Origin of the sequence: Paraburkholderia sp. SECH4 (assembly GCF_030511745.1) — a bacterium.
Classification (GTDB): domain Bacteria; phylum Pseudomonadota; class Gammaproteobacteria; order Burkholderiales; family Burkholderiaceae; genus Paraburkholderia; species Paraburkholderia madseniana.
Map to the genome: position 1 here is coordinate 57,672 of NZ_JALOCP010000020.1, position 57,671 is coordinate 115,342.

51 protein-coding genes and 5 pseudogenes (2 of these 56 cut by a window edge) are annotated in these 57,671 nt (G+C 57.3%); 24 read left to right on the forward strand and 32 right to left on the reverse strand.

Going from position 1 to position 57,671, the window contains the following annotated elements; genetic code table 11:
* Window positions 1-900: the 5' portion of an NAD(P)/FAD-dependent oxidoreductase gene (locus tag M0D67_RS24730; RefSeq protein WP_266240086.1), read on the reverse strand. 1,059 nt of this gene lie to the left of the window's left edge; 900 of the gene's 1,959 nt are visible here — the first part of the coding sequence; it begins with the start codon at window positions 898-900; its stop codon lies beyond the left edge, outside the window.
* 245 nt (window positions 901-1,145) lie between these two features.
* On the opposite strand from M0D67_RS24730, the gene M0D67_RS24735 reads away from it, so the two are divergent.
* From M0D67_RS24735 to M0D67_RS24755, 5 genes are all read left to right on the forward strand, one after another.
* A complete protein-coding gene (locus tag M0D67_RS24735) occupies window positions 1,146-1,478 on the forward strand; it encodes an NIPSNAP family protein (RefSeq protein WP_266240087.1) in 333 nt (110 codons plus the stop codon).
* Between the two features lie 218 nt (window positions 1,479-1,696).
* Window positions 1,697-2,674 (forward strand): D-2-hydroxyacid dehydrogenase family protein, encoded by a 978-nt coding sequence (locus tag M0D67_RS24740; protein WP_266240088.1) that lies wholly within the window; start codon window positions 1,697-1,699, stop codon window positions 2,672-2,674.
* 198 nt (window positions 2,675-2,872) lie between these two features.
* A complete protein-coding gene (locus M0D67_RS24745) occupies window positions 2,873-3,988 on the forward strand; it encodes a Re/Si-specific NAD(P)(+) transhydrogenase subunit alpha (RefSeq protein ID WP_266240089.1) in 1,116 nt (371 codons plus the stop codon).
* 3 nt (window positions 3,989-3,991) lie between these two features.
* On the forward strand, window positions 3,992-4,318 hold the full coding sequence (locus tag M0D67_RS24750) for an NAD(P) transhydrogenase subunit alpha (RefSeq protein ID WP_266240090.1): 327 nt from the start codon (window positions 3,992-3,994) through the stop codon (window positions 4,316-4,318).
* A gap of 88 nt (window positions 4,319-4,406) precedes the next feature.
* Window positions 4,407-5,831: an NAD(P)(+) transhydrogenase (Re/Si-specific) subunit beta gene (locus M0D67_RS24755; RefSeq protein WP_266240091.1), complete on the forward strand. Its 1,425-nt coding sequence runs from the start codon at window positions 4,407-4,409 to the stop codon at window positions 5,829-5,831.
* Window positions 5,832-5,967: 136 nt separating this feature from the next.
* Here M0D67_RS24755 and M0D67_RS24760 read toward each other — a convergent pair whose 3' ends face one another.
* The 4 genes from M0D67_RS24760 to M0D67_RS24775 all read right to left on the reverse strand — a co-directional run bounded on the left by M0D67_RS24760 (window position 5,968) and on the right by M0D67_RS24775 (window position 11,238).
* Window positions 5,968-7,134 carry an alkene reductase gene (locus M0D67_RS24760; protein ID WP_266240092.1) on the reverse strand — a complete coding sequence of 389 codons (1,167 nt, stop codon included), beginning with the start codon at window positions 7,132-7,134 and terminating at the stop codon, window positions 5,968-5,970.
* Between the two features lie 497 nt (window positions 7,135-7,631).
* Window positions 7,632-8,639, reverse strand: coding sequence for a LysR family transcriptional regulator (locus tag M0D67_RS24765; RefSeq protein ID WP_266240093.1), 1,008 nt, complete (start codon window positions 8,637-8,639; stop codon window positions 7,632-7,634).
* 122 nt (window positions 8,640-8,761) lie between these two features.
* Complete coding sequence (locus tag M0D67_RS24770; protein WP_266240094.1) at window positions 8,762-10,093, reverse strand: NAD(P)/FAD-dependent oxidoreductase; 1,332 nt, start codon at window positions 10,091-10,093, stop codon at window positions 8,762-8,764.
* 173 nt (window positions 10,094-10,266) lie between these two features.
* Window positions 10,267-11,238 carry an NAD-dependent epimerase/dehydratase family protein gene (locus tag M0D67_RS24775; protein ID WP_266240095.1) on the reverse strand — a complete coding sequence of 324 codons (972 nt, stop codon included), beginning with the start codon at window positions 11,236-11,238 and terminating at the stop codon, window positions 10,267-10,269.
* Window positions 11,239-11,845: 607 nt separating this feature from the next.
* Here M0D67_RS24775 and M0D67_RS24780 point away from each other — a divergent pair.
* The 4 genes and pseudogenes from M0D67_RS24780 to M0D67_RS24795 all read left to right on the forward strand — a co-directional run.
* A complete protein-coding gene (locus M0D67_RS24780) occupies window positions 11,846-11,986 on the forward strand; it encodes a hypothetical protein (RefSeq protein ID WP_266240096.1) in 141 nt (46 codons plus the stop codon).
* Window positions 11,987-12,008: 22 nt separating this feature from the next.
* Window positions 12,009-13,187 carry a CynX/NimT family MFS transporter gene (locus M0D67_RS24785; protein ID WP_266240097.1) on the forward strand — a complete coding sequence of 393 codons (1,179 nt, stop codon included), beginning with the start codon at window positions 12,009-12,011 and terminating at the stop codon, window positions 13,185-13,187.
* A gap of 382 nt (window positions 13,188-13,569) precedes the next feature.
* On the forward strand, window positions 13,570-14,694 hold the full coding sequence (locus M0D67_RS24790) for a porin (protein ID WP_266240174.1): 1,125 nt from the start codon (window positions 13,570-13,572) through the stop codon (window positions 14,692-14,694).
* A gap of 26 nt (window positions 14,695-14,720) precedes the next feature.
* A pseudogene (locus M0D67_RS24795) lies at window positions 14,721-14,840 on the forward strand (IS6 family transposase); the annotation flags it as partial.
* A 103-nt stretch (window positions 14,841-14,943) separates the two neighbouring features.
* Here the strand turns inward: M0D67_RS24795 and M0D67_RS24800 are convergent.
* The 3 genes from M0D67_RS24800 to M0D67_RS24810 all read right to left on the reverse strand — a co-directional run bounded on the left by M0D67_RS24800 (window position 14,944) and on the right by M0D67_RS24810 (window position 18,117).
* Complete coding sequence (locus tag M0D67_RS24800; protein ID WP_266240098.1) at window positions 14,944-16,347, reverse strand: aldehyde dehydrogenase family protein; 1,404 nt, start codon at window positions 16,345-16,347, stop codon at window positions 14,944-14,946.
* 469 nt (window positions 16,348-16,816) lie between these two features.
* Window positions 16,817-17,140 (reverse strand): DUF4148 domain-containing protein, encoded by a 324-nt coding sequence (locus M0D67_RS24805; RefSeq protein ID WP_266240175.1) that lies wholly within the window; start codon window positions 17,138-17,140, stop codon window positions 16,817-16,819.
* 326 nt (window positions 17,141-17,466) lie between these two features.
* Window positions 17,467-18,117, reverse strand: a complete 651-nt coding sequence (locus M0D67_RS24810; protein WP_266240099.1) for a TetR/AcrR family transcriptional regulator — start codon at window positions 18,115-18,117, stop codon at window positions 17,467-17,469.
* A gap of 221 nt (window positions 18,118-18,338) precedes the next feature.
* Between M0D67_RS24810 and M0D67_RS24815 the strand changes: the two genes are divergently transcribed.
* Window positions 18,339-18,986: a flavin reductase family protein gene (locus M0D67_RS24815; RefSeq protein WP_266240100.1), complete on the forward strand. Its 648-nt coding sequence runs from the start codon at window positions 18,339-18,341 to the stop codon at window positions 18,984-18,986.
* 63 nt (window positions 18,987-19,049) lie between these two features.
* On the opposite strand, the gene M0D67_RS24820 is transcribed toward M0D67_RS24815, so the two are convergent.
* From M0D67_RS24820 to M0D67_RS24835, 4 genes are all read right to left on the reverse strand, one after another.
* A complete protein-coding gene (locus M0D67_RS24820; RefSeq protein ID WP_266240101.1) occupies window positions 19,050-19,544 on the reverse strand; it encodes a DUF3237 domain-containing protein in 495 nt (164 codons plus the stop codon).
* A gap of 137 nt (window positions 19,545-19,681) precedes the next feature.
* The gene (locus M0D67_RS24825) at window positions 19,682-20,431 is read right to left on the reverse strand and encodes an SDR family NAD(P)-dependent oxidoreductase (protein ID WP_266240102.1); all 750 of its coding nucleotides are present in this window, start codon (window positions 20,429-20,431) and stop codon (window positions 19,682-19,684) included.
* 88 nt (window positions 20,432-20,519) lie between these two features.
* The gene (locus tag M0D67_RS24830) at window positions 20,520-21,656 is read right to left on the reverse strand and encodes a Gfo/Idh/MocA family protein (protein ID WP_266240103.1); all 1,137 of its coding nucleotides are present in this window, start codon (window positions 21,654-21,656) and stop codon (window positions 20,520-20,522) included.
* A gap of 159 nt (window positions 21,657-21,815) precedes the next feature.
* Window positions 21,816-22,700 carry a LysR substrate-binding domain-containing protein gene (locus M0D67_RS24835; RefSeq protein ID WP_266240104.1) on the reverse strand — a complete coding sequence of 295 codons (885 nt, stop codon included), beginning with the start codon at window positions 22,698-22,700 and terminating at the stop codon, window positions 21,816-21,818.
* 234 nt (window positions 22,701-22,934) lie between these two features.
* Between M0D67_RS24835 and M0D67_RS24840 the strand changes: the two genes are divergently transcribed.
* The 3 genes from M0D67_RS24840 (at window position 22,935) to M0D67_RS24850 (ending at window position 26,361) form a co-directional block, all read left to right on the forward strand.
* Entirely contained in the window at window positions 22,935-24,044 is a 1,110-nt protein-coding gene (locus tag M0D67_RS24840) for an alkene reductase (RefSeq protein ID WP_266240105.1), read from the forward strand.
* Between the two features lie 12 nt (window positions 24,045-24,056).
* Window positions 24,057-25,277: an MFS transporter gene (locus M0D67_RS24845; protein ID WP_266240106.1), complete on the forward strand. Its 1,221-nt coding sequence runs from the start codon at window positions 24,057-24,059 to the stop codon at window positions 25,275-25,277.
* A gap of 217 nt (window positions 25,278-25,494) precedes the next feature.
* Window positions 25,495-26,361, forward strand: coding sequence for an aldo/keto reductase (locus M0D67_RS24850; protein ID WP_266240107.1), 867 nt, complete (start codon window positions 25,495-25,497; stop codon window positions 26,359-26,361).
* A 1,221-nt stretch (window positions 26,362-27,582) separates the two neighbouring features.
* Here M0D67_RS24850 and M0D67_RS24855 read toward each other — a convergent pair.
* On the reverse strand, window positions 27,583-28,278 hold the full coding sequence (locus tag M0D67_RS24855) for an NADPH-dependent F420 reductase (protein WP_266240108.1): 696 nt from the start codon (window positions 28,276-28,278) through the stop codon (window positions 27,583-27,585).
* 374 nt (window positions 28,279-28,652) lie between these two features.
* On the opposite strand from M0D67_RS24855, the gene M0D67_RS24860 reads away from it, so the two are divergent.
* Window positions 28,653-28,973: a hypothetical protein gene (locus M0D67_RS24860; RefSeq protein ID WP_266240109.1), complete on the forward strand. Its 321-nt coding sequence runs from the start codon at window positions 28,653-28,655 to the stop codon at window positions 28,971-28,973.
* Window positions 28,974-28,978: 5 nt separating this feature from the next.
* Here the strand turns inward: M0D67_RS24860 and M0D67_RS24865 are convergent, their stop codons facing one another.
* Window positions 28,979-29,863, reverse strand: coding sequence for a LysR family transcriptional regulator (locus M0D67_RS24865; protein ID WP_266240110.1), 885 nt, complete (start codon window positions 29,861-29,863; stop codon window positions 28,979-28,981).
* Between the two features lie 162 nt (window positions 29,864-30,025).
* Between M0D67_RS24865 and M0D67_RS24870 the strand changes: the two genes are divergently transcribed.
* The 3 genes and pseudogenes from M0D67_RS24870 to M0D67_RS24880 all read left to right on the forward strand — a co-directional run bounded on the left by M0D67_RS24870 (window position 30,026) and on the right by M0D67_RS24880 (window position 32,503).
* The gene (locus M0D67_RS24870) at window positions 30,026-31,126 is read left to right on the forward strand and encodes an alkene reductase (RefSeq protein ID WP_266240111.1); all 1,101 of its coding nucleotides are present in this window, start codon (window positions 30,026-30,028) and stop codon (window positions 31,124-31,126) included.
* Window positions 31,127-31,236: 110 nt separating this feature from the next.
* Window positions 31,237-31,410, forward strand: a pseudogene (locus tag M0D67_RS24875) (transposase); the annotation flags it as partial.
* Window positions 31,411-31,513: 103 nt separating this feature from the next.
* A complete protein-coding gene (locus M0D67_RS24880; RefSeq protein WP_266240112.1) occupies window positions 31,514-32,503 on the forward strand; it encodes a zinc-dependent alcohol dehydrogenase family protein in 990 nt (329 codons plus the stop codon).
* A 436-nt stretch (window positions 32,504-32,939) separates the two neighbouring features.
* On the opposite strand, the gene M0D67_RS24885 is transcribed toward M0D67_RS24880, so the two are convergent.
* The 9 genes and pseudogenes from M0D67_RS24885 to M0D67_RS24925 form a co-directional block, all read right to left on the reverse strand.
* Complete coding sequence (locus tag M0D67_RS24885) at window positions 32,940-33,563, reverse strand: LysR substrate-binding domain-containing protein (RefSeq protein ID WP_266240113.1); 624 nt, start codon at window positions 33,561-33,563, stop codon at window positions 32,940-32,942.
* 120 nt (window positions 33,564-33,683) lie between these two features.
* Window positions 33,684-33,755: pseudogene (locus M0D67_RS42120) on the reverse strand (hypothetical protein); the annotation flags it as partial.
* Between the two features lie 98 nt (window positions 33,756-33,853).
* Window positions 33,854-34,819 carry a D-2-hydroxyacid dehydrogenase family protein gene (locus M0D67_RS24895; RefSeq protein WP_266240114.1) on the reverse strand — a complete coding sequence of 322 codons (966 nt, stop codon included), beginning with the start codon at window positions 34,817-34,819 and terminating at the stop codon, window positions 33,854-33,856.
* Window positions 34,820-34,974: 155 nt separating this feature from the next.
* Entirely contained in the window at window positions 34,975-35,550 is a 576-nt protein-coding gene (locus M0D67_RS24900; RefSeq protein WP_266240115.1) for a GNAT family N-acetyltransferase, read from the reverse strand.
* Window positions 35,551-35,963: 413 nt separating this feature from the next.
* Window positions 35,964-36,983 (reverse strand): NADP-dependent oxidoreductase, encoded by a 1,020-nt coding sequence (locus M0D67_RS24905; protein WP_266240116.1) that lies wholly within the window; start codon window positions 36,981-36,983, stop codon window positions 35,964-35,966.
* A gap of 122 nt (window positions 36,984-37,105) precedes the next feature.
* Window positions 37,106-37,870, reverse strand: coding sequence for an SDR family NAD(P)-dependent oxidoreductase (locus M0D67_RS24910; RefSeq protein ID WP_266240117.1), 765 nt, complete (start codon window positions 37,868-37,870; stop codon window positions 37,106-37,108).
* A gap of 295 nt (window positions 37,871-38,165) precedes the next feature.
* Window positions 38,166-39,245 (reverse strand): LysR family transcriptional regulator, encoded by a 1,080-nt coding sequence (locus M0D67_RS24915; protein ID WP_266240118.1) that lies wholly within the window; start codon window positions 39,243-39,245, stop codon window positions 38,166-38,168.
* Between the two features lie 136 nt (window positions 39,246-39,381).
* Complete coding sequence (locus M0D67_RS24920) at window positions 39,382-39,696, reverse strand: DUF3331 domain-containing protein (RefSeq protein ID WP_308101892.1); 315 nt, start codon at window positions 39,694-39,696, stop codon at window positions 39,382-39,384.
* A 129-nt stretch (window positions 39,697-39,825) separates the two neighbouring features.
* Window positions 39,826-39,933: pseudogene (locus M0D67_RS24925) on the reverse strand (catalase); the annotation flags it as partial.
* Between the two features lie 268 nt (window positions 39,934-40,201).
* Between M0D67_RS24925 and M0D67_RS24930 the strand changes: the two are divergent.
* Window positions 40,202-40,522 (forward strand): annotated as a pseudogene (locus tag M0D67_RS24930) ((2Fe-2S)-binding protein); the annotation flags it as partial.
* Between the two features lie 642 nt (window positions 40,523-41,164).
* On the opposite strand, the gene M0D67_RS24935 reads toward M0D67_RS24930, so the two are convergent.
* From M0D67_RS24935 to M0D67_RS24960, 6 genes are all read right to left on the reverse strand, one after another.
* Entirely contained in the window at window positions 41,165-41,992 is an 828-nt protein-coding gene (locus M0D67_RS24935; protein ID WP_266240119.1) for an alpha/beta fold hydrolase, read from the reverse strand.
* A 399-nt stretch (window positions 41,993-42,391) separates the two neighbouring features.
* Complete coding sequence (locus tag M0D67_RS24940) at window positions 42,392-43,027, reverse strand: response regulator transcription factor (protein WP_266240120.1); 636 nt, start codon at window positions 43,025-43,027, stop codon at window positions 42,392-42,394.
* Window positions 43,028-43,369: 342 nt separating this feature from the next.
* Window positions 43,370-44,281 (reverse strand): AraC family transcriptional regulator, encoded by a 912-nt coding sequence (locus M0D67_RS24945; RefSeq protein WP_266240121.1) that lies wholly within the window; start codon window positions 44,279-44,281, stop codon window positions 43,370-43,372.
* A gap of 165 nt (window positions 44,282-44,446) precedes the next feature.
* Complete coding sequence (locus tag M0D67_RS24950) at window positions 44,447-44,974, reverse strand: TetR/AcrR family transcriptional regulator (RefSeq protein ID WP_266240122.1); 528 nt, start codon at window positions 44,972-44,974, stop codon at window positions 44,447-44,449.
* 936 nt (window positions 44,975-45,910) lie between these two features.
* Entirely contained in the window at window positions 45,911-46,093 is a 183-nt protein-coding gene (locus M0D67_RS42125; protein WP_308112593.1) for a transposase, read from the reverse strand.
* 291 nt (window positions 46,094-46,384) lie between these two features.
* Window positions 46,385-47,914, reverse strand: coding sequence for an AMP-binding protein (locus tag M0D67_RS24960; protein WP_266240123.1), 1,530 nt, complete (start codon window positions 47,912-47,914; stop codon window positions 46,385-46,387).
* A gap of 427 nt (window positions 47,915-48,341) precedes the next feature.
* Here M0D67_RS24960 and M0D67_RS24965 point away from each other — a divergent pair, with 427 nt between their 5' ends.
* The 3 genes from M0D67_RS24965 to M0D67_RS24975 all read left to right on the forward strand — a co-directional run bounded on the left by M0D67_RS24965 (window position 48,342) and on the right by M0D67_RS24975 (window position 51,012).
* A complete protein-coding gene (locus tag M0D67_RS24965) occupies window positions 48,342-49,451 on the forward strand; it encodes a TauD/TfdA family dioxygenase (RefSeq protein ID WP_266240124.1) in 1,110 nt (369 codons plus the stop codon).
* Window positions 49,452-49,503: 52 nt separating this feature from the next.
* Window positions 49,504-50,277: a class II aldolase/adducin family protein gene (locus M0D67_RS24970; protein ID WP_266240125.1), complete on the forward strand. Its 774-nt coding sequence runs from the start codon at window positions 49,504-49,506 to the stop codon at window positions 50,275-50,277.
* A 174-nt stretch (window positions 50,278-50,451) separates the two neighbouring features.
* On the forward strand, window positions 50,452-51,012 hold the full coding sequence (locus M0D67_RS24975; protein ID WP_266240177.1) for an HD domain-containing protein: 561 nt from the start codon (window positions 50,452-50,454) through the stop codon (window positions 51,010-51,012).
* Window positions 51,013-51,671: 659 nt separating this feature from the next.
* Here the strand turns inward: M0D67_RS24975 and M0D67_RS24980 are convergent.
* From M0D67_RS24980 to M0D67_RS24990, 3 genes are all read right to left on the reverse strand, one after another.
* On the reverse strand, window positions 51,672-52,040 hold the full coding sequence (locus M0D67_RS24980) for a hypothetical protein (protein ID WP_266240126.1): 369 nt from the start codon (window positions 52,038-52,040) through the stop codon (window positions 51,672-51,674).
* A gap of 147 nt (window positions 52,041-52,187) precedes the next feature.
* The gene (locus M0D67_RS24985) at window positions 52,188-53,150 is read right to left on the reverse strand and encodes an NAD(P)-dependent oxidoreductase (protein ID WP_266240127.1); all 963 of its coding nucleotides are present in this window, start codon (window positions 53,148-53,150) and stop codon (window positions 52,188-52,190) included.
* A gap of 18 nt (window positions 53,151-53,168) precedes the next feature.
* Complete coding sequence (locus M0D67_RS24990) at window positions 53,169-53,435, reverse strand: hypothetical protein (protein WP_266240128.1); 267 nt, start codon at window positions 53,433-53,435, stop codon at window positions 53,169-53,171.
* A gap of 399 nt (window positions 53,436-53,834) precedes the next feature.
* Here M0D67_RS24990 and M0D67_RS24995 point away from each other — a divergent pair, with 399 nt between their 5' ends.
* The 3 genes from M0D67_RS24995 to M0D67_RS25005 form a co-directional block, all read left to right on the forward strand.
* Window positions 53,835-54,680: a Crp/Fnr family transcriptional regulator gene (locus tag M0D67_RS24995; protein WP_266240129.1), complete on the forward strand. Its 846-nt coding sequence runs from the start codon at window positions 53,835-53,837 to the stop codon at window positions 54,678-54,680.
* Between the two features lie 1,176 nt (window positions 54,681-55,856).
* Window positions 55,857-56,843, forward strand: a complete 987-nt coding sequence (locus M0D67_RS25000) for an NADPH:quinone oxidoreductase family protein (protein WP_266240130.1) — start codon at window positions 55,857-55,859, stop codon at window positions 56,841-56,843.
* Window positions 56,844-56,933: 90 nt separating this feature from the next.
* Window positions 56,934-57,671, forward strand: the 5' portion of a protein-coding gene (locus M0D67_RS25005) for an enoyl-CoA hydratase-related protein (RefSeq protein ID WP_266240131.1). The gene runs 15 nt beyond the window's last position; the window shows 738 of its 753 coding nt (coding positions 1-738); its start codon is at window positions 56,934-56,936; its stop codon lies off the right edge, out of view.

Below are 57,671 nucleotides of genomic sequence, written 5' to 3' on the forward strand. Positions count from 1 at the left end.
CCAATGCGCCGTATGCACCTTTTCACCAGCGAACGTCTCCAGGCCTTGGAAACTCGGTGTTGCAGCCACATTGTGTCCTGCCGCCGTGATGAGCACATTGCATTGCAGCACCTCGGCTTCCCCATCTGACGCACGACAGGAGACATGCCAGCGCGCGCCTGCCTCGTCAAAATTCGCACCGGTAACTTCGACGCCGAAGCGGATATGCTGACGAAGATCGAATTTGTCGACCGTGTCGTCGATGTACTTCCAGATCTCATTCTGAAGGGAGAAATGGCGAGACCAGTCGGGATTCGGATTAAACGAATACGAGTAAAACTGATTCGGCGTGTCGACGCCCGCTCCCGGGTAGTGGTTCTCGAACCAGGTGCCGCCAACGCCCGTATTACGCTCCAGGATGACGAAGGGAATGCCGGCTTCCTTGAGCCGAATACCTGCGCATACGCCCGACAAGCCAGCGCCCACGATTACAACCTTGAATGCGTCACGCCGGAACGACCCCGGATCGCTTCGCCACTGGAGCGCGCGTGTATCGACATTGCCCAGACGCAGTTCTTCAACGAAGAGCGGAACGTACTCCTCCGGGACCTCGGCGCCTACACTGGCGCTCATCATGCGGCGCAAAGACTTGGGATCTGGCAGAGGCGGCAGCTGAGCGCCCTCTGCGGCAAACTCCTTGAGCGCTGTCACCAACCGCGTGCGAACCTTCTTCTTCAACGGTTCCGGAACAGACTCCAGAAAACTCCAGGCGCCCTTGATGTGGGGTGACACTTCGTCAAGAAGTGTGAAGTCTCCAGTCAGATAGACCAGCGTCATCAGCGCCGGGGCGAAATCTGCTGTTTCAAGAGCAGAGGTTAGCGCGCGCTCGTCGCGAACGGCTGCATCGAATGGACTTGTCATAGGTTACTCCGAATGGGCCTTTATCTTGAGGAGATGCAAGCATAGTCGGAGCAACTCAGTTCGTCGGCGATATCGATTGATGTAGGCAATCAGGAATCTTGATAGCACAAAAGGGGCAAAATATTGACGATGACGATAATCCACCCACATCAAAAAGCGTGATCACCCCCATCTGAATAACTCGTTTGCCTCCGCCTGAGCCGGACCGTTATCTTTCAATATCCATCAACCAGGCGGACACATCAATGATCTACGAACTGCGTCAATACACCCCGAACCCCGAAAAAGAGTCGATCATGCGCGAGCGCTTCCTGAAGACGCTACCGCTCTTCGAGAAACATGGCCTCACACTCGTCTTCGCAACGAATCCGGTAGAAGATCCGCGGCAGCTTTGGTATGTCCTGAGTTTCGAAAGCGAACCCGCGCGTGTCGCTGCATGGGCCGCGTTCCTGGCGGATCCGGAATGGCTTGAAATCAAGAAGCAAAGCGAGGTAGGTGGTCCCGTTTTGCAAGAAATCAAGAAATCCATCCTCGCCGGGGACTCCGCCGTGGCCGAAGCCTTGGCGGCTTTAAAATAATCTCGGCTTCAACGCAGCATGTGTTGATATCGCCTTTTTCTAAGCCGATGAACACTTGCTGACATTTCCATCGACGACAGCATATGAAATGCGGTTGGCGGGAAATCTGACTTCCGATACAAAATACCCACTATTGGAATCAGGTTTCCGGCCAACACGTCGTTCTGGATAGACAGTCGAATAGCCTGCTCAATGTACATAGCACTCAAGGAGAAAAAGTGGCGCGCACCGGTGAGCTCGTTAAAATTGCAGTCCTGGACGACTATCAGGGCGTCGCCTTGGAGATGGCCGACTGGTCCCGCCTTCGCGACAGAGCGGAGATCACCGTCTTCTATGACAACATCTCCGATTCTCAGGCCCTTATAGAGCGTCTTGCCCCATTCGACGTCCTCTGCGTCATGCGTGAACGCACGCCGTTGCCGCGCTCGATCATTGAGAATTTGCCGCGCCTGAGGCTCATTGCATCGACCGCGCCCCGAAATCGCTCCATCGACATGGAGGCCGCGAAGGAACGGGGCATCACAGTTGTCAACACCGGCTATGCCTCGACTCCCACTGTTGAACTGACGTGGGCCCTCATTCTGGCAAGCACCCGCCATCTCGTCGCAGAGTCCTCGTCCCTTCGTAAGGGTGAGTGGCAGACCAAAGTGGGAGAGGATCTGTACGGTAAGACGCTAGCGATCCTCGGGCTCGGAAATATCGGTACTAGCGTTGCAGCGATCGGTCGATCATTTGGCATGCAGGTAATCGCATGGAGTCAGAACCTCACGCCCGAGAAGGCGGCGGCGGCTCAAGTCAGCTACGTTTCTAAGGATGAACTCTTTCGAAGGGCCGACATCCTTTCCATACACCTGATCCTGAGCGATAGAACACGGGGGCTGGTTGGCGCAGAAGAGATCGCCTTGATGAAGCCGACCGCGCGGCTGATCAACCCATCGCGCGGCCCCATTGTTCGCGAGGCAGACCTGATCGATGCGCTAGCCACAAACCGGATAGCCGGTGCGGCGTTGGACGTGTTCGACGAAGAGCCACTGGCGAAGGCGCATCCGTACCGGTCATTGAGTAACGTGTTGGCTACGCCGCACATCGGGTATGTTTCAAACAGTCTGTACCGAACCTTCTACGGCGATACCGTCGATCATCTCGATCGCTGGTTGAGCAACCCGAAGTACACCGGCGAGGACGCCGTCGCGTAGCGTACCCACGCACCGATAACGCGAATCAGACCACTGATCTCCCACGCCTTGCGGCGCTTTGCAGCGTCCGCAGGCTTCAGCTTCTTACCCACACCATAGTCAAGAGGACGCCATGCCGGCAACGACATGTCACGGCGGCGCATTAGCGCTTGTATGCCGTTCCAATGTGAATGCATCAGATTGTCAAGGAGCTAAAGCGTGATATTAGGGGTTCCCACCGAAACCGCACCGGACGAAGCCCGTGTTGCGGTCACTGCGGAGACAGCTAGAAAGCTCGTTGATCAAGGCCACACGGTGCGTGTTCAAACTGGCGCTGGCGTTGCTGCCAGTGTCACCGACGCGGCCTACGAGGCGGCTGGCGCGGAGATCACCGATTTGGCCGGTGCTTTCAGCGCGGACATCGTGCTAAAGGTTCGCGCGCCCGTCGATAGCGAAACCGCGCTGATGCGACGTGACGCGGTAGTCATCGGCCTGCTCAATGCCTTCGACCCAGTCGGACTGCAACGTCTGGCGGCCGCCGGCCTGACCGGCTTTGCGCTCGAGGCGGCGCCGCGCACAACTCGTGCACAGAGCATGGACGTTCTCTCATCGCAGGCCAACATTGCCGGCTATAAGGCGGTCATGATCGCCGCCGAGAAGTACCAGCGCCTGTTCCCGATGCTCATGACCGCTGCCGGTACCATCAAGGCCGCACGCGTCGTCATTCTGGGCGTCGGCGTGGCAGGTCTGCAAGCCATCGCCACCGCGAAGCGCTTGGGCGCCGTCATCGAAGCGAGCGACGTGCGCCCGAGTGTCAAGGAGCAAGTCGAATCGTTAGGCGCGAAATTCATCGACGTCCCCTACGAAACGCCTGAAGAACAGGCTGCCGCGGAAGGCGTCGGCGGCTATGCCCGCCCCATGCCCCAAAGTTGGCTGGATCGTCAGAAACTCGAGGTCGCGCGACGCGTCGCGATGGCCGACGTGGTCATTTCGACCGCCCTGATCCCGGGCCGTCCCGCGCCCCGGCTGATTACGGAGGAGATGGTGATGGCAATGAAGCCCGGTTCGGTGATCGTCGATCTCGCGGCACCGCAAGGCGGCAATTGCCCGCTAACCGAGCCCGGCAAGACAGTTGTCAAACATGGCGTCACGCTCGTGGGTGAAACCAATCTGCCGGCATTGGTAGCCGCCGACGCCAGTAGCCTGTACGCACGCAACGTACTGGACTTTTTCAAACTCATTTGCCCCGACAAAGGCGACTTCAGGATCGACTTGGAAGACGACATTGTGGCGGCCTGCCTCGTAACGCATAACGGTGAAGTGAGGAAGAAATAGATCATGGACATCGTCAATCACACAGTTATTAATCTGATCATCTTCGTGCTGGCCATCTACGTAGGCTATCACGTGGTGTGGACCGTCACGCCGGCGTTGCACACGCCCCTGATGGCCGTGACCAACGCCATCTCAGCCATCGTCATCGTTGGCGCCATGCTCGCAGCAGCGCTAACCGAAACCTACCTGGGAAAGACCATGGGCGTGCTCGCCGTAACGCTGGCTGCCGTAAATATCTTCGGCGGCTTCCTGGTCACCCGGCGCATGCTCGAGATGTTCAAGAAGAAAGACAGGAAGCCTACCACTCGGACCGAAGGAAAAAAAGCATGAACGCCTGCCTGCAGTTCGAACGCACGTCCAGTCTTGATCTGTCGACTAACGAAATGCGTGCGGCGACAAGCCTGAAGGAAAACCAATTATGAGCATGAATCTCGTCACGCTTATGTATCTGATTGCCAGCGTCTGCTTCATCCAGGCTCTCAAGGGATTGAGCCATCCGACCACCTCCATTCGCGGCAATCTCTTCGGGATGAGCGGAATGGCGGTGGCCACACTCACAACTGCAGCACTGATCGTCCAGATTGCGGGCGGTCACATCGTTGGTGTGGCGTGGGTTCTGCTTGGACTCCTCGTCGGCGGCACCGCGGGCGCCATCATGGCGCGCCGCGTTGAAATGGCCAAAATGCCCGAACTGGTAGCGTTCATGCACAGCATGATCGGACTGGCCGCGGTGTTCATCGCGGTGGCGGCCGTCGCCGAGCCGTGGGCCTTCCACATCGTCGGCCACGGCGAAGCTATTCCAGGCGGCAACCGCGTTGAACTCGCGCTGGGTGCCTTCATCGGAGCAGTTACATTTAGCGGATCGGTCATCGCGTTCGGCAAGCTTTCGGGCCGCTACAAATTTCGACTGTTCCAGGGTGCACCCGTGCAGTTCGCCGGCCAGCACCCACTGAATCTGATACTTGGAATCATCGCCGCTGTCTTCTGCTTCGCGTTCTGGCACACCCAAAGCTGGATGGACGTCATGTTGGTGATCATGCTGGGCTTCGCGCTCGGCGTATTGCTCATCATCCCGATCGGCGGCGCCGACATGCCTGTCGTCGTGTCGATGCTCAATAGCTATTCAGGCTGGGCCGCCGCGGGCATCGGCTTCAGTCTGAACAATGCCATGTTGATCATTGCGGGTTCCCTGGTGGGGAGCTCCGGCGCGATCCTCAGCTACATCATGTGTAAAGCGATGAACCGCTCGTTCTTCAACGTCATCCTCGGCGGGTTTGGCGGAGAGGTCGGCACACAGGCCCTTGGCGCACAACAGCAGCGTAACGTCAAAAGCGGCAGTGCGGACGACGCTGCCTTCGTACTAAGCAACGCTGAAACTGTGGTTATTGTGCCCGGCTATGGGCTGGCTGTCGCCCGCGCACAGCACGCCGTCAAAGAACTGGCAACGAAACTCACTGAAAAGGGGATAACTGTGAAGTACGCGATTCACCCGGTGGCTGGGCGTATGCCAGGACACATGAACGTGCTGCTGGCCGAAGCCGAAGTACCTTATGACCAGGTATTCGAAATGGAGGACATCAACGGCGATTTCGGCCAAGCTGATGTCGCGATCATCCTCGGGGCCAACGACGTGGTGAATCCGGCTGCGCACAACAAGGGCAGCCCGATTTACGGCATGCCGATTCTCGAGGCGTACAAAGCCAAAACCGTGATCGTCAACAAGCGCTCAATGGCCGCAGGCTACGCTGGGCTGGACAACGACCTGTTCTACATGGACAAAACCATGATGGTCTTTGGGGACGCCAAAAAGGTGGTCGAGGAGATGGGAAAGGCGATTGAATAACCGGGGCGGGACAGACGTGTTTGGCTAAGATATTGAGACCTGTCAACCTGTACTCACTTCGGAGCAGTGGAGTCAAAAAAAACTCAACACCCGGGCATGGCCACCCGAGTGTTGAGGTCAAACCGCAATCACTGCTTCAAGCAGCCGGTCTATAGTCGGTGTACCCCACAGAGCCCCCGCCGTAGTGACTTGCCGGGTTCGATTGATCGATTTTCAGCCCCTTCTGGAAGCGAGTAGTCAAGTCTGGATTTGCAATAAACGCTCGTCCGAAAGCAACCAGATCGGCAAGATCCTCCGCGAGGACCCTGTTTGCCCGCTCAAAATCGAACCCAACGTTCGCAATCAGATTTCCCTTGTATATTTTCCGGTAGTGCCGGTAGATTGCATCGCCCTGCAAATGAGCCACTGGCGTGGTGGAGAGGTCGCTCATTGCGCTCATGAGCAGCAAGTGGTTCAGCTTGTAGTCGTTGAGGCGGTTGATAACGTAATCGGAGGTAGGCAGCGTCTGGTCAGTCGAGACGAATTTCCCTAACTCCCCTGTTATCGGACCTGTCTTTACCCCGATACGGCCGGTATTCATCACAGCGGACAGTGCATCGAGTACTTCGAAGAGAAATCTCGCCCTGTTTTCAACTGACCCGCCGTATTCATCTTCCCGGTGATTGGTCAGCGGGTTAAGAAATTGATTGAACAGGTAAACGTACCCTGCCTGAATCTGTACTCCATCGAACCCTGCATCGATTGCGTGTTGCGCCGCCCTCTGGAAATCCTTGACTGTCGTCTTGATCTGCTCGGTGCTCATTGCGCGAGGTTCTACCGTATCCTTGCGGCCCGATGCCGTGGGGCTTTGAAGACGAGGGTTGACGGCAGACGGAGCAAGCGGAGGCTGGCCGCCAAAGAAATCCGGATGCGAAGTCGCGCCTGTGTGCCAAAGCTGAACGAAGATTTTCGCTCCTTTTCGATGAACCGCATCCGTGACGAGGCGCCATCCGCGAACCTGCTCTTCGGTATAGATACCTGGAACATCCGCCCAACCTACCGCCTGCGGACTGACCCAGGTTCCCTCAGTGATAATTGCGCCAGCAGAGCCCTCACCCGCGCGCTGGGCATAGTACTCGGCATGCAACTCTGTCGGTACCAAGCCCGTGTTCTCGGCCCGAGCTCGTGTAAGCGGCGCCATGACCACGCGATTCAGAAGCTGCTGGTCATTCAACAGATAGGGGTGAAATAATTGGCACTCTTGAATCGTCTCCATGGGAATCTCCGAATTAAGCATTAAGTCTTTCGCCGTCGCGTTCTTCATTGCTTGGCTTCCAGGATGTGATGCACGACTTAGGCGACAATAGCGTGTCGTCCAAATCGCACGGCTAGTGAATTGAGTCGCTTGCGACTCACGCATAGAATCGATGTGAATGCCAGGCGCCGGCGTGTAGTCGCTCGCAACAATCACAACGTCAACCGGTCACGGCGCTGCACCTTGAGCGAAATTCACATACTCCGCTCGTTGAGCCAAGGCGCCACAGCTCGCCCTTTCCTTTAATTGATTTCGTGGTCGCGCATAAAATCACGCGCTGTTTCTACAGACTTGCCATCGCCCTGTTCAGAACACAACAGAAATGTGGCCGTTGCAGGACAACGCAGCTACCAATATAGAAGGTCATGGCAGGCCGAGGTGCGATATCGCCTGATGCGCCAAATCAGCGTTTCTGATCTGATCGCGGCTGTGCGTGAAGCGTGAGGTTCTACTTGAAGTTGGCTATCGCGAACCACCCAGTGATTGCGGGATAGTAGATCGTCTGGCTACCGTGATATCACGATTGCTTCAGTTGGCTTGCCGATGGTGCGTCGGGTGAACGATGTCGATGTGACAGTTGGTAAGCACTGTTCTTCCGCATCCTGCCGGCCAGAGAACAGCGGGTACTCTGCGAACAGCCCGCTCAGCCAGTCGACGAGCACGCGAAGGGTCGGGGACAGATGCCGATTGTGGGGATAGACCGCCGAGATAGGCATCGGCGACGGCTTCCATTGCGACAGCACTTCGACCAGTTCGCCTGAATGCAAATGCGGCAGCGCCATAAAGCGCGGCGCCTGCAAAAGGCCCACGCCATTCAGACCGCACGTAACATATGCTTCCGCATCGTTGACCGCAACATTACCGCGCATCTTCACCCCGACGGTCTGGCTATCCACCACAAAGGTCATGTCCATCATGCGCCCCGTTCGACCGAGGAAATAATTCACCGCAACGTGGTCGTTCAGGTCCTTGAGCGTTTGAGGCGTGCCTTTGAGCCGCAAATATGCCGGACTCGCCACCGTTACACGTTCAAAGATGCCAATGCGGCGTGCTACCAAACTTGAGTCCTGCAGCGTGCCGATGCGAATCACACAATCGACGCCGCCCTGAATCAGATCGGCCCGCTTGTCTCCGAAGCCGACCATTAACTCGATGTCCGGGTAGCGTGCATGGAATTCAAAAAGTCTGGGCATCACAATCAGCTTTCCCAGCGCCACAGGTATGTCGACCCGCAGTTTGCCGCGCGGAGAAGCGAAGGAGTTTAACAACGAACTTTCTGTCTCCTCTACGTCCGCGAGGATGCTCACGCACCGCTCGTAGTAAGCGGCCCCATCTGACGTCAACCTCACCTGCCGCGTTGTACGCTGCAAGAGACGCACTTTGAGGTACGTCTCGAGGTTTTGGATGATTGTGCTAACCGATGCACGCGGTAAATCCAGCGCCTCCGCTGCGCGCGAAAAACTGCTGGTTTCCACCACCCTCGTGAAAACCTTCATTGCCTGCAGGCGGTCCATCTATATCCTCCTCTAATCCATCGAATATTGCTTCGTGGATCCGGATAGTTGGCGCTGGATGCATTCCCTCTGCTCAGCGAGCTGATGATAAAAGTCGCTTCGGGCCTGTGCTTTCGCTGATGTCACGCCGCAGCTCGTCCGTTCGCAATATCGCCGAACAGTTGTTTCGCGTAGCTCCGGTAATCGACCTCCAGGGTGTAGCGGGCAGAACCGACATAGCGACGGCTGATCTCAGCCTGATGCGCGCGAATTTCCTTTTTCATCTCGTGCTCGCCGGGCAAAACTGTGTCCCCGGCCAGTACGGACGCGAGCCAACGCGCCTGAATTTCCACCAACGGGATGGTCGGTCCGATTGGCTGGACGAGCCCCAACATATAGAGACCGGGACGGGACGGTGCCACCATGCGTCGGTAGAGTTCGACCTGCCCATCGGCCACTTCGAAAACGGTGCGGTCCAGGAACGGAAAGCTGGCTCGATACCCAGTTGCGTGGATGATTACGTCGACAGGTTCTCTGCTGCCATCTTCAAAGATGACATGTGTTCCGTCCAATACCTTGATATTGGGCTTCACGCGAATCCAGCCATGGCCGCAAAAAGGCAGCAATTCCTGGCTGAGCGTGGCATGCTCCCGCCAGACCGCATGTTTGGGACGAGGAACGCCGAATCGGGCCTGATCCCCCGTCACCATAAAGGCGAGCCAACGAACCAACGTGCGCGAGACGCGTGTCGGTAGACGCAAGCGTCGTGAGAAAAGCGTAGACCAACGGTCGGTCGGAATGCCCATGATGTACTTCGGCATGATCCACGCGCTGCGCCGTGTCGACAACAACGTGCTTGCGGCGCTTTTGCACAAGTCGACTGCGACATCAACCGCCGAATTTCCGATGCCAACGACAAGCACGTTCTTGCCTTTGAATGGATCGGCTGTCCGATAATGGTGTGAATGGGTCTGTTCGCCCTCGAAGTCGCCTTTGAAGTCGCCCCAGCGCGGATCCCAGAGGTGACCATTGGCGACGATCACCGCACGATAACGCTTGGATTCCCCGCTCTCCAGCGTTACCCGCCAGTTCCCGTCAGATTCCTGTTCGACTTTATCCACGCGAGAATTGAACCGGATATGAGGCCGTACGCCGAAGTGCTCTGCGTAGTCTTCCAGATAGTCAAGAACCTCAAAGTGGGAGAGGAAATCCGGATAATGATCCGGAATGGGATAGTCGGAGTAGCCGAGGTTATTGCGGCTCGTGTCAATATGCAAACTGCGGTACGCGGACGAAAGCCCGTTGTCGTTCTCATATCGCCACATGCCACCGATATTCGAGCCGATCTCGAAGCATTCGAATGCGACGCCCCTCTCCTTTAGCGATTTTGCGGCCGTAACGCCCGAAGACCCGGCACCAATGATGCAGACGGGCAGTTGATCGAGAGGGATCGAGGAATTAGACGGATTTTTCATGACAGATTTCATGGCCTTACCTAATGAATAGACAAAATTACTCACTGTGCGGGACAAGATCCTCCGGAGCGGATCATCGACTCCCACACTTTCTCAGATAATACGTAGTATTACTTATCTTCGTTAAAGCATATAACCTTGATCGAGCTTCGCTTGCTCCGCCCACGATTCCCTTAAGCCAGACGCGCGAGATAGCTTTCCACGATAGACTCGAAATTAGCATCGGCGCACAGACCGAGTCGGATTGCATTCGCCGACGTGAATTCCTTGGGCCAACTATCAACGATGCGCTGAAGTTCGCTATCCACATCGAAACGAATGCGGCCTACTGCGGCGCCACTGCGCCGTCGCTCAACCGCCGCGACCATATCGGCCACGCTTACCGTAAGCGCGGGCAGATTCATCACGCGTCCATGCGGCAGAACGTCTGCAGGGAGGTTATGCAGCGCGATTAACGCAGCAGCCACGGCCTGCGCCGAAGCAACAGGAAACCGCGTGCCCGGAGCAAGCGGCGACACGACGTCCCTCCCCATCAATGGCTCCCGGACGATCGCCGCAATCCGATCGGAAACGGCCGGTGTGGGTGCGCCATCGCGGATCAGAACAATGGGCAAACGCAGACCTCGGCCGTCAATTCTGCCCTTACGGCTGTAGTCGGCGACCATCAGTTCGGCAATTGCCTTATGCACACCGTAGGTCGTATCCGGCTCAGACCGAAGCGAGTCGTCAACGGATGCAGGCAGGTCCCCACCGAACACCGCGATCGAACTGGCGAACACGAATTTAGTTGACGTGGTCGAGCTTTCGACCAGACGCCGCAGCGACTCGACGTTGATCAGGTAGGCAGACGCCATATCGCGCTCGGCGTCCAGAGTAAGACTAGCGGCGAGGTGAAAGATGCTGTCACTGTCGAGCGACGCCAGATGGTCGACGAAACCAGCATCGGCCAGATCGCCTGTAAGTACGCGCACCCGTATCGGTGAATCTGGTGAAACTGGCGCGGGCGTTGACACTCGATCGACGAGGATAAGTTCTGTTATGGCGCTGTCGCCTCGGCTGGGAAAGGTCAAATGTCCCGTGGTCAGCAGCGCCTTGGTTAGGGCCCTGCCGAGAAATCCCGCCGCGCCCGTAAGCAGTACCCGCATGATTCAACCTCACCAGTCCAGTAAAGATCGCGAAATCTGTTCACCACTTCTTCGACTAGCCGGGCTTGGCACCAGTGCTCAATCCCTCATCACCGTATCATTGCCGCTGCCACGACATCGGATTCGTCAGCCGATGGAAAACATACTACTCGGTATGTTTATTTCCTGCAAGAACTACTTGCGTCGTCGCCAATCCCTCTGGTCAAGCGGCGCTCAATCTGCCCGGTCCGATGAAGTGCAATCCTCATTGCATGTAAAGAGAGCAAAACTTGGTCGCCTTCATTCCCAGAGGCGCTCAATTGTTTTTCGTCGCAGGAAAAGCTTACCTATCCCGATTTACCCCTATACCACTGGCGATTGCTCACCCGTCGTAGTCGTTTGTATTTCGCGGGACGGGCGTGGTCCGACTAGCCTCAAGCCCTGACTCTGCTTGGGTGACAGGATGGCGCCGCCAGTCTGGAGAGGAGTTATCGATCGCCCTGCTGACCACCTGTATCAGTATTCCTAATGCGGTCCATCACTGTATGTCGCTGCAGGATGGCCTCGACCGGCCTTAGATTCACACCTGAGCGTGACGTCACGGGCCGCTCCCCAATCGGGACTTACGATGAATGAGTCAACGAATCTTGAAGTCAGGAACTGGGTGATCGGTGAATCCGCACCTCAGTCCCTGTCGGTGCAGGTGGATATTGCGCCTGCCAGGAGGGGGGCGATAACGTCCAGCATCGAAGATATCGAAAAGTACTAAACAAAAATTACTGGAGACAACGGTGAAAAAGAAGTACCTCATCGAGGCAATTATTTTCTTCAGCTACCTGACATTTGCTATGTCGTGGGTCGGTGCGTCCACCTTCATGCAGGACATCATGAAACAGGTGGGAATCCACAGTCTGACGCAGGCAAGTAGTCTCAGTACCGCGGTCACGATTGCAAAGATTGTCGGAACAGCGATTGCGGCGGCGATTGTCGGAAAGATCGGATTACGCCGCGCTGTGCTCTTAGCGGGATTGCTAGTCTGCTTCGGGATCTGCACGCCCCTTGTGACGAACTTCAGTTTGCTGATTGCATCTCGTTTTCTGATGGGCCTTGGTGGAGCACTCATGATCGTTTACTTCAACCCCATCGTGGTCAGTTGGTTCGCCCCCTCGGAACGCCCCGCGGTGAACGGCCTGAACAACATCACTTTCAATCTGGGTGCCGTCCTGACCATGTTCCTGCTTCAGCCCGCGGTTTCCGTGCTGGGAAGTTGGGGGCATGTACTGACTGCCATATCTTTTGCCAGCGTACTTCTGACACTCCTGTGGCTGATATTCGGTCAAGCAGGTCCCGTCAAAGCTGACGATGTAGCTGTGAAAGATGAGCACTATCCGTTCAGCAAGGGCCTGCGTGATCCGTTCACGTGGAAGCTGGCAACGATCTATTCGGGAATGCTCTCGTTTTACATCGTCATGTTCACGTTTTACCCTGCCGCAGGCATCAACGAGACGCATACCGTCTTGTTGTCTGGACTCGGCGGAGGCATAGCAGGCATGGTCGTAGCCAGTCGGGTGCGTGACAGAATGCGACTACTCCGGATAAGTGGCGCATTCCAGGCACTCTTCGCCTGCCTCCTGAGCTTCTCGAAGAACCCGACAATCGTATTCCTTAGTGCGATTATGCTGGGCATCTTTTTGATTCTGCCGTTGGCCACGGTATTCACACTCGGACAGGATCAACCCGGAATGACTTGGGCTCGCGTCTCCGTCCGTTTCAGCATCTTCTGGTCGGTTAGCTATGTCATCGCAACAGCGGCAACGACGATATTCGCATGGCTCGTCGACATTTACCGCGGAGACTTTCATGCAGCGTTTGCGTTCATCTGCTGTGTCGAAGGTTTGTTCTTCCTCGGGTCACTGATGCTAAAAGATGGACGTCCTCAGGGTCATTTGCGGCTCGAAAGGGTCGCTTGAGTTAGCGCGCGGAAAAGAGACTTAAACGAAGATTCAAAACCAAATTATTAGCGAAATTCGCGGCATTCCTGCTGGCCGAAATACAACAATATTCACGCAATCAAGCTTGCAACTGTGCGCACAGGCCGGCGAGTGGCTTGGTCCGCCTGACCTCCCGGCCGGCTGGCGTTCACGACAAGTGTCTGGCGGAGGATTGCCTACATCAGATTGGTAACCTGAAACGGTACGAAAATTTGGGTAGCGCTGACAAAGCGATCTTTACCCTGAATGAATTATTCCGTCTGCAGAATAGAAATTTCGGAATAAAACTTAGCATCCCGTATTTATATTGCTTGCAAAAGCATATTGAAAAAATTAGGAGATTTTCGTGAAATTTCGGAATCTGATATCCGCTGGGTTCGGTTTAGGGTTTTCTCTCGCAGCAGCTACAGCATATGCACAGAGCAGCGTTTCGCTGTACGGCATCGTCGACACCGGCGTGGAATACGTCACGCACGCCAATGCCAACGGCAATAGCGTGCTTCGCATGCCAGGTATCACTGGCGAATTGCCGTCGCGGTGGGGCTTTCGTGGCAATGAAGATCTGGGTGGCGGACTGTCAGCCCAGTTCGTGCTGGAAAGCGGCATCAACATGCCGAACGGAAGTTTAGGGCAAGGCGGTCGGCTGTTCGGTCGCCAGGCATGGGTCGGAATCAACTCGCCGTATGGCTTGCTGTCCTTCGGGCGTCAATACACCATGTTGCTTTGGGCGATGGCGGACAGTGACATCCTTGGACCGGATATCTACGGGATGGCGGCCCTTGATCCTTACCTCGCATCCGATCGAAGCGACAATACGGTTTCCTATCGCGGAAAGTTCCATGGGCTCACCCTCGGCGCCACCTATTCGTTCGGTCGTGACTCGACGGGCACAGGCAATACGCCTGGGCAGGGCACCTGTGCGGGATCCGTACCCGGACAGCCGACTCAGTGTCGACAATGGTCTGGCATGGTGAAATACGACACCTCGTGGTTCGGCGTTGCAGGAGCATACGACGAACAGCGCGGCGGCACCAATGCCTCGGCAATTTTTTATGACGGGAATGCGGCTTTTCCGCTCACCAGCAGTGCCGACAAGGACACTCATACGTGGTTAGGCACGTACGCCGTGCTGGGTTCCGTTAAGGTCTCCGCCGGGTTTGTAGGGCGTAGCGTGACGACCGTGGCGGCAGGGCCCGATGTGCGTTCCAATATCTATTCTGTCGGCGCGTCGTGGCAGGCAACACCTGCGTTCATGCTCGACGGCGAGGCGTTCCGGATCATCAATCACGTTCAGGACGCGCGCGCCACCATGGTCACGTTGCGTGGCACCTATCACCTCTCCAAGCGCACGGCCGTCTATTTGCAGTCGGCCTATCTCAGCAACAGTGCGCACGCCGCCTATGCGGTTTCCGGCGCGGGCGGCACTACGCCGCCTCGCGGAGAAGGACAGTTGGGTGTGATGGCTGGCCTTCAACAGCTGTTCTGATTCGCAAGGCTCAGTTCTGTTGCAAATTGGCTACCGCGCTCGAAGCCATAACAGCCGAGCGCGGAACACTTATCAAGATCAGCCAGGTAAAGTTTCCGAACAACACTGTGAAACAGAGTCACCGCGCGATCAAGCGGCGCACCCGGGTCCACGCCCGGGTGTAAGTAGGTTTCTTTGCGTCTGTATTCTGTCTGTCGGCATCAAGGATCGAAGGAGCGATCCGTACACGCACCGCCGGTTGCCGGTTAATCAGACGAGTGCGGCGTTGATTATTCGGATCTGGGTAAAGTCTTCCAATCCCTCGACGCCTTGCTGACGACCAATGCCAGACTGCTTGGCACCTCCAAACGGCACATCGAAAGGCAGCGCCAGATGCTGGTTGACCCAGACTGTGCCGGTCTCAATGCGCGAAGCGATCTCAATACCTCGCTGCGGGTTTGAGGTCCACACCGTTCCGCCGAGGCCATAATCGCTATCGTTAACGCGTGCAATCACTTCATCGATATCGTCGTAGGCAAGCACTGGCAGAATCGGTCCGAACTGCTCTTCCCGCACAAGGCGCGCGTTGTCCGGCAAATCGCGCACGATTGTCGGTGCAATGAAATAGCCATCGCCTGCGATCGGTTCGCCGCCAGCGACGATCGTTCCGTTGGTCCGCGCATCTTCGATAAAGGCAAGCACTTTTTCGTACTGAGCTCGATTCTGGATCGGGCCAATCGTCGTATCGTCTTCGAGACCGTCCCCGACCTTGGACTCGCCTGCCAGGCGGGCAAGCGCGTTACACAGCGCATCAACCATCGCGCGCGGGGCATAGACTCGTTTGGTAGCAAAGCAAACCTGACCTGCGTTGACTGTTGCCGATCGGTACACCTTTGGCGCGACCTTGTCGAGATCCGCGTCGTCGAGAATGATTGCAGCGTCGTTGCCACCGAGTTCGAGGGTAAAGCGCTTTAATGTATCCGCGAGGCTGTGCAACACCTTCTTCCCGGTCGGCGTCGAGCCAGTGAAGCTCACGTGAGCAACGTCTGGATGACTGGTTAGGAATGGTCCCAAGTCATTCTGGTCTACGATAGTCTGGAACACACCAGCCGGCAATGCCGTTGATGCAACCTCTCCCAGCATGAGTGTAGTGAGCGGTGTGGTAGGTGCAGGCTTCGCGATTACTGCGTTGCCAGTGATCAACGCCGGCCCCAACTTCTGCATCAGCAGAATGAGCGGGAAATTCCACGGGTTGATCGCCACTATCACACCCTGCGGATACCGCTGCTCAATGATGCGTTCCTTCCGGGTCTCGCGCAGCACGCGGAACTCCAGTTTAAGAGACGCGAAGTAGCGCAGCGCAGCGACAGCCCCGCCAACTTCGAACTTCGCCTCTTCAAGTGGCTTGCCCTGCTCCTGCGTCAAAACGCGCGAAAATTCGTCAAAGCGCTCCTCGATCCCATCAGCGAACTGATCAAGATATGCTCGACGTTGTGGGAAGCTGAGTTTCGACCAGACTTGGAAAGCACGTTTCGCAGCAGCAACTGCTTGCTCAGCCTGGGGCATATCCGCGCGGGGCGCGGTGGCAAATACCCTACCCGTGGCGGGATTGATGACGTCGAGCGTCTCTGCGCCCGCGACAAGTTCGCCATCGACAAGAAGACGATAGGTCATTTTTAGCTGCTCCAGTCCGTAAACCTGTGCGTCGCTCGATAGCTGGCATCAGATTTCGATTACTGATCTTATGACCTAGACGTTTGCTTAGCTACGATGTTGGCTGATGGAACGGATCAGGAATATTGATCTCATGTCGAGAATCACTGGTTTGCCTCTCATCATTCAAGTCGAGTCGACAAACTGCCGGGAGTGCCGGCACTTGCAAAGCCAAGCTTTGAGCGCCGCAACCGATGTCTCGTCAAAGCCGGCTGGGCTGTGCAGCCGCGTTGTTTTCTTTGCGGTGAAGTGCTTATGCAGAACGCAAAGCAACTGTCGATGGGGCGATGCCTCTCGTCGGAGGCGAATTCTCCTCGCCTCGACCAAGAGCGGTTGAATGACCGATCCTGCTGCCCTGTGAATTCACGACGCGGGAGACTTTGAAAGGAAGTGCAAACGGGGCGACATGTCGCCCCAATCTGCCAGTCAATTAACGGACGACAGAAACCGGCGGCGAGTAGGTACTCTCGGTCATATCACCCCGTCGACCCGACTCCGAAGAGCCAGTAGCGCCTTCCCCATAGCCGGCGTGGTCGGCTTGCACTGTGCCGTTTTGCGCAGCAACACGCGCTTCAGCCGCCTGGATATTTTCCGGGTGGTGAATCCAGTCACCGGGGTTGTAACCTGCCTTCTCAACCTGAATTAGTTCGGCACGAACCTGCGCGCGGCTAACAGGTTCACTAGACTGCGCAAACGAAACGATTGGAGCAGCGAGCACGGCGACGAATGCCGCAACTTTGATAAGCGATTTTATGATGACTACCTGCAAAGATTGTCTGGTTCGATGGTGTTTGCTGCGAACACTTTTGTTCGCAGCCCATACGTAAAGTGTAGAGAACCGGATATCTAGGGTAAATACTTAACTTCCGAATTCACTGTTTGTACAAACAAGACAATCGCGGCGCCAAGTGGCCAAATGGTTAGATCTTTTCTAATTTCGGGCCGATTGTGCGGTGATGATGCGTCACGTGGTCGCCATTGAAACGCAGAAACAGGAGGCATCAGGATGCACACGCCCTCGGCATAGCAGGCACGTCAGCGCACGGATTTCCCGCGCTAGGAGGTTAGCCGGCGGCCGACTTATTTTGCGCGAGACGGCCGTCGCTCAGGCTTATCCTGCTGCAAAGCTGCCCTCGTCCGGACACCGTCAATCAGTGTGCGGACCATCTGCTTCGCGAGATTGGCGCGTGTGCGCGCCGAGGAATCGACGTTGGGTCGATACCATATGAGCGACCATTGAACGCCGCCGAGCATCGTCTTGACCGCAATGGAAATGTCGACGTCCGCCAGCGAACCATCTTTCTTCGCAATCGCCGCCTGATTCTTGAACAAGGCTTCAAAGTGGTCCCGGCTCGCGATCAGTTCGTCAAGTGTCGAGCGCTGCCCGGGCGTGGTTGCGCCGAACCGGTGCATTTGCACACCCTGCGCGACGACGCTTTCAAACGTATGATTCTCGAGAACTGCCAGCGCGTGCGCGTAAAGCATGGCCGCAAGAACGGTCGCGCCGTCACCTTCGGTTTCGCGAGCGGGCTCGACCGCGGCGAACAGCCTTGCCATCCCTTCACGGTGTACATCGAAGAACAAGTCGATCTTCGACGCGTAATGGTGATAGACCCGCCCCTTGGTTGCACCGAGTCGGCGCGCTACGTCGTCGATACTGGTGGCATGGTAGCCCTGCTCCATAAAGCACTCGGCCGCGACCGAAAGAATTTCCTGCTTGCTTGGAGTCATACGCAAAGTCATGGTTAGGGAAGTAACTCGTCAAGCCGATGTATACCGGCTGCGCCAAATACGCAAAAACAGAATGCTACCCTACTATTCGCCCGGCGCGAACAACGACTGAGCTACGTGAATTTGTTGGCGCAACCTGAATTGTGAATTCACCGCAGTGTGTTTTCTACTGCAATTCGTTCCGATACTGTATCGACACAAATCACTGAATTGAGGCTGAAATGCATTTTGATTTTGCAAAACTGGACCGACAACAACGATACAAGCTGCTCGGCGCGACTGTCGTACCACGCCCTATCGCGTGGGTGTCGACACTCAACGCTGACGGCACCTTGAACGCCGCGCCGTTTTCATTCTTCAACGTCTTTGGCGAAGCGCCAGCCGTTGTGGGATTTTCCATTCTTCACCGTTCGGTAAGCGACCTAAAGGACACGGGGCAGAATATCCGGATGCAGCAGGAATTCGTCGTGAATCTGGTGAGTAACGAAAATCTCGAACAGATGAACATTTCTGCCATCGAGTTCCCCCCCGAGATCGACGAATTCACTAAGGCGGGACTGATCCCCGCTCCATCCGAGCACATCAAGACACCGCGTATCGCGCAGAGCCGCGTCGCGTTCGAGTGCAGGCTCATGCAGATCATTCCGCTCGGCGATATGCGTTCTCAAGTCCTCGGCGAAGTACTGGCCATGCACGTTGATGATGAAGCTGTGCTTGACGCCGAGCGTGCCTGGATCGATACGGACAAGCTTCATCTAGTGGGGCGTATGCACGCGAGCGCATACGTTCGCACCTCCGACATCGTCGATTTGCCGCGCATCCCGGTCGAAGACTGGACTTTGATAGACGGCCCTGGCTACAAACCTTGACTGATGGCCGCCAGGGCCCGCATTAGTTCGAACAACGCTGCGGAGGTCAGTCGCGACTTCAGCTCACAGAACTTCAAACACGCTGTACGTGGGTCCGTTTGCGAACCGATGGCCGGTGCCAATAGCCATGATGCGGTTCAGCCACTCGTATCGACCGGGCGGCGCTTCGAAGATGGGGTTGATCCGGAAGTAGTAGCTTGATGGATCAACAACCTCACCTTTCTCGAGTCGCTGTATCACTTCGGCTGGCCCATGGCGAACGCCGCGGTACGACATGGTGATCGTCGCATCGTCGTCAGTCTGCAGAAGAAGGCGTACGTCAAGCGTAGTACTGCCGTCGCTACGTACGGCCTGCCAATCGCTGCCCCCATCCAGCACTTTTCCGGACAATCGGTCGCCTTCGAACGACCCCGATGGGACGATACCCACACGACGAAAAGGTCCCGGGGTAGCGCCGACAACAACGATCGGCTTGACGTCGAGTCGCATGACAAACAATGGGCGGGTCTGCACACTTTTAAGTGGTGCGGGAAGGCTATCAAAGAGTGTAGTGGACAAGTTTCACCTCGTGAATGATGCCGCGGGCTTCCCCACGTCGTTGATATTAACGCATGCCCTATTGAAGCGTCTTTCGAACACATCAAGAATCAGCGCCTTGTTCATGGACAGAACAGTCTGGTGATGAATAACTAGCCTTAGGAGGCCGTTTTTCCGCCGTTGATCCTGATGATTTCGCCGGTGATAAAGCTCGCCTTGTCAGACGCGACGAACACGATCGCGTCGGCGATCTCTTCGGGCGTTCCCGCGCGCTTGAGCGGAACGTTCGTGAGAAAAGCGGCTTTTCGCTCCGCGGTGCCGGTTAGCCGTTCGAGCATCGCGGTCTCGACCGGACCCGGAGCGATGGCGTTGACGCGCACGCCTGAAGCGGCACCCTCGATCGCCGCCGACTTTGTCAGACCTTCCACCGCGTGCTTGCTTGCCACGTAAAGAGAGGCGTTTGCCGCGCCGCGTGAACCCATCGTCGATGAAATATTGACGATGCTGCCACTGCCCTGCGCCAGCATGACGCGCATCTCGTGCTTCATGCTGAGCAACGTGCCGAGCACATTAGTATCAAAGACGGCTGCATAGCCCTCAGGCGTGCGCTCCGTTACTGGTCCGTTCTGACCTTCGGTGCCCGCGGAGTTGACAGCGACGTCGAGCCGGCCAAAGCGCGTAACCGTCTTGTCGACGAGGTCGCGTACCTCGTCTTCGAACCGGACATCGGACTGGATGAACTCGGCTTCTGCACCGAGCGTGCGAAGCTCTTCAGCCAGCTGCTGGCCTTGGTCCGCGCGACGTCCGGAGACGACGACATGGGCGCCTCCACGGGCAAAAGCCAGCGCGGTGGCGCGGCCAATTCCAGTCAACGCACCAGTGATCAGAACAACGGGATGGGTAGACATTGTGTTTCCTCAGTGAAGTTTGCGAAAACGGACGACGGAGCCGCTCAAAGACTGAAACCGGCGTCAGCGCCTGAGCCGGCTGCCCCGCTTAACCAGGCCTGCTGAACGAAAGCGGGACACGCTGGCCCGTGCGATTCGATTCCGCGATCTGGTCCATCAGTTCATGCATCCGGATCGCATCCGCGAAAGTGGGCGCAAGCGTTGAACCAGTTTTGACATCGCGTGCATGGGCGGCGTACAGGTTCGCCAATTCCAGCACACTCGCGCCAAGTTCGCTTGGCGGCAGCCAGTCATATTCCGCAGGAATCGTCAGTTGAGTAAGCGGCTGCCGGTCGCCCTGCGCGATTTCGAAGCGGTTGAAGGCGTCGCCGAAGCTGGTGGTGTTCCAGATTTTCAGGTCGCCCTTACTGCCTGTCACGTCGAGCTGCATACCGAAGTTATTGCGCTTCCCCGCCTCGATATGGACCGTCAGCACGGCGCCATTGGCGAAAGTCCCTGCCAGCACGACCTGGTCGGCACTCGTATGCGGAAATGTTTCTCCGGTTTCAACCAGCGTGACTTCCTTAAACTGGTTGACAGTCAGCGCGGACAAGCTCTGAGGATAGCCAACCATCGTCGTGAACAAGGCATCCAGGAAGTGGCCGCCGTAGATCGACAGCAGGCTGGAGAAATTCTTTTCGGGGATCGTGAAATACAGCGAAGCGGGCCGTTCGCGCTGGAAGTACTCGACACTCACATGCAGGCGCACCGAACGGACTTCGCCGATTTCGCCCTGGTCCAGTAGATCGCGCACATAGCGGTAGCCTGGATTGAGGCGCCGTTGCAGGCCCACGATGGTGCGCACGCCTGCTTTGTCGGCCAACGCGAGCAACTCCTTCGACAACGCTGTACTCGGCGTCAGCGGCCATTCGCAGTAGACGTCCTTGCCGGCCTCGATGGCCGCGCGGATGCCCTCTTCGTGCTGGAACGCGGGCGTCAACACGAGCACGAGATCGACTTCCGGATGCGATACCAGTTCCTGCAACGAGGCTGCGGCGTATTTGAATCCATGACGCGCGACCAGCGCTGCCGCCTTTTCCGCGCTGCGGCTATACACGGCCGTCAGTTCATATTCCGGCAGCAGTTGCAGCGAAGGCAGGTGCCCATATTCCGACCAGTTGCCCAGCCCGACGACGCCGACCCTGATTTTACCGGAGCCTGTAGCTCGACTGACGATACTGTTCACAAGAACTCTCCAGTTTGACGCTGGGCAGACCATCTGTGCAGCGACAGGGCGATAGTAGAGTTCAGGAGATTGGAGATAAACAGGCTGAGGTTCCGATCATTTCGGACACTTCAGTCCTGTGTCGAGACTTTTATCCGATTCTTTGCCGCCCCTGTCAGGTCAAATCCGCAGATTCTGGCTGACGTAGTCGATAAAGACGCGCAGCTTCGGCGAAGCGTAACGGCTTGCCGGCCACAAGATCCAGAAGGTGACGGTCTGGTCGATGAAATCGTCGAGCACGATCTGTAACGCACCGCTCGCCAGCGCGTCGCGCACGAGGAAGGTCGGCACGAAGGCAAGCCCCTTGTTCTGAAGCGCCAGAAAGCCCAGCACTTCAATGGTGTTGGCGACGAAGGTTTGCGGCAACTCCGGCTCCGCTTCCGACGCAGCGAGCTGAAACGGCCAAGGTTCCAGTTTGCCGCTCGCGGGGAATTTATGCAGCAGACAGGCGTGCTTAGCGAGTTCGGACGGATGCTTGGGTACGCCGTACTTCTCAAGATAGCCGGGCGAAGCGACCAGCACCTGACCGCAGGAACCGAGGCGCCGCGACACCAGCCTCGAGTCGTGCTGCTCGCCCGTGCGTATGACCGCATCGAAGCCTTCTTCGATGATGTCCACCATGCGATCGGACAGATCGACGTCGAGTTCGATGTCCGGGTATTGCAGCATGAAGCCGTCCAGCGCCGGCATGATCAGCTCGGACAGTTGCGGCGTGCTGATCCGCAATCTGCCGCGCGGACTGCCAGCGGCATCGGACAGTTCGGCTTCCGCCGCTTCGAGCTCGCCGAGGACGCGCCTGCACCGTTCTAGGAACAATGCCCCCTCGGCCGTCAACGTGATGCTGCGCGTGCTGCGGTGAAAGAGCCGCACGCCGAGGCGCTCCTCAGTGCGCGCAACACTTTTGCCGACCGCCGAAGACGATACGCCGAGCAGCCGTCCCGTCTCGGTAAAGCTGCGGGTTTCCGCCACCTGCACGAACACCGAAATACCGCTGAGGCTATCCATTGCCGCATCCCGAGGCCTGAGGCCGATTTGTGCCAGCGGGCGATGCACGCGAGCGTTCGAAACCCAACTGCGACTCGTTCTGCAGCAGCGAACGAGCCGATTGCGGACTACATTGTCCGATATATTCGGAACCTTAGCCCATTTTTCTTATCCCCGTTCGTCCATACACTGCTCCTCAAGGTCGAAAGCCCGCTGATGATCAAGCGTCACCAGCCACCCAATCTCGAGGCAGTCATGTCCAAACTTCATTCCGCAGTCAAAGTCGGTCCTTACCAATTTGCCCATCGCGTCGTGCTGGCACCGCTCACCCGCATGCGTGCCGAACAAGGCGCCCGGCCCGGCCCGTTGATGGCCGAGTACTATGCGCAGCGCGCGTCAGAAGGCGGTTTCCTGATCGGTGAAGCCACCATCGCCGCACCCAATGGCAACGGCTACCTCGGTGCGCCCGGCCTCTACGATGACAGCCAGATCGTCGGTTGGAAACAGGTGACGGACGCCGTGCACGCCAAAGGCGGGCGCATCTTCCTGCAGCTGTATCACGCCGGGCGCCAGTCCAACAGCCAGTTGCAACCAGGTGGCGGGCAGCCGGTGGCGCCCTCCGCCGTGCCGCATGGCGGCGTTGCCTACACTGAAGCGGGCTGGATTCCGAACACGCCGAGCCGCGCGCTGACCATCCCCGAAATCGCCGAACTGGTGGAGCGCTTCCGCACGGCCGCGATTCGCGGCAAACAGGCCGGCTTCGACGGCGTCGAACTGCACGCCGCCAATGGCTATCTGTTCGATCAATTCCTGCAGGACGGCAGCAACAAGCGCACCGACATTTACGGCGGTTCATTCGAAAACCGTGCCCGCTTCCTGATGGAAGCGACGCAAGCCGTCATCTCGGTGTGGGGCAGCGACCGCGTCGCCGTGCGCCTTGGCCCGAGCGGCAGTTTTGGCGATATGTCTGACAGCAACCCGAAGGCACTCTTCACTTACGTAGCACAGGAACTGGCGAAACTGAACCTGGCCTATCTGCACCTGATCGAGCCGCGTGTGCTGGGCAACGTCGACGACGACAGCAAGGATCCGAACCCGGTCGCCGCGCAACTGATCCGCAAGCACTACAAGGGCGTCATCATCGCCGCCGGCGGGTTCAAGGCCGCTACCGCCGAAGCCGTCCTGCAGGCTGGCGACGCCGACCTGGTCGCATTTGGCCGCGACTTCATCGCCAACCCGGATCTGCCCGAGCGCCTGCGCCTTCAGTTGCCGCTGAACCCGTACGACCGCCCCACCTTCTTTGGCGGCACCGACGTCGGCTATACCGACTATCCGTTTTATAGCGACGAAACGGTAGCAGCGTAAACGGAGCACGCGATGACCGCCACGGCCCAGCCTACGTCCCTCTCGCCGCTTTTCTGGCTCGCGTTAGGGACATTCGCGGTCGGCACAGAGAGCTTCATGATTGCAGGTCTGTTGCGCGACATTGCCACAGACCTGCATATCAGCATTGTCGCGGCAGGCCAGCTCGTCACGGTGTTTGCCTTGGCCTACGCGCTCAGCTCGCCGATCCTGACGGCACTGACCGGCACGCTCCATCGGCGCACGCTTATGATCCTGTCGCTGTCTGCCTTCACGGTGGCGAATATCCTCGCCTGGGCTGCCCAGAACTATTGGGAACTGATGGCGGCGCGCGTCCTGCTCGCCGCAGCCGCCGGTCTGTATGTGCCCGGCGCCAACGCGCTGGCTGGCGCCATTGCCGGTCCGGAACAGCGTGGCAAGGCGCTCGCCATCGTCAACGGCGGCATCACGATCGCGGTTGCCTTTGGCGTGCCGCTGGGCGCATTGATCGGGGATCGGCTCGGCTGGCGCATGACCTTCGCGGGCGTCGCCGCCCTGTCGGCCGCGGCCACGGCAGGTCTGCTGCTCGGCCTGCCGCGCAGCATCGGCGCAGGATTGCCGGTTGCCACGCTGCGCGAGCGTAGCCAGGTCGCGCGCCAGCCGGTCATTCTGATGACCTTGCTCGTCACCACGCTTTGGGCGACGGGCGCCTATACGATCTACACGTACCTGGCACTGTTCGTTGCGAAGACCACGCCGTTGCACGGGGCACAAATCGGTTACGTGCTGTTCACCTGGGGCGTTGCGGCAGCTATCGGCGTGTTCATCGGCGGCAAGGCAGTGGATCGCCTCGGTCCGAGCCGCGTGATCATCCCGTGCCTGAGCGTGTCGATCCTCGCGTTCTCGCTCATGTCGGCTAGCGCGCACTGGCTACCTAAGAAATTGGCGTTGGTCCCCATCCTGATCGGTGTCGTGGCCTGGGGCATTGCTCACTGGTCCTTCTACCCTGCTCAGCAAGCAGGACTGATCAATCTCACCGGGTTGCGCGGCACACCAATTGCCCTGTCACTGAACGCTTCGTTCATGTATCTCGGCTTTTCGCTCGGCGCCACACTCGGTTCCCTGACCTTGAGTTTCACCTCGGTGAACAACCTGGGTTGGACCGCCGCTCTCTGCGAGGTCGCGGCGCTGATCCTGACAGCCAGCGTCGGCAAGCAGTTGGTTCGGGTGCAAAACGGTGCGGTCACTGCCGCATAAGGTACCGCTACCGCGCGGCAGACGTTTGCCTCAGATCACGGGGCGCTTATCGGTCACTTATCGGCCACATCGTCAAGTCAGGGGAAAGTGCTTCGGATGTCTTAGATGTCCACGACGAAAATGCTGGCGCCGGGACAGCCTGCTTCAAACCGGCACTATCCCTGTCCCGGCGGGTAGTGCACCCTCAATCGGTCTAACACAAGCAGTAAAGGCGAACATGAATATCCAAAATCCTACTTTCAAAATTGGCGACGACACGGAAATCAGGCGGCTCGGCTTTGGCGCAATGCGAATCACTGGCCCGGGTATCTGGGGCGCACCCACCGATCGCGCCGAAGCCATTCGCGTGCTGCGCCGCTTGCCCGAACTCGAAGTGAATTTCATCGACACGGCGGACTCGTATGGGCCGAACGTTTCGGAGGAGTTGATCCGCGAGGCGTTGCATCCGTATAGCGCCGAGATGCTCGTGGCGACCAAGGCGGGATTCGCGCGCACAGGTCCCAACCAGTGGACCCCGCACGGCCGGCCTGAGTACCTGATTCAGCAAGCGCACGGCAGCCTGCAGCGCCTCGGTATCGAACAGATCGGCCTATGGCAGTTGCATCGCATCGACCCCGCAGTGCCGCGCGATGAGCAGTTTGGCGCAGTGCGCCACCTGATCGACAGCGGCGTGATCCGGCACGCCGGCCTGAGTGAAGTCTCGGTTGCCGACATCAAGGCTGCGTCGAAATATTTCAAGGTGGCGACCGTGCAAAACCGCTTCAACCTCGGTGACCGCGGTAGTGAAGACGTGCTCGATTACTGCACGGCCCACGGCATTGGCTTTATCCCGTGGTTTCCGCTGGCTGCGGGCGAGCTGACCCGCCCCGGATCGCTACTCGACACAATCGCGCGCAACCATCACGCGAGCGTCGGGCAGATCGCCCTCGCGTGGCTATTGCAGCGCAGTCCGGTGATACTGCCGATACCGGGCACCTCCCGGGTCACGCATCTGGAAGAGAACGTGGCGGCCGGCGCGATTACTTTGTCTGACCGTGAATTTTGCGAACTGGACCGCGCGACCGCTCAACGACGGCAAGGCTAGTCCACTACTCCGTCAATTTCGCTCGAGACTAATCACGAATGTACGTGCATTCCCAAGTCTTCAAGTGTCTATAGCGTGCCGTACTGGGCAAAGTATGCGGGACTCGCAACCGTCACTCCGTGATACGTTGCCACCCGCCTCACCGCCATGCTGGATTCACGGAGAGCGCCGATCCGGATCAAAGTCGGTCGAAATATACCTGCTCTGCGGTGAGGTCATCCCATACGGGTATCCGCAATCTATCCGATTTCCTCTATAAGCGATGGAATCGCCGCGTCCCGACGGTACCTGTACGCGACAGTGAGGGCGTCAGCAATCACCATTCGCATTTCCAATGCACGGTCCACGATGCTGCACTCGGAACACTGCGTGGATCGTTCGGCGAGCAAGCGGAAATCGGTTGGAGGTGCGCGTGCCACTCAAAACGCCGGCAGGCGCACGCGCGATACCTGCTCGAAGCGGGCGGCGGCTCGTCTTATCGGGACGTCGACCGACGCTCTTTTACGGCTCGCTGACCGGCTTCGCCGCACAGGTCAAGCAAACGCTGTGTGGCAGGCGCATTGCCCGTAACGCGAAACGCAATGGCCACGTCCGACGTCACATTGCATTGAGTCAGCTATATCGGGGGCGACCCGCTCGCACCACTTTCGCATGGAACCGTGGTGGAGCTACGGCAAACCCAGGCAGTGATCCAAGACAACCAGAGCCGTCAGCGTTGGTCGGTACTATACGAGGCAGTTGTCCCTGACACTGCGCGCGGTCCGACTCACGCGCCTCCGTCGCCGCCACCGCGAGCTCAGCGAGAGGAATTCTTCGTTGGAGACACCGTTGGCTTCACCGACAAACATCTGAGCGAGCGAGTCGGCATCATCGTCCGGCTCAACGCGAAAACTGCGTCTATCGCCGTCAATGATTCGGAAGGCCATTGGCGGGTCTCATACGCTCTGCTGCGGAAGATTGTTGACATCTAACCGCGCGCGCCGTCAACACGGGCTCCGCTGACCGATACAGACCACTGCCACGGTAAACGGGCGGTCAGGAACTACATTGTTTCCTGGGCAATAACAAAACCGACGATCTTCGCAAAGCAGTCGCGCGATCCCGAGTATGTCGTCGCGCGCGAATTGCCTGTCGGCAAGCGCGGCAATGCGCTGGCTTGAGTGCGGATGATCCGCGACCCAACGTCGAATTGAAAGCCGCGCCTGCTCTACTCCACGACGTTCAGGCCGGGCGATCGAACGTGCCGGGACTGGACGGCGTCGCCTTCCAGTCCACGGTTCGCTCCTTAGATGCGCGTACGAGCGCGTCCTTTACGCCTTGCGCGTCGAAGTCTCCCGTGTAGACCGGCGTGTTCGGCTGTTGACGCCATGACTCGGCGATGGTGCCAGTGTCCACCGCGTCGAAGCCCATGTCGTCGACAAGCTTGAACACGATCTGCTTCTCTTTCGGGTCGTCGCCCGCGACGGGCAATGCAATGCGCCCAGGCGCACCCGCCGGCTTGCCCATGCCTTCGAGATGCGCGGCGTAGATGTTGTTGAACACCTTGACGACGGGATGGTCGATCTGTTCCTCGACCCAACGGCTTTCGGTGGTGCCTGCCTCAATTCCTTCGATTTTCCCATCGCGATGGCGCGGATAGTAGTTGCACGTATCGATCACGACGGCCGAAGGCTTCGCCTTGTCGAGGAATCCCTTCGGCAGTTGCGGGACGTTGACGAGAGGTATCGTGACGACGATCACGTCCGCGTCCTCGATCATGTCCTGCACGTTGCTTACCGTCGCGCCCGTTTCCTGCGCGACGGCTTGCAGCGATGCGCCGCCGCGCGCATTGGTGATACGTACCGCGTGCCCTTTTTCAACGAAGCGGCCCGCGAGCACCTTGCCGATATTGCCTGCACCGATAATGCTGATATTCATCTAACCCTCCGGATCAAGATGCGCGCAGCGGGCCCGGACCTGCTGCGCGCGAGATTTGTGATGCGACTACTTTATGTGCGACCACTGCCACGGTAAACGGGCGGTCAGGAACTACATTGTTTCCTGGGCAATAACAATTGCATCAGCTGAGCTCTTGCTCAGCGAGCAATTCTTCCAACCATCTCATGAAGACATCGACTTTCGGCGTTCTGTGCCGTCGGTCTGTGATTACCACCGAGATGGGCTTCGGCGGAACCTTTACTTGGGGCAGGATCTCCGTAACCCCACCCGAGTGAATGTACGGCTGCAGTGCCGGGCGTAATCCCTGAATCAGACCAAGGCCTACGAGTCCGCAAGTCAGAAACGTATCAGCATTGTCGACGACGTCCCCACGCAACCTTTTGGTAACCAAACCAACATCCAACCTTTCACCTTGCGGACCAAACATCCGTACATTTCAACTAATCGAGATGATACTGCGGGCGACGTTGTATGGCACCGATACCGGCGAGCGGCAGATGCTGTTCGAGCATCTCGAACTGCTGGGCGAAAATGATCTGCTCGTGCTTGACCGCGGCTATCCCGCCTCGTGGCTGATGGCTGCACTTCAGGCGCGCGGAATCCGGTTCTACATGCGCATCGACGGCACCGATAAGTCCAACCGTGAACGCGTGCGTATCCAACTCGCACCATAAAGGCATCAGATGTGCAAGTGCTCGCTTATGTACTCAATGAAAACGCGCAGCTTGGGCGAAGCATAGCGGCTAGCCGGCCATAGTATCCAGAAGACAACTTCGCGATCCACATAGTCATCCAGCACTGTTATTAGCTGACCGCATTGCAACGCATCATGCACCAGGAAGGCTGGCAGGCACGCAATGCCCCTGCCCAGAATGGCGGCGTGAGCAAGTGGCTCGATGGTGTTCGACGTCATGGTCTCGCGAAGGACCAACTCGGACTCGGATGCATCAAACCGGAGGTGCCAGCGGTCTAGCTTTCCCGTGGAAGTCCATTTGTGCAGCAAGCAGAAGTGGCCCTCAAGCTCGCGCGGTCCGGTAGGTACGCCATGACGCTTGAAATAGGTGGGCGATGCAACCAGCACATACGAACAAGAACCCAAACGGCGCGCCGTCAGGCGCGAGTCGTTTAGTTCGCCGGTCCTGATAACGGCATCGAAGCCATCCTCAATGACATCAACCATGCGGTCGGACATTTCGATGTCCAGTTCAATTTCCGGATAGCGTTCCATGAAGCCATCGAAGACCGGCATCATCAAACCGGCCAATTGGGGCGTGCCCACGCGCAAGCGCCCACGCGGATTGCCAGCCAGACCCGACAGCTCGGCCTCGGCAGCATCAACCTCGCTCAGGATGCGGCGGCAGTGTTCCAGGAAAACGGTTCCCTCTGCGGTCAGCGTGATGCTCCGAGTGCTGCGGTTGAACAATCGCACGCGTAACCGTTCTTCCATCCTGGCGATGGCCTTGCCAACCGCAGAGGATGAAACACCCAGCTGTCGCCCCGCTGCGGTAAAGCTGCGCGTCTCAGCAACTTGCACAAACATCGAAATTCCACTCATGCTGTCCATAAGCACTTCCTGTCCGAAATGGCGGCTGCTTTAGCGCATCCAGTGTATTGCGATCCAACATTGCGGACATTTTTTCCGATGTGTTCGGCATCGCAGGGTATTTTTCTAAGTAGGCCGAAGCCCTACATTGCACAAGACGAATCACTTTGAGGAACCGACATCATGTCGAAACTGCATACCAGCGTCCAAGTAGGCCCACACAAAATCGCCCATCGCGTAGTCCTTGCACCGCTCACCCGCATGCGCGCCGAACCAGGCGCCATTCCAGGCAAGCTGATGGCTGAATACTATGCCCAACGTACTTCCGAAGGCGGCTTCCTGATTGGCGAAGCCACCATTACCGCGCCCAACGGCAATGGCTACTTGGGTGCTCCCGGACTCTACGACGATAGCCAGATTGCAGGCTGGAAACTCGTGACCGATGCAGTTCATGCCAAAGGTGGGAAGATCTTCCTGCAGCTCTATCACGCAGGTCGTCAGTCCAACAGTGAACTGCAGCCAGGGGGCGGTCAGCCGGTGGCGCCTTCCGTCGTCGAGCATGGTGGAGTCGCTTTTGGAAAAGCGGGCTGGATGGAAAACACTCCCCCCAAAGAACTGACCATCGCTGAAATCAAGGAGTTGGTGGAAAGTTTCCGCTTAGCGGCTAAGCGTGGCATTTTAGCTGGTTTTGATGGTGTTGAACTGCATGGTGCTAACGGCTATCTGCTGGATCAGTTCCTGCAAGATAGTAGCAACAAGCGCACTGACAACTACGGTGGCTCAATTGAAAACCGTAGCCGCTTCCTGTTGGAAATCGTGAATGCTGTGATTTCGGTCTGGGGCAGCGATCGCGTAGCAGTGCGCCTCGGTCCGAGTGGCAGGTTTGGCGACATGGGCGACAGTGATCCGGAAGTGCTGTTCACCCACGTCGCGCGCGAACTGGATAAGCTGGATCTCGCGTACCTACACCTGATCGAGCCGCGCATCCTGGGGGTGATCGAGGACGAAAAATGGAGTCAAACGCCTGCGGCGGCGCGCCTGCTCCGAAAGTACTTCAGCGGCACTATCATCGTCGCTGGTGGCTTCGACGGGCAATCTGCTAATGACATTCTGGAAGCCGGTGACGCTGACCTCGTCGCATTCGGCCGCCACTTCATCGCCAATCCCGATCTGCCGGAGCGCCTGCGCAAAGGCTGGCCGCTCAATCCATATGACCGCGAGTCCTTCTTCGGCGGCACGGAAGTTGGTTACACGGACTATCCGTTCTACGCAGATGCTGCCTGAACGCATTACCGTTGCCTCACCTAGCAGGCTGCGGAAATACCTCCCCACCAAATCACCCGAACGGTCCGTTCAAACGTTGTTACTGTTGAGCAGACCACTTTGAGCGAAGCATGCGCGGCACCACCTTCACCGAGAACCTATTCACCTTGCGCAAGCTGAAGGACTTTGTTCCGGCCGATCATCCACTGCGCGCGATGCTGCTGCAAGTGCTCTACAGCGTTCGCTCGGAGCGGCAGTTGATGGAGCAGGTCCAATATAACCCGCTGTTTCATTGGTTCATCGGGCCAACAGCTTGATCGAGAAAGAGATGGCTGTGATGGAAGCGCCCCTGCTTCCGGCTCGGCTCGTGCAATTAGCTGCGGCATACCACCAAATTACAGGCTTACCATGTCACGTATTATTCAATTTGCCACCACCGGCGGCCCTGAAGTGCTTTCCTACAAGGACGTGAACGTCGCGGAGCCGGCAGCCGGCGAAGTACGCATCTGCGTCAAGGCCATCGGCTTGAACCGCGCCGAATCCATGTGGCGCGCCGGCGCATATATCGAGGAAGTCAAGCTGCCGGCCCGACTTGGTTACGAGGCGGCCGGTATCGTCGATGCGGTGGGTCCTGGCGTCACGCAGTTTGCAGTTGGCGACGCCGTCAACACAGTGCCAGCATTTTCGCAGAACCAGTACGGCATGTACGGTGAACTGGTCCTCGCGCCGGTGTCGGCCGTCGTGCCACATCCGCCATCGCTGACGTTCGAGCAGGCGTCGTCGATCTGGATGATGTTCATCACCGTCTACGGTGCCTTCATCGAGGCAGCCAAGCTGGGTGCGGGCGACGTGGTGTTGATTCCGGCGGCATCGAGTAGCGTGGGCATAGCCGCAATTCAGCTGGCAAATATGGTCGGGGCTACACCGATCGCGCTGACCCGCACCGGCGCCAAGCGCGAACAACTCCTCGACGCCGGTGCCGCCTTCGTCATCGCCACCGAAGAACAAGACATGGTGGCCGAGGTGCTGCGCATCACTGACGGTGTTGGCGCGCGCGTAGTGTTCGATCCCGTCGGCGGCCCTAGCCTCGGCAAGCTGATCGAGGCTATGACGACGAACGGTATTCTGCTCGTATACGGCGCGCTGAGCGAGGAGCCATCGCAGCTGTCCTACTTGGATCTGCTGATTAAGCTGCCGACTATTGTCGGTTACACGATCTGGAACACCAGTAGCGACCCAGTCCGTCAAAAGGCTGCAGTTGACTTCATCCTCGCTGGTCTCGCATCCGGCGCGTTGAAGCCGATGATTGACAAGACATTCACGTTCAATGAAATGGTCGAGGCGCACCGCTACCTTGAATCGAACGGTCAGTTCGGCAAGATCGTCGTGACTGTATAAGCGCGTCGAAATCCAGCGGCAGGCGGGCAACTCCGCTAGCCGCTGTGACACAAACCCACTATTGATAGAAGGTCCCCATGTAACCATTACCGACGCGCGCTCGCTGCGCCAGTTCCGCCCCTGTGGCGCTTGTCGTCACCCTACCGGCGGTGGACGTGGAACTGGAGATAGCAAGGCGACCGATCGAAGTGGAGCACATAATAGTGTCGTCCTCCAAGACAGCGCGGGCGTTCCCACGGAATGTGCACGCCACGCCTACATGACACAACCGGCATCACGATGCACACGCCCGCACTACTGCCGGCTAGCGGATTCCTCAAACGATGCCTTTCTGACGGATATCGTGGATGACTACCGCCGGGTCCGTCGACCTCCCCTATGGAACACATCCTCAGTACATTGGCGGGAAAGCGGCTGCGTCTGATTTACAGCGTGTTCAGGTTTCTCCGAACAACCTTTCAATAACCCTATCACTAGCATCCGCGCGGCGCACGCATACGACAAGTTCCCGCTTCGCCCACGTCTCATCGAGCTTCAATACGCGCGTACCCGGCAAGCGGTACAGGTCCGCGTTGCTCGCGGGTAATATGCCGACTCCCATGCCGACCTGCACCATCCTGCTCAGCGCGTCGTACGACGATACCTGGACCTTCGCCCGCAGCGTTTTTCCTGCCTTGCTCGCCTCCGTCATCATCTGGAAGCGCAGATGCGTGCCTGCGCGGAGCACCACATGTTCATAGTCGAGCGTTTCCGAGAACGTGACATGCCGGCGCTTCGCCAACGAATGAGCGGACGGGACGAGAACCTTTAGCTCATCGGTGCGGAACGGATGAACTTCGATGTCGGCGCTACGCGGCAGGCGCGTAAAGACGCCGATCTCCGCAACGTTTTCTGCCACGCTCTCGGTGATGGCAAGGCTATCGCGTTCCAACAGCGAGATATTGACGTCCGGATAGCGCTCGCTAAACGATTTGACGATGGGTGGCATGAAGGTCGAAATCGCCGAGATATTGACGAGCACGCGCACGGATCCTCGCAGACCGTCCGAGTATGCTTTCATCTGCAGAGCGATATTGCGTAAGTCGTCTAGCACGTCGCGCGCGAGTATCGACAGGTTGACGCCGGCCGCCGTCGGCGCAATACCCTTGTTTGTCCGCGTGAGTAGCGGCGTGCCGAAGACCTCTTCGAGTTCTCTGAGGCGCTTGCTGACAGCGGGCGCGGCAATATGCTCGAGCTCGGCCGCACCGGCGATCGTCCTTCATCCACTACGCGTACGAAAAGCTTGAGAGAAACAGGATCGAGCTTCAATGCGCGCTCCCAGCCACTTTGCGCACAAGGCTTTGCAGCGTGTTATGCATGGGCGGGCCGTTGCGGCTCATCGAGCCATTCCACTATGTTGCGCACCGTATCGCCGTAGAACGTCTGGTACATCTCACGCGTCACATAGCCGATATGCGGCGTAGCGAGCACGTTGTCCAGCGAGCGCAGCGGGTGCGTCAGTTCGAGCGGCTCGGAATCGTACACATCGATGGCGGCGCCTGCGATCCGCCCGCTCTCCAGTGCGGTGAGCAACGCCACCATATCGACAATCGGACCGCGGGACGTATTGACGATGCGGCTCGTGGGCTTCATTCTGGCAAGCTCCGCAGCGCCGACAAGACCTCGGGTCCGTTTGCTCAGGCGGGTGTGGATCGACAGAAAGTCAGAAGTGGAGAACAGCGTATCTTTGTCGACCAGTTCAACGCCTTTCGATTCCGCACGCTCTGCCGTCAGGTTCTGGCTCCAGGCAATCACATTCATCCTGAACGCGCGGCCTATCACACCGACCGCCGAACCAATATGCCCAAGCCCGAGAAGGCCCAGGGTTTTGCCAGCCAGTTGCGTTCCGAGCCTGAGCTGCCAACCGCCTTCACGCACGGATTGATTCTCAGCAGGGATATTGCGGGCCATGGCCAGAATCATCGCCCAGGTGAATTCGATGGTCGGCGTGGACGAGTATCCCGTGTGGACGACTTTGATGCCGTGCTCAGCCGCCGCATCCGTGTCGATTGACGCGTTGCCCGTGCCCGTCGAGGTAATCAGCTTGAGACTGGGCAGGCACTCAATAATCTGACGTGTGAGTGGCGTGCGTTCACGCATCACACACAACACTTCGAATGGTTTTAGACGTTCGATAACCTGCGTGGTTTCCGTCACGTGGTCGTTGAACACCGTGATTTCCGCGCGGTCTTTCAGCGGAGACCAGTCAGCCACGTCGAGCGCGACATTCTGATAGTCGTCGAGAACGGCGACTCTGATATGGGATGAGCTAGACATGTGTTACCTCTTCCAAGGATAAAGCGGCTGCCGTAAGCGCCAGCCACCGCGCAACAATGAATGGCAGGACTGCGCTAGTTCGACGCAATGTGCGATTTAACGCTGGTGTCAGGCATCGGTGGCGCTGCTGGCTCGATCGCGCAAGTCAACTCAATCTAGTCGCGCGAATGCAGGTCACGGGACAACTTCGTGATGGCCTCCGCCCCCGTTTCGTAAGACAGCATGAACCCAAGCCGTCGCCCCAAGCCGATCATCGCGTTGTTTTCGCTCAACGTCGTACCGTACAACCGCCTCACACCTGATTGCTTAGCAAGATCAATCAAGCTGGAGAGTAGACATATGCCAAGGCCTTTTCCATGCCAAGCATCGCTGATGACGATCGCCAACTCGGCCTCGCTCTTACCCAAATCCACCACGTATCGCGCAACTCCAATCTGCTGTTCCCGTCCGTCGACTGAGATAGTCGCGATGAGAGCACCCTCACGTTGCCGGTCGATGTGGGTCCAACGATATATCTCGTCGTCAGACGGCCACCTTCCGGACATCAACCGCATGTACCTCGTCGACCGCGACAAGCCGTCGGCGAAATTGCGTTCGAGTTCAAAATCGCCTGGCTCAATCGGACGCAACAGCACCCAGGTGCCGTCAATCATCTGCCACCGGCGTCGCTCGATTCTGGCCGAGGTATCCACGCCTGTCCCGCGGTGCGGATAATGTTCTGTATCGGTCATGTTCGTCGCCCTGTCTTTGCCAAACAAATCGCCAGAAAATCTTGGCATCGATCGGATACGCGCACGCGTCCCGGTGCACACGTACCTACTTTCATGATCGACCACGAGGTCCATTCGAAAGAGGATGGCCGACGAGTCTTCGGATAACTGACAGTGATACATCAAACGTGCACTGTTGTCGCCTGAATGACATTGAAATCGAATAACCGACATTCATGGGAGATCTTCTTGATCCTAGTGTAGGTTTAGTGACATCAATCAAGGTCGTGTCATCCATAATCTTGGCGGTAACAATCATGAATCGATTGGCGGGGTCGCGACCGGACGGTTCACTCCCATAACTGAATCCCTTGATGCTCACAAGCATCGGGACTAGATTCAATCTGGGCGTGCGGTGAACGATAAGCCTGAGATCAGCTCGCAACCCGAACCAGCAGCTTGCCGAAATTTCGACCGCTCAACATGCCGATGAAGGCGGTCGGCGTGTTCTCCAATCCGTCGACAATGTCTTCCTTGTACCTGATCTCACCGCTCTTGACGCGGGCGCCGATTTCGCGAAGGAAGTCCGGGTATAACTCTGCGAAATCGTAGTTAATGAATCCGCGGATGGTGAGGCTTTTGCTCAGGACGTCGCGCATGGTGCCGGGCAGTCGATCTGGTCCCGGAAATTCAGATACACCGAATTGGCTAATGAGACCACATACTGGCACCCTTGCAAACCTGTTGAGCAAGGGTGCCACTGCGCGCCAAATGGCGTCGCCGACATTTTCGAAATAGACATCGACGCCGTTCGGACATGTCTCGGCAAGACGTTCTGCGAAGTCGGGCGCCTGATGGTCAACGCATGAATCGAAGCCGAGCTCGTTTCGTACGAAAGCGCATTTCTCCGGCCCACCTGCGATGCCGACGGCGCGGGCGCCCGCCATGCGAGCCAGTTGCCCGACCGTAGCCCCGACTGGACCGCTGGCAGCCGCTACAACCACCGTTTCGCCTGGCTTGGGCTGGCCGATGACACGCATGCCGGAATAGGCAGTGAAGCCTGGCATGCCAAGTACTCCGAGACGTGTTGTCAAGGGCGCGTCAGCGGAATCGATCTTTCGAACGCCTTCGCCATCGGAAATGGCATGTGTCTGCCAGCCAGAGTGAGCGAGAACGATATCTCCGACGGCGTACCCGGCATGATGGGATTCGATTACCTCGGCGATGCACTCACCTGTCATGACATCGCCGATAGCAACAGACGGGGCATATGATTTCGCGATGTCCATCCGTCCCCGCATGTAGGGATCGAGAGACAGGTAGAGTGTCCTGAGCAGCAGTTCCTGGGCACCTGGCTTCGGAACAGGTAACTGCTCAAGGCGGAAATCGCCCTCGGTTGGTTTTCCCTTCGGACGGGACGCTAAGACAATTCTTTGGGCGTTTTCGTTGGTCATCTTGACTCTCCGATCTATGCTACGTTGCGGTTTTTGCTGGCACGTCAATGTGCGTGGTCCACCCACATGGCCAACGCGACGTCTGCCTGTGGCATTCCCGCCAATGATGTCAATCAGGACATTCAGGCCGTAGCACCACCGTCTACGCTGATGTTTTGCCCGTGAATGTAGTGACCAGCCGCGGAAACCAGCAACAGGGCCAGTCCAGCGACGTCGTCCGGCTCGGCGATGCGACCCATGGGGATACCCAAGGCAATCTTTCTTTCACGCTCGGGATCCTCCCAAAGCACCCTTGAGAAATCGGTTCGCACCGCGCCAGGATTAATAGAATTAACATTGATGTTCGACGGCCCGAGTGCGAGCGCAAGATTACGCACCAGTTGGTCAACGGCCGCCTTTGACATTGCATACAAACCCAGCATTGTCGACCCGCGCTTTGCTGCCCGACTCGACATGAAGACGATCGATCCATCCTTGCGTAAAATCATCTGCGGAGCGAGTGCCTTCACAAGTGCAAAGCTACCGCGTACGTTGCCAGCCATGACGGTGTCAAACTGCGCAACCGTATGATCAAGTATCGATCCATCCGGCGAAGTACCTGCCGCGTTCAACACGAGCGAATCGACCCGTCCAAATGCTGCTAGCGCCTGCGACGCAAAGCGATCGACGCTCTCTGGTTCCGTAATGTCGCAAGAAATTGCCTTGATTGCGATGCCGTCTTCTTTCTGCAGTCGAATGGCAACCGCATCGGCTACTTCCTGACTACGTCCGGAAATCACGACCTTCGCCCCAGCCGCACCTAGTGCGCGGGCGATCGCCAGACCCATTCCCTTGGTTGCACCTGTCACCACGGCAACGCGACCACTAAGATCAAAAAGCTTGCTCACGATTGTTGCTCCATTCGTCACTCTTTAGGACGCGAACCGTAGAAAAATTGCCTATCCATTTCGCCTGCTATACAGGTAGAAGCACAGCGACCCACCCAATATGTGCGTATGCACTTACATGCATGATCTTACGAATCTGCCCTCGCTGTCAACCGATAGACGGGCGGCCTTTACCCGAATATGAGACGCATCAGCGCAATCACGAGCGCTCCAGATGCGCTAAAGCGAAACGGCGTATCGATGTCCGAAAATGGCAGAACGCACTTCCCCCGGTAGTATCAACGAGCGCTTCCCTTCATGCCGCCCCATATGGCTGTAAACTGGTTTCCTCCCCGCAGGTATCGACGACGCGGAAGGGCGTCGAACCAGCGGAATTTTTGCGGGCTTTGGGTGCCTTATGTAGTTGCGATTCCTGCGTGGAGTGGTTCGATGGCATGACCTCGCATGGCGCGGTCTGCTGCCGGGGACCATCGACCAAAAGTGGGGAGCGTTGGAACAATTCGGATATCCAGTCAACAAAGGCACGCATGGTGCGCGATAGATGCCGGTTTTGTGGATACACGACGGACACTGCGATTGACTTCGGTTTGTACGCCGGAAGAAGTTCCCTCAATTCTCCGGAGCGCAGGTACGGCAGGCTCATGAAGCGCGGGATCTGAATGATTCCGAGCCCCTTTAAGGCGCACGCCAGATAGGCTTCTATGTCGTTGACTGCGACGCTAGAACGCAGACTTACGTCAACGGTTTTTCCGATGACTTGAAACTGCAAATCGGACGCACGGACTACCCAGGGACAGGGATATCGTACGCCGAAATGCGTCTGCAGTTCGTCGAATGACCGCGGAACCCCGCACTGCTCCAGATAGCGCGGCGCGGCTACGGTAACGAGCTGCAGCGTGCCGATGCGCTTGGCCACGAGGTTTGAGTCCGTCAGCGCGCCGAGCTTGATACCGCAGTCGACCGCCTCCTGAATAATATTAACGGGTTTATCGCCGAAGCCGATAGTGAGATGGATGTCAGGGTAGCGTCTTCGGAAGTCGTCTAGCGCCGGGATGATCAATATCTTCCCGACAGCACCCGGAGTATCGATGCGAAGTCGACCTCGGGGAGTGTTCCCTGCCATTGACACGCTGTCCTCCAATTCCTTCATATCCGCCAGTATCTTTACGGAACGTTCATAAAACTCCGCACCTTCTGGCGTCAAGCCGAGCCTTCGGGTCGAGCGGTGCAACAGGCGAACATTCAGATGGGATTCCAGATTTTTGACAATGACGGTGACGGACGCCCGCGCGAGATCAAGGGTGTCGGCCGCACGGGCAAAACTTCCGGCCTCAACCACCCTTGTGAACACTAGCATCGCTTGTAGCCTATCCATCTGTAATCCTTATCATGCATTGAGTATTTGCATCGTCTAAAACCGAACTTATCTGTCTTTCCAGACTCTTGAAAAAGGCGAACGGAGGGCAATCTTCGCCAGTCAGGTGCCCTTGCTCCAGCAAGGTACTTGGTAGCTAAACATCGACTACCACGCGTTCGATATGCGCCGCGAGAATCATGGCGTCCGCATTAACGGGCGTCGCCCGACCTGGGAAGGGCTTATAGATTGCATCGCCCCTACGAATTTCGTCTCCGCTCATTGCGCAGAAGCCGTTGCGCAAGGCAATCGCATGGCGCCAGATCTGGTCACCGTAGTGGCCGCAACTCACCGAGCACCAATTGACCGTCACCGTTCTGGAGCTTGGTCGACCGGTCACGCACACTTTGAGTCCAAGCGGTAGGCCGCCATCGCGACGAAGTTGAGCAGGACAGCTATGAGGCAGTTGCACTTCAACCGCAGCGTCCTCACCGTGATTCAGACAGCGAAGCAAGACGAGTGTTTGAGTCCACGGATCGCGTTGCAATTTGATCTCCAATACAAACCCACCGACGCACAATGGTGCTAAGCGTTCGGATCTTCAATCAGTAGTCGCTACGCTGACTGGGTTGAATGCGGCCCGCTCCACCCCGACAAAGTACTTGTCAATATTGCGATTCAGTTCCATCACGCCAGCCTCGATAGACGGGCAGTCTTTCTTTGCTCATACCTTAATCAGATGAGTTAGGCATGTAAGAAATCACAGAGTGAAGGGTGAAAATAGGGGCTGAATATTAGACTCCGTGACAAAGTCACTACTCAAGACTGCCGAAGGCAAGATGGAAAGCTCACTGTGTTCACCGTGATGATAAGGCTACCCAGAAGGTCCTCCACTACCCAAATCGAGGTATCCTGCTGAAGTACGCAGAGGGCTAAGAACTCTCGCTGCGCGTGAATGCTGTTGCGCTGGTCCGCCCCGCTCCTGCGTTGCGCCGGTAGCTGCGCTGGCCGGCAAAAAAATTATCACCATCGAAGCACTTGGCAATACCGCGGCCGGCAAGCTCATCCAGAACGCCAGGCGCGAACTTGAGGTCGTGCAGTGCGGCTACTGCCAGTGTGGCCAGATCATGTCCGCCGCGGCTCTGCTGGCCCAGAATCCTCACCCCAGCGACGCTGACATCGATACCGCCATGACTGGCAACATCTGCCGCTGCGGCACCCACGTACGCATCCGCGCGGCGATCACACTGGCCGCGCGGAATGCACACGGCGATGCCCTCGCCTCCAAGGCCGAGTAGGTGTGGCCGGGAGCTTTGAGAAACTCGTCGAACGCGCCCTACCCGCCGACGTGTGCCTGCGAACGTTCCTCAAGGCTGGCGGCGCTGCCGACTGTGGTCTGCTGATTTGCATCGGACTGTCCGGCCTGATAAGCGTAGCCGAAGCGGCAAAGGAGTCTGCCGAGTTCGCGCCGAACGCCTGGATCCGCATCGGCACCGACGGGCACCTCGCTTGTCGTAAGCCAGGTCGTAAGCCAGGTCGAAATGGGCCAGGGTACTTATGTTTCAGCGAGCCCGGCACCTCGGCATTGGCGCCTGTGGTACTCCATGCCATCCACGCCGCTACAGGCAAAAGACCGCGAAACCTACCTATAGACATGTCTCAGCCTGTTTCCATCTGAGATTGACCGTTTACTATCCCGTCACACATATATTTCCGCCAACTACCAGGGATCGCCCGCGAGTGCTGGAACACGAATCAACAGAGTGTGCAATGAACAGACGCGAATGTCTGGTCGGCCGTCTCCGCCAATACTTCAGGCCGGGTGGCAAACTGCGGGTTATGGAGCAACGATCCGCATTCGATGGCAGCCGGCGAATGCGGCCGCGATGATTCAAACGATCCATATCAAGCCGTGCACGAAGACGTTATGAGCCAGCGTATCACTCGCTCAAGAAATGCAATGCATGCTGGACAAAGCGCGAGGGATACTGAAAGATCGCGCCTTGGCCTGCGTCCGGGTACAGGATCAACTGCGCGTTGGCAAGATGCCTAAACATGTCTATAGCGTTGACATTCGGGAGCATTGTGTCATGGCTTCCGCCGACCAGTAATACCGGCTGTTGAATGGCCTTGAGCACACTGTTGGTTGGGTCCTTGGAAGCGCACCAGCCAATGAGCGCTTTCGCCTGCTGACGCATTATTTCTTCGCCGCTGTCCGGGTCGCGTCCGGCAGTTCGCACACTTGTGCGCTTTAGAAAATCCAATCCGGCTGCACGACTGGCCTCGGAACTAGTGAAAAACAACGGCAACCGCAGGTCCGGAGCATCCTTTTGAGCGATTGCGTCCTGAAGCGCTTCCATCAGGTGCTCCTCGCCACCCTGCGGGGCGGTACCTGCGAGAATAACTTTTCCGATTCCGCCCGGATACTCAGACGCAAGGACTTGGGCGACCATGCCACCTAACGAAAATCCGAGCAGATCGACACTGGGCGCGCACAGTGTTGAGATGAACGCTGCTGCATCCTCTGCCATTTGATCGATGTTGTCCGGCGTCTTACCGCTGGTCCCTCCGACCCCAGTGTTGTTGAATACGATCACGGGCCTACGCCGTGACAGTTCGTTGACGACCGCCGGATCCCAAGAGTCCATGGTACCTGAGAAATGTTGCAGGCAGACCAGTGGCCTCCCGCGGCGCGGGCCAAGCCAACGGAAGCTGAAACGAATTCCTGTTTTCCTAACGAACTCCGTAGCTGCGATCTCAATTGACATAGGCTCCTCGCAGATGATTCGCCACTTTTATGCGCCTGAAACCCAAGCGCCCGGCGATTCATGCGGCTGGCCAACCGGCGCAACGCCGTGCCAAAGCGCCGCCCGACAGGGAACGGATCCCAGCCTTCGCCTTCGCCGCTGGAATCCGTAGTCTCGATGGATAGCCTATCCAACGCCAGGATAGCCGACCATATCGAAATGTTGTTAGAAGCTCCTACGGCCCTTCGGGTATCGAAGCGATTCGCGAAAGCAAGCGCCGCAGGCTGCCCCTCCACGTCTGCCACAGTAACTCGTCGCCGAACTACGTGACGAATTAATAGATGGGCTGACGCACCTTGCGTCGAAATATGGCGTGCCGGAGTTCCTTCTGGAAGCAAGGCCCGCTCTGTCACGGATGGCTCAGACCGGAATGAGCCCCTGCTTGATCGCCATCACTACCGCATGGGTTCTGTCTCGCGCACCCATCTTTTCGAGGATATGCTTTATATGAACCTTCACAGTTTCTTCGGAAATATTCATTTGAGCTGCGACGGTCTTGGTCGCGCTGAACTCAGCTACAAGCCTCAGCACCTCGATCTCGCGGTCAGAGAGTTCATACTTGGCGAGTGTGCGTCCCAGCAGCTGCACAATGGCGCGCGGAAGCCGTATTTGGCCTGCATGCACGATCCGTATGGTGTCCGCAAGCTCCTCTGGCATCGCGTCCTTCGTCAGAAATCCCTTCGCGCCTGCCCTGATGGCAGCACGGGCTTGCGCCTCGCTGTTGTAGGTCGTGAGTGCAACGACCTCAATGACAGGCATCTCCTGCCGAATCTCACGGATCAGGGTGAGTCCGCTTAGGGTCCGCAATTGAAGGTCGACCAACACGACGTCAGGAGCCTGACGTCGGCAGTATTCGGCAATTTGCAAGGCGTCGCCGACATCGTCGGCCCACTCCATATCCTGCAAAGTACCGATAAAAAAAGCGATGCCTTGCCGCATCAGCGGAGTTTCGAGAGCACAGGCTACGCGGATTCTCGATTGACGGTGTTCGTTCATATCCGTTCATCCTGGAACGAGCCAGTACCTGATCTAGCAGGAGCGCGCAGTTCGCCTCCCTAGCATCACTGCGCCTGAGACCAATACTCCGCGACGGCGGCGCAGTCATGCTTATCGAGGAGAGTCTTGCCCACCTTCAGTACGATCACCTTGTTCGCTTACACCGAGTTCCCTCCCGTTCCCGGCTTCTCTCTAGTGCTTCAATCACCGCCGGCATCTGAGACGGCACGCCGTCGTTCTTCGCCGAAATTGACCTAATGCTAGGAGATCAAATGCCCTTGGTCGTGGACGATTCAATTGTCTTTTGGACAAACGTCCTGAGCGATATGAAAGAGCCAGGTCCTATCGGCACCTTTGCAGGCGGCGCCATTCGCGAGGACTGCAACCCTGGATGCGAGTAAAAACACGGGATAGGTGGCTCTGGTCGCAGAATCCGCACAAGATTGCGACCTCCACAATAGCGATGTCTGTATCCCGCAGCATTGCTTTGGCGTTTTCTATCCTTCGGCGGAGAAGCCACTGATGGGGCGCCATATGCATGGTCTGGCGAAACGCCTTCGTGAAATAGCTCGAGGACAGGTTGCATTCGCGGGCCAGATCGCCGATCGACGGATTGTTCGTCAGGTTCGTCTCGATGTAATCGATAACGTCACGGATCTGTCTGGGTGACAGGGGGGCAGTGTACCGACTACGGCTTGCAGGGACACCGCCATAAACGCTGATCACGTGTTCGTGAAACGCGAGTGCGATGTAGTCGATGAAGGCCGCACTGACCTTATCGGGATTGTCCAAAGCTGGCACGAGCATCTGAGCCAGGTGAAACATGATGCGATCTTGCTGGCCAAACATCCGCTGTCGCAGGCCACCGACTCGCCGCAAGCCGCGGTCGTATGCCAGGTCATCGATGGTTTTCTGGGAAATGTAACAGCGCACATTGTCGAATTCGGTTTCAAGACCCACGGTCGGCCTGGCACTTAAATCGAACAGGAATGCCCGACCCGGCTCCTGCCTCTCCGGCAACGCGACCACCTTATTGGCGTAACGAAAATCCGAGAACGCAGCCGAGATCAACGGTACCTGAAAGGTGAATGCTTCTTCCGGTAGCGGACTGATGGAGCGCCCGCGCTGAGCGCGCTCACTGCGCATTCTGGAAAACACAATGGGGCTGGTGCCCGGCAATCTCGCTTCGAGCGTCGGCGCTTTGACCAGATGGAATCGCCGGACCAAGGCGCTTTCGAAAGATAAAGAAGCCATGACAGAGGTACCCGTTCTCGAACGTTTGCCACTCCAATCAATGATACGACCGGTCGTCTCATTTATTCAAGTAAAATCGGGAGCCTTCCGTGCTGAGGAAGTTACGATGCAAACGTTGGGAACCCTACAGCGGCACATCCGCCAGCGTGCCGTCCTAGGTTAGGCTCAGACAATGATGCTCGAAAACACAACCTTGACGAAATACTTCAATGCCTTCGGGCTCTTCTCGACACGCGTCCGCAAGATCGCCCCCTCGTAAGAGTCGATCAGGAACGCAGCCAAATCGTCGGCCTTCAGGTCCGTGCGGATGGTACCCTGCTCCTGTCCTTCCGCTATGGCTGCCGAAATTTGTTCGCCCCAGACGTTCAGCACACTTAGGAGCATCTCGCGAATCAGCGGTGTCTCGTCCGACACCTCGGCCATGAATTTCCCGACCAGGCAGCCATCATTGCACCGAGAGAAATACTCGTTGAGCGCCGCGAAGTGCCTCTTGAGGCGGGTAAGTGCGGGAACCTCAGGATTATTGAGGATGCTTCGATCAGTGCTGCCCTTCCCGTATTCTGTGACGATCTCTGCTGCCAGAGCCTCCTTGCTCTTGAAATGATTGTAAAAGGAACCCTTGGGGACCACCGCCGCCTCAGTGATGTCCTGAACGCTGCAGCCGTTGAATCCGCGTTCGGTGAACAGTTTCATGCCGGCTTCGAGAACGGCATTTCGAGAGTTAGGGCGAGCCAAGTGGATCCTTGCAACTGATTGTCTTGTGGGGGTTGGGCCGATCGCGCGGACCGGCTCCAATTGAGGAGTGAAGCCGCCCCGACACTCGTCTGATTTTACTACCTTTTGAAGACTGTGGCTTGGCAGCTCAAGGCTTCCGATCGCAGTCAATACCGAGTTTCGCTCTTCCTCCTCGGCTTTGAATACGGCGCAATCATTAATCCCGGGTGCCGGCGGGGCGATGTGCCACGTTGAGAATCGTGGCTCCGCCCGCGCTCGAACGAAAGCCGGAGCATGCATGCTGTCTACGACGCCCTCGGCTGCCGACATCGTCCAGTCGTGCGTAGGCACAGCGCGGCAAAATCGACCGCAATCTGGCGACCTCCATGTTGCTCATGGCCACCCAATCGTCGGCTGTGTCGACAAGCTTGCGCTGGCAGCGAATCACGTCGTCAGTGAAACGGCATGTCGGCGACCATTCTCGGGGTTGTCGTGGCCAGAAGGATGGCCTCTCATAAGCTCAACCGAGCTTGCGGGAATGTCGAGGGCCCTGAGGACGTCGACGAGCAATAGATCGAGACTCTGCGCCCCGCCGCCGACCGCAAGGGCAAAGTGATGCCAGCAGGCAACGTCAGTTCTGGTAGCAGATCAAGGCGCGCATCCAAAATCCCGAAGGAGCAGGTATCGTGAGTAACAGTCGGCTTACTAGCGGTTACAGTAGCCGCAATAGTGCATCAGCGTCTCATTGTATGACTTGTGTGGCGCCTCCATTTTGACTTGCTTCTCGCCGTGGGGCGTGGCGTGTCAGGCATTCGAAGCACCGCGTCGCGAGCATGCTGCAGGGCAACAAAGCGAGATTAAAGGAACGAACGCAAATGAAACACGCGTTGGGGAGAAGCTCGCGCGGGGTTGCCTTTAACTCACGGGGACATTTGACCGTTTGTGCAGCCAAACCCATCTGCACAACTGGTTGGCATTCACTCCAGCCTTCAGGGCCACGCCAGACAACGATGCGCCCTGTTGCAGGCAGCCCTCGATCAGCCGTCGCTTGTCCGCCGGGTCGAAGCTGCGCTTGCGGTCGACACCAACGCGTGTCACCCGCCAAGGGCAAAAAGCTCAGATCATCCTGGGTCAGGGATTGCGTCAGCAAGTTGTCGTTGCGGACACAATCGTGGACCTTCTCAAGCACGGTAGCTAGGTGTGCGGAATCTCGCGCTTACGACTGACTACATGCTTGCTCACCCCGCTGATCTTTCCCGACGACATTGATACGCTCAAAGCGATGGTCGCCAATCTGCGCGAGCAATTCTCGTCGCGTGCCACGCCGTCAGAAGGCCCGATATGTGAGCCCACCTAATCTGACTGGCGACCAATATCGATCTACCGCACTCAATTCACCTGGCGAGAAAGACCTTCCCAATATGGTTGGCGCAATAGATATTTCTGCAACTTGCCAGTCGCATTTCGCGGAAGCTCATCGCGGAACTCAACACGTTTAGGGCACTTGTAGGCAGCCAGATGCAGGCGACAATGTGCAATGAGTTCTGCGTCAGTCGCAGCTTGATCGGTGTCAAGGACAACAAGCGCAGTGACCAGTTCGCCCCACTTTTCGTCCGGAATGCCGATGACCGCGACATCGCGAACTGCGGGGTGCGACGTCATCACATTCTCGACCTCGACTGAAGCGACATTCTCGCCACCCGAGACGATGACATCTTTGATCCGATCGGTAATCGTGAGGTAGTTGTCTGAAATGAAACCACCATCACCGGTCCGAAACCAGTCACCATCACTTGCCCTAGCCGTCGCTTTCGGATCGTTCCAATATGATTCGAGAATTCGGCTCGAGCGCGCAAACACTTCTCCGTCGGGCTCCATCCTTAGTTGCACGCCCAAAGCCGGTGTACCGGCACGCCCAAGCAGCCGGGCTTGTTCGAGAGAATCCAGATCGTCCCATTCTGCGCGCATACGATTCAGCGTAAGAACTGGACCGGTCTCGGTCAAACCATACATCTGGATGAACTCCCAACCAAGTTCATCTCGCACTCGTTGAATGGTTCGGGTTGGCGGCGGCGCACCCCCACAAATGATTCGGAGGCGACCGCATCCGGGAATCGGGCCTTTCCACGTCTTTGCGCCATCGAAGACCGCGTTCACCACGGCAGGCGCGGCACATAGGTAGGTCACGCCGTGCGCCTCGATTCGCCTAAGGAGTTCCACTCCGTCCATTTTCCGCAAAACAATTTGCTTGACCCCCATCGCAGTAGCCGCGTAGAGGTGCCCCCACCCGCTTGCATGGAATGCCTGAACTGCGTGCAGGTAAACATCCCGATCGGAGACAGATGTCTGCCAACCAAATACAGTCGCGTTCAACCACAGATGCCGGTGTGACATTTGCACACCTTTCGGTAACCCTGTCGATCCCGATGTGTAGTTGATGACGGCTGTCGATGCCTCATCTTCGATCCACGGCACCGGATCCGCTGTACTGCCCCAGATCTGATCATCGTCATCCCCAAATACAAATGTTCTCTGGCACGGGACGGAATCCTTAAGGTGGCGAAACTCAGGGTCGAGCAAAAGGACCTCTGCACCCGAGTGGGCCACGATGTGCCGGACCTCGGCGGGAGCAAGGCGAAAATTCACCGGCACCAGCACGCGCCCCCACCCTGAAACTCCATAGTAAGTGCATATGAGTCGCGCCGAATTCTGGGAGACAATAGCTACACGAGAACCTACGGGAACCCCCAACTCGTCCAAGGTTGCGGCCTGTGCACGAGCTTTACGGCCGAGTTCTGAGTACGTCACTTCGCCCCATGACTTGGCGGGCTGAACCTCTTCGTCAACTATCGCAATGCGGTCGGGGTACGCAGCGAGCGCGTGGTCCAGAAAGTCATTGATTACCAGTGGTTTATACATAGACACTCCGAAATTTTTCCACAGACGGAACCTCAATAGGCTCCCTCTCGTATTTGCTTCAACACCAAAATCCAGAATAATCAATACATTTCGCTATCCGAAGCGTATTTACGCGACACATGATGAAAAGCGTTTTCGATACAACCACTTCCCATTGCTGACCAGTTTGACAAAATTTGTCCAAAACTCTGTATCAACCGATACGGTACGACCCGAGGGTTTTCCCGCCCAGTTGAATTGCTGTAAACACACCGCGCTCCATCACCCTATGCCGGGGATCTGGGAAATTTTTTTGATTTATCTGTCCGTTTCGTATCGGCTGATACAGCAGACAGTGGGAGCGAGAAATACAGTGGATTGCACGAACCGCTCAATGCCCAGGTCGTGCATTGCATCAAGGTTCTCACCTGAAGACAAGGAGACTTTAATGACCGATACAGCCGTCAATCCACCCAGTGTCGAGACACTGAGCGTCGATTCCTCCAGTCGGGTTTCTGGCACACGAACCGCTTTGGGCGATGAGGTGACGGTGTACTTGCACCCGCAGGGCATTCCGCTATTCGTCACGCCCGTATCCAATCGCCTCAAATCGGATTTTTCAGCTTTTCACGCATGGCTGGTTGACCATGAGGAGGCCATTGACAAATTGCTGCTCGAGTTCGGCGCCGTCCGGTTCCGCGGATTTCCCGTCAAGGGGCCGGAGCAGTTTCGCGATCTGATGTCGCACTACCCGAGCGCCACGATGGGATACAAAGGTGGTGGAAGTGCGCGTGCGGAAGTTCTTGGTAGGGTAATGGAATCGACACGCACACTCAGTGACCGCTTCATTGCGCTACATCAGGAGATGTCCTATCAGCGCCAATGGCCGCTGAAGATCGCGTTCTACTCGAATGTAGCGGCGGATTCTGGCGGAGCCACCACGATCGCGGATATCCGCCACTTCGAACCGAAGATTCCGCAGCGGATCCGCGACGAGGTACGCAAGCGCGGCGTGCTATATCGCCGTAATTTCCGTGACGTGCGTGTCCCGGTCGAAGGCGTGAGCCGGCAGTATCTGAACATGCACCGGCCATGGCAGGAAGCCTTTTTCACCGAAGACAAGGCCGAGGTCGAATCGGCATGCGAAGCAGCAGGCATGCAATGGCAATGGCTGGAGGATGACAGCCTGCAGACCGACACCCACAAGCCGGGATTCGTCACTCATCCGGTGCTTGGCACAAGCCACTGGTTTAACCAGATCAGCAACCTGACCTCGCTGCCGCCGGACTCACGGCTTTGGTACAACACGCTGGCGCCCGAGGACCTTCAGCAAGGCAAACGCTCCTCCACCGAAGTCATGTTTGGTGATGGCGGAAAAATTCCAACCGCGGATGTCGTGCTCCTGCGTCAGATCGAAGGCGAAGTTGTCGTTAACGAGCCCTGGCAACCCGGGGAGTTCATGTTGCTGGACAACATCCTTTGCAACCATGGCCGCACGCCCTATGAAGGCGAGCGTGACACGCTGGTTCAACTCTTCGGGACGGCGAGCAATGAATAATGCACACCTAATCGATGATACATCGACTCTAGACTGGCCCGGTGTGGCTCCAATGAATCAGGACCAGGCGGTTGCCAGCGAGGTCAGTGACCCAGCCGCGCAGGAGTGGCGGGTGCGGGTCGATCTCGCCGCCTGCTACAGACTGGTCGATCTGTTCGGCTGGAGCGACCTAATCGCGACGCATATTTCAGCGCGGGTGCCAGGACACGAGGATCTATTCTTAATCAACCCCTTTGGCATGACCTTCGATGAGATTACCGCTACCGGTCTGATCAAAATCGATCTCGAGGGCAACGTGGTAGACGAGTCGCCCTATAGCGTTAACAAAGCAGGGTTCACCATCCATAGTGCCATCCATCAGGTGCGTGATGACGCTGGCTGCGTTATTCATCTGCATACCCTTGACGGCATGGCTGTGTCCGCCCTCTCGGAGGGTTTGCTACCGCTGAACCAAACAGCCATGTTTGCAACCAGCGACCTCGCACAGCACGACTATGAAGGGCCTGCCCTCCATCTGGAGGAGCGCGAGCGGCTGCAGCACGACCTGGCCGACAAGCATATGATGCTGCTGCGCAATCACGGCACTCTGAGCCTAGGCGCAACCGTCAGTGAGGCTTTTGTACGCATGTACATGCTGGAACGTGCGTGCTCGGCGCAGGTTCGAACCCTGAGCATGGGCCGATCGTTGCAAGAAGTCACGACCGACGCACGAACCAAAATGGAGGGGATGGGGGCGAGCCCAACAACGATGAGCCGCTACGGGCAACTGGCGTGGCCAGCAATGCTGCGTATGCTAGACCGAAAAATGCCGGGCTACGACACATAGGCCGCTGCTAGCGCTCTGCCGGCGTAAGCGGTGGGAGCGTCGCGTTAATCGCATTCACCGCTGAGAACTGCCGCAACGGCAGCAGGCGGTAGATTGATTGGACTGCAAATACTTTGCAGCTTAGGAAAATCTCTTTGGAGACAGGACGTGAGTAAGCAAGCAGCCTTTTCACATATGGAACAGAGCACCGCCGAAGACTGGGCAATCATTCTCGGCGAACTCAAGCCTTACGCAGCGAGACTGGCAGACCGCGTGCTCGACCATCTCAAGGCATTGGAGGACGATTGGGGCGGCTTGCCGGTTAGCCGCCTCACGCATTGCCTGCAGACCGCGACACTGGCGCACCGAGACGGCCGCGACGAAGAGTATGTAGTCTGTGCGCTTCTGCACGACATCGGTGACACGCTCGGCAGCTACAACCATCCCGATATCGCCGCCGCCATGCTCAAACCATTCGTCAGTCCGGAAAATGTCTGGATGGTCCAGCATCATGGTTTCTTCCAAGGCTACTACTTCTTCCATAAGATAGGTCTGGACCCGAACATGCGGGACCAATTTCTGAACCAGCCGGAACTGTTTGCACGTACTGCCGAGTTTTGCGACAAGTTCGATGCCCCAGCATTCAACAAGGATTACGACACGCTCCCTCTTTCGTTCTTCGAACCTATGCTTCGGCGGATATTCTCGAAGCCGCGCCATTCCATGTATGACAAAATGTTACGCCCCGCCGAATAAGCCGAGCGCGTTGTGCTGTGACTAAAGCGCGACGCGCAACGCAGTCGATAGAGTTCGTCGGAACATCGCCGATGCGAGCCCGGGATACTTAGGCCCCGGAATTGTAGGTGGGAGCGCCCGGGAAACCAGGAAACGGTTAACTGGAGTCGGTGCAAGCAGACGCCGGGGATTAAGCCAGTCGCCCATTTGGGAGGCTGTTCGACGGATTGCACGTTGCGCAAAAAACCGCGCCGATGAACGACTTCTGCCTTGTAGATACCGTTAGTTGTTTCAGCTGACAGGTCATCGTATGAGTCGTTCATGCCCCTCCGACGGTTCTATCAGGAACAGTCATCACCACCCACGCAGGCCCAGACAGCCACAGTAGATCTGAGAGCGTCACCTCGAAATTCGAACGGGAAGCCAAATGCGCACTTGCGAAGATCACGTGCCACCAAGCAAATCAGGTAGACGCACCGAGTAATAACGGGGGCAAACCCCGTCAATGTCTTCGTGGCAACGAGCATCGCTCGAGTTCCGACTACTGCCATCTGTGTGCGCTGGCGACGGCTCTCACTGGCGTCCCCGCCCACTCAAGAAAGCGCCCAAATGACCGACGCGCGCAGCCGCCTGCTGAAGCCACGGCGGCGTCTCAATCCATTGGTCGGCTCGTGCCTTGCCTACCCCTCCTCTGCAGTAACTTGCGAGCTTCGTACCGGTGCACGTGTTCTCCCAACGATTGTTGCCACAACAGAAAGTAAGCCGACCACAGATACAGCAGCGACGAACGCGATACTGGCTATCACACCGATGGATTCGTAGGTTGGCATGAGCGCCATTCCGGCCGTGGTCATTGTCATCACGACAAGCGATAGCTGAAACGCGGCACGACGGCCAAACCTGTCTCCGAAGTGACTCAGCACCAACCCACCGAGCGGCCTGGCAACATATCCCACCGCGAACGCGGCGAACGTTGCAATCATCGACATGGCGCCGCTGCCCGTCGGGAAAAAGGACTTCGCGACATACGGTGCGAAAATTCCGTACACGATGGCTAGTCCGACCATTCGCGCAATGCGAGCTCGACAGCCTGTTCTTTATGCTGCACCCGCGAGCGCGGCTACGCGCGTCCGCTTCGTGCAAATTGTCCAGGAGGATGAATGGAGATCAAGAATAACGAGAAGCTGGGGAGTTCCTCAATTGCCCCCGTTGTGGGTCCAGCCGTTCGCTTCGTCGCAGTCCTGCTCAAGGCATGCCGTGCGTGCTTCGATGGCTTGAATCACGGACACCATGTCAAGCCGGCCGTTACCTAGGTCGAGGCTCTCCCCGTAAAGTTTTTGGCTCAGATCCAGCAAAGGCGAAGCAACGCCAGCGGCACGCGCCGCATCCGCGATCAACTGGCAACTGGCAAAAGCGTCTGCGGTAGCCGCCTGCGCGGAGAAATCGCGCTCAATGAGTTTGGGGATCTTCACATGTGTGACGTCGCAAGCCATCGGACCCGAGTCGATCGCGACCTTAAAAGTGTTGAGATCCAAGCCGTTTCGCTCCGCAAAATGCGTCGCTTCGGACAAACCGACGAGCATCGTGTTCACGTAAAGATTTACTGCCAATTTCATAAGCAGTGCGTTGCCGACCGGGCCGCACATCACAGTTTCGCGGCACATTGGCGCGAGTATTGGGCGTATCCTTGCGACGGTTTCAGGATCGCCACCAAGCAAGGACACCAATTGGCCCGCCTCGGCCGGTTTCCGTGAACCGGACACCGGAGCTTCGACATAGCAACCGCCGGCGATTTCAATGTTGGCGGCGAGGTCTCGCGAGTAGTCTGGAGCAACCGAACTCATACTTACTATGGTGTGTCCTGCGACACGCGACTCAAACGCCGGCGTTCCACACCCTAACACTGCATCGATTGCCGAGCTATTTGCCACCATAACTATGACAGTTTCCGTCTGCCGGAATAGTTCGTCAGCACTATCCGCCACTCGGGCACCGACAGCGCGCAGTGGTTCGGTGCGTTCGGCTGAACGATTCCAGACGACGAGCCTCGTTCCGGCTTTCGCCAAACTCATAGCCATGGGTTGGCCCATCCCGCCAAGCCCGACAAAACCAATTTCATCTTGCACCTGAGACCAGGTGCCTTCCGTTGTGGATGCCATTTTCGATAATCCCGAAGCTCAGCCGAACAGATCGACCAGTCTGTAGCAAGCGGCGAGATCGACCCGCGCCCGCCACTCCTGCGCGGCTGGGTGACTGACCTCGCTGGCGACCGCCTGGTCTTGATTGAGGCGACTGGATATGGGCGTGACGAATAGCGGAGTGCCCTGCGGGCGCAAGTGCACCGCCACCTCATCGCCCAAAGCGGCCCGTGTGCCAGAAACCCGACTGGAGGAATCGACGCTCAGTGTCTCGACACTGGGTGGATTGACGGCTGTATCGGTCATTAAAGTCTCCTTGTCTTCAGGTGAGGACCTGGACGCAATGCACGACCTGGGCATTGAGTGGTTCTTGCAATCCACTGTATTTCTCGCTCCCACTGTCCGCTGTATCAGCCGATACGAAACCGGCGGTCGAATCAAAAAATTTATTGGATCTCACGCATTCGACGATTCAATAGGCACCGACTCATCCTTGCAGAGGTAGGTGTAATTGCTGATGCTCGCCTTCTATCGATTGGGCATTCTTAGGTAGCCGACAACAACGTTCAGGGTTGGCCCGCTTCTAGCCTTCGAGAGAAGTAGGGTCGGATAACGAGTGACCACCTCAGTGTTGTGGAGTGGCATGTAGCGTTTTCCAAAGCTATGCGAAGCGTTCGCCGTGGCAAGGAACGAAGGAGAGTCTGAATGAAGAATCCTCGAAGCGACGGGTTGTCAATCGAGACTGTGGCTGCACATGTTCCCGCGGCCTCGACGGAATCTCAACGAGACCAAAATGGAGTCTCGCATTCACGGCCGTCATCGCGCGACCCAGAAACTTCCCCGTTTTTGCTCCCGGAAGTAAGGGAAATCTCACGCAGCATCCTCAAGCTCGGAATAGAACGAATTTTCAAGCGAGGGGCACCTTTGTATCGCCAAGGCGAACCTGCCACGTCTCTTTACTACCCTCTGACAGGGCGTATCCGGGTCTTCATGAGTGGAATCGACGGCTCGGATCGCGACGTCGCATTTGCGGAACCTCATTCAATAATTGGCGAATACGGCATCTTCGATGACGAACCACGTTACACATCCGCCGTCGCCATCGAAGATTCGCGAGTCCTTGTGATTGACTATGCCGCAATCATGTCCGCCGGCCGGGCCGACCCGGAAATTTTCATCGAGATCGGTCGCCAACTGGCGCAGAAAGAGCGCCTCACGTGTATGCACATCATGTACGGCGGTCTGTCAGCGCGTGTGCGCATAGCAACGTTGTTCATCCAATTATTCAATGCACATGGAACACTAGAGACCGGCAACACAGCCCGTCTTTCAAAAAGTCACCGTGTCGAAGACTTTGCACACCTTGTAGGGGTGACCCGCGTGACAATGAGTCGCGAACTTGCGCGATTTGTGGAGGAAGGCATCCTTATGAAAGATGGTCGTGAAATCCTTATCTCTGACATCGCTGCATTGCGCGCTGTCGCAAACACCTCTGGACTGGTAAATCAACACGCAGATAGCGGAATTCGCCCCCGCCGCACCCATAGCTGACTACTCTATTTCCAGGAACGGACCGTGAACCAGAATTGAGGCAGCCCTGAAGCGGAAAAATCCACCGCTTACCAACAGCGGCTGGATCCGCCCGCGACGTGAATTGGCGTGCGAATTTGGCAGTCACCACCCACTGCGATGCCGAGTGAGGACGCGACCCGTAACTGTACTTGCGCCAGCCGCGATTTCGCTCCAAGCATCCCCGAAGGACAAGAACCAATGTGAGTTCGGGTATTCCAGGCGGAAATGCTTGACGAACGACTCGCCCCTCGCATCGTCGGTTGGCCTGTCGGGGCATGAGCAACCGGTCTTAATACACTATTCCTGTACCCTCACTTGCCGACCACCGCCAAGACCAATTCGCCGTCGTTGTCAGCCTTGAAGAAGCATCGTGGCCTCAACCCGCGGCTGTTTTCTAACTAGAAATCACCTATACCCTTTTGGGGGCTGTCGTCCCAGCCTTCCCGACGCAACATTACATGGATACAGCGGTAGCCGTAATTCGCGCGTGTTTGCGTGACCTCCCTTCTGCAGATAACGATCGCGTCCGCGTCGCTCAGTTGACTTATAGCTGCACACCGAGCGCGAAAGCTCCGGCAACCTGCTGGTGTGACACATGCGCACGCGAAAGCTTGGCGTCACGTGCAGTCACGAGTCCACGCAATCGGGAAAGCTTCAAAGTTTCTGCGAGAACGTAGCATGGCATTGTCAAACGGGTGACAAGTCTCGCCACAGCCGCCTGGGTTTTTCAGGCGACACAGTTCCATGTGTTCGCCCATCCATACCCTCGTGGGCCCAGTTATAGAACATCGCGTCGCCAATAGTTAGCTTGCAGACTCCTGGGGACCAGGTGCCCAACGCTACCTGCTTCACCGCGAACGCAATGAGCTCCTCGGTGTACTCGTTCTTCTTCACGCCATGCCCCCCTACTCGCCACGCTTGCGCCATGCCGGATTTCTCTACTTCTGGATGGTCAAGTCTTCAGGTCAACCTCAGCGTCGGCATAAGTGCCGTTATCGCGACGTTGAATCAAAGCGGCCGCATGGTCGTCCTGCAAGCGCCGTCGAGTCGGGATAATTTTTTTAATCGGCGATCAATTTCGTATCCCTTGATACAGCGGACGGCGGAACTGAGCAATAGAGTGACGTTACACAAACCATGAGGAACATTGAAGCCATGAAAGCGATCCAAATTACCAAACTGGACGGCCCGTCTACTATTGAACTTGTCGACATCGAGCATCCAAAGCCGGCGCACGATCAAATTCTAATCAGTGTTCGCGCCGCAGGCGTTGGATTCCCAGAACTTCTCCGGTCGCGCGGTCTTTATCACGAAAAACCTCCCCTGCCGTACACGCCCGGTTCGGAAGTCGCAGGAGTCGTAATTTCCGCTCCCAAGGATTCCGGATTTGTCGCAGGCGACAGGGTTGCCGCGATTGCGACGTTCCAAGGTCCGGATAACACAGCGTTGCCGATGATTGGTGGATTCGCTGAACAAGCAGTCGCCGCTGTCGACATGACATTTGCGCTTCCAGATGGCGTTTCGTTTGAGCAGGGAGCCTCTCTGCCGCTCAACTACCTTACTGCCTACTTCGCCCTCATCGAGCGCGGTCACTTTGTGTCGGGAGAGTCGGTTCTTGTCCACGGTGCGGCGGGTGGCGTTGGAACAGCGGCAATTCAAATTGCGAAGGCCTTCGGTGCGAGCAGGATCATCGCCGTAACTTCGACGCCCGAGAAAGGCGCCATCGCTGTTGCAGCGGGTGCTGATGAGTTTGTCCTGGCAGATGGATTTGGCAAAGCAATGAAGGCCTTCGGTGGCGTAGACATTGTGGTTGATCCTGTCGGCGGGGAGCGTTTCACCGACTCTTTGCGGTCGCTCAAGGAAAATGGCCGAATCCTGATTCTCGGTTTCACGGCGGGCACGATCCCTTCCGTCCAGGTCAATCGCCTGATGCTAAACAACATATCCGTGATCGGTGTTGGTTGGAACGTCTACAAGCGCCCCGGGCATTTGCAAGCCCAGTGGACGGCAATCAAGCCACACGTTCAAAGTGGAGTGCTTAGCCCAGTTGTCGGAAAGGCCTTTAGATTCCAAGATGCGTCAGAAGCCCTGCTGGCACTCGAACAGAGAATCGCAACCGGTAAGGTCGTGCTCGTCCCCTAAGTCAGTTGCAAACCAGCAGGTTTTTCCCGCCCGGCGGGCGGACCAAGTTTTGAAGACCAATGTCTCCCGTCCAGGAGAATGGAGCCGAGCATGACCCAACACGTACTCATCAACAATTCAGACGGAGTTCTCTCCATCAAGTGGAACAAGACAGACCGCCTCAACGCGTTCGACGCTTCAATGCTCGAGATTGCCGCACAAGCCGTCAATGAAGTGTCTGATGATGTGCGCGTAATCACGATCAGTGGTGAGGGTCGTGCTTTCAGTTCCGGAGGCGACTTCAAGAGCGGCATTGATGTTGAAACCGTGGACAGCGGTCACCGTCTTGTGCGGGCAATTGTGCGTTCGCGCGTACCCGTTGTATGCGGAGTCAATGGACCCGCAGTTGGAATGGCTTGCTCTATCGCTGTCGCCGCTGACATAGCGCTTGCCAAGCAGTCCGCCTACTTTCTCCTAGCTTTTGCGAACATTGGAATGATGCCCGACGGCGGTGCGACAGAGTTAATTGGCGCTTCGATTGGTCGAGCACGTGCTAACGGTATGGCAATGCTTGGCAACCGCCTGTCGGCTGATGACGCAATGCAGGCGGGACTAATCTACCGATCGGTAGACGACGAGACCTACGATGCCGAGTTAGTAGCCCTCGTGCAAAAGGTCAAGAATGGGCCCACGAAGGCGTTAGCTGCGATGAAGGGCGCCATTACGGCCACGACGCTATCACATCTGGATGAAGCCCTCGATCGCGAACGCGACGGGCAGGTACGACTCTTCGAAACGGAGGATGCGAGAGAAGGTGCCCTTGCCTTTCGCGAGCAACGGCCGCCGATC

Coding starts and splice junctions, on each gene's coding strand:
- M0D67_RS24760 (WP_266240092.1), bottom strand. CDS start 7,134: ATGAAGAACGCGACGGCGAAAGACTTAATGCTTAATTCGGAGATTCCC.
- M0D67_RS24880 (WP_266240112.1), top strand. CDS start 31,514: ATGTCACGTATTATTCAATTTGCCACCACCGGCGGCCCTGAAGTGCTT.
- M0D67_RS24900 (WP_266240115.1), bottom strand. CDS start 35,550: ATGACCGATACAGAACATTATCCGCACCGCGGGACAGGCGTGGATACC.
- M0D67_RS24895 (WP_266240114.1), bottom strand. CDS start 34,819: ATGTCTAGCTCATCCCATATCAGAGTCGCCGTTCTCGACGACTATCAG.
- M0D67_RS24855 (WP_266240108.1), bottom strand. CDS start 28,278: ATGAATATCAGCATTATCGGTGCAGGCAATATCGGCAAGGTGCTCGCG.
- M0D67_RS24775 (WP_266240095.1), bottom strand. CDS start 11,238: ATGCGGGTACTGCTTACGGGCGCGGCGGGATTTCTCGGCAGGGCCCTA.
- M0D67_RS24780 (WP_266240096.1), top strand. CDS start 11,846: ATGAATGAGTCAACGAATCTTGAAGTCAGGAACTGGGTGATCGGTGAA.
- M0D67_RS24800 (WP_266240098.1), bottom strand. CDS start 16,347: ATGACCTATCGTCTTCTTGTCGATGGCGAACTTGTCGCGGGCGCAGAG.
- M0D67_RS24735 (WP_266240087.1), top strand. CDS start 1,146: ATGATCTACGAACTGCGTCAATACACCCCGAACCCCGAAAAAGAGTCG.
- M0D67_RS24970 (WP_266240125.1), top strand. CDS start 49,504: ATGAATCAGGACCAGGCGGTTGCCAGCGAGGTCAGTGACCCAGCCGCG.
- M0D67_RS24765 (WP_266240093.1), bottom strand. CDS start 8,639: ATGGACCGCCTGCAGGCAATGAAGGTTTTCACGAGGGTGGTGGAAACC.
- M0D67_RS24770 (WP_266240094.1), bottom strand. CDS start 10,093: ATGAAAAATCCGTCTAATTCCTCGATCCCTCTCGATCAACTGCCCGTC.
- M0D67_RS24845 (WP_266240106.1), top strand. CDS start 24,057: ATGACCGCCACGGCCCAGCCTACGTCCCTCTCGCCGCTTTTCTGGCTC.
- M0D67_RS24935 (WP_266240119.1), bottom strand. CDS start 41,992: ATGTCAATTGAGATCGCAGCTACGGAGTTCGTTAGGAAAACAGGAATT.
- M0D67_RS25000 (WP_266240130.1), top strand. CDS start 55,857: ATGAAAGCGATCCAAATTACCAAACTGGACGGCCCGTCTACTATTGAA.
- M0D67_RS24915 (WP_266240118.1), bottom strand. CDS start 39,245: ATGGATAGGCTACAAGCGATGCTAGTGTTCACAAGGGTGGTTGAGGCC.
- M0D67_RS24985 (WP_266240127.1), bottom strand. CDS start 53,150: ATGGCATCCACAACGGAAGGCACCTGGTCTCAGGTGCAAGATGAAATT.
- M0D67_RS24825 (WP_266240102.1), bottom strand. CDS start 20,431: ATGTCTACCCATCCCGTTGTTCTGATCACTGGTGCGTTGACTGGAATT.
- M0D67_RS24870 (WP_266240111.1), top strand. CDS start 30,026: ATGTCGAAACTGCATACCAGCGTCCAAGTAGGCCCACACAAAATCGCC.
- M0D67_RS24755 (WP_266240091.1), top strand. CDS start 4,407: ATGAGCATGAATCTCGTCACGCTTATGTATCTGATTGCCAGCGTCTGC.
- M0D67_RS24905 (WP_266240116.1), bottom strand. CDS start 36,983: ATGACCAACGAAAACGCCCAAAGAATTGTCTTAGCGTCCCGTCCGAAG.
- M0D67_RS24965 (WP_266240124.1), top strand. CDS start 48,342: ATGACCGATACAGCCGTCAATCCACCCAGTGTCGAGACACTGAGCGTC.
- M0D67_RS24950 (WP_266240122.1), bottom strand. CDS start 44,974: ATGAAACTGTTCACCGAACGCGGATTCAACGGCTGCAGCGTTCAGGAC.
- M0D67_RS24990 (WP_266240128.1), bottom strand. CDS start 53,435: ATGACCGATACAGCCGTCAATCCACCCAGTGTCGAGACACTGAGCGTC.
- M0D67_RS24835 (WP_266240104.1), bottom strand. CDS start 22,700: ATGGATAGCCTCAGCGGTATTTCGGTGTTCGTGCAGGTGGCGGAAACC.
- M0D67_RS24840 (WP_266240105.1), top strand. CDS start 22,935: ATGTCCAAACTTCATTCCGCAGTCAAAGTCGGTCCTTACCAATTTGCC.
- M0D67_RS24865 (WP_266240110.1), bottom strand. CDS start 29,863: ATGGACAGCATGAGTGGAATTTCGATGTTTGTGCAAGTTGCTGAGACG.
- M0D67_RS24810 (WP_266240099.1), bottom strand. CDS start 18,117: ATGACTCCAAGCAAGCAGGAAATTCTTTCGGTCGCGGCCGAGTGCTTT.
- M0D67_RS24940 (WP_266240120.1), bottom strand. CDS start 43,027: ATGAACGAACACCGTCAATCGAGAATCCGCGTAGCCTGTGCTCTCGAA.
- M0D67_RS24995 (WP_266240129.1), top strand. CDS start 53,835: ATGAAGAATCCTCGAAGCGACGGGTTGTCAATCGAGACTGTGGCTGCA.
- M0D67_RS24850 (WP_266240107.1), top strand. CDS start 25,495: ATGAATATCCAAAATCCTACTTTCAAAATTGGCGACGACACGGAAATC.
- M0D67_RS24960 (WP_266240123.1), bottom strand. CDS start 47,914: ATGTATAAACCACTGGTAATCAATGACTTTCTGGACCACGCGCTCGCT.
- M0D67_RS24750 (WP_266240090.1), top strand. CDS start 3,992: ATGGACATCGTCAATCACACAGTTATTAATCTGATCATCTTCGTGCTG.
- M0D67_RS24885 (WP_266240113.1), bottom strand. CDS start 33,563: ATGAAAGCATACTCGGACGGTCTGCGAGGATCCGTGCGCGTGCTCGTC.
- M0D67_RS24815 (WP_266240100.1), top strand. CDS start 18,339: ATGCATTTTGATTTTGCAAAACTGGACCGACAACAACGATACAAGCTG.
- M0D67_RS24945 (WP_266240121.1), bottom strand. CDS start 44,281: ATGGCTTCTTTATCTTTCGAAAGCGCCTTGGTCCGGCGATTCCATCTG.
- M0D67_RS24975 (WP_266240177.1), top strand. CDS start 50,452: ATGGAACAGAGCACCGCCGAAGACTGGGCAATCATTCTCGGCGAACTC.